Source organism: Nonomuraea sp. CX421 (assembly GCF_059358955.1).
Genome location: NZ_JCADBK010000010.1, coordinates 169,842 through 224,534, shown reverse-complemented (window position 1 = coordinate 224,534; position 54,693 = coordinate 169,842). Strand labels below are relative to the sequence as shown.

General features: G+C 72.0%; 56 protein-coding genes and 2 riboswitches (2 of these 58 running past the window's edge). Of the genes, 22 read left to right on the top strand and 34 right to left on the bottom strand.

The features are described from left to right. Both AC5L3X_RS20460 and AC5L3X_RS20455 read left to right on the top strand, forming a co-directional pair. Positions 1–76, top strand: the end of a protein-coding gene (locus tag AC5L3X_RS20460; protein ID WP_494858814.1) for a glycosyltransferase family 4 protein. 1,217 nt of this gene lie to the left of the window's left edge; the window shows 76 of its 1,293 coding nt (coding positions 1,218–1,293); the start codon falls outside the window, past its left edge; the stop codon is at positions 74–76. A 238-nt stretch (positions 77–314) separates the two neighbouring features. Then, positions 315–1,028, top strand: a complete 714-nt coding sequence (locus AC5L3X_RS20455) for an HNH endonuclease family protein (RefSeq protein ID WP_494858813.1) — start codon at positions 315–317, stop codon at positions 1,026–1,028. Here AC5L3X_RS20455 and AC5L3X_RS20450 read toward each other — a convergent pair. Beyond that, the gene (locus AC5L3X_RS20450) at positions 1,025–1,858 is read right to left on the bottom strand and encodes a GDSL-type esterase/lipase family protein (RefSeq protein WP_494858811.1); all 834 of its coding nucleotides are present in this window, start codon (positions 1,856–1,858) and stop codon (positions 1,025–1,027) included. The genes AC5L3X_RS20455 and AC5L3X_RS20450 overlap by 4 nt on opposite strands. A 216-nt stretch (positions 1,859–2,074) precedes the next feature. Here AC5L3X_RS20450 and AC5L3X_RS20445 point away from each other — a divergent pair, with 216 nt between their 5' ends. After that, on the top strand, positions 2,075–3,304 hold the full coding sequence (locus tag AC5L3X_RS20445; RefSeq protein ID WP_494858810.1) for an isochorismate synthase: 1,230 nt from the start codon (positions 2,075–2,077) through the stop codon (positions 3,302–3,304). Between the two features lie 69 nt (positions 3,305–3,373). On the opposite strand, the gene AC5L3X_RS20440 is transcribed toward AC5L3X_RS20445, so the two are convergent. Beyond that, positions 3,374–4,000 (bottom strand): IMPACT family protein, encoded by a 627-nt coding sequence (locus AC5L3X_RS20440; protein ID WP_189122847.1) that lies wholly within the window; start codon positions 3,998–4,000, stop codon positions 3,374–3,376. Positions 4,001–4,161: 161 nt separating this feature from the next. Between AC5L3X_RS20440 and AC5L3X_RS20435 the strand changes: the two genes are divergently transcribed. Next, on the top strand, positions 4,162–5,289 hold the full coding sequence (locus AC5L3X_RS20435; RefSeq protein WP_494858807.1) for an epoxide hydrolase family protein: 1,128 nt from the start codon (positions 4,162–4,164) through the stop codon (positions 5,287–5,289). Between the two features lie 172 nt (positions 5,290–5,461). After that, positions 5,462–6,049 (top strand): TetR-like C-terminal domain-containing protein, encoded by a 588-nt coding sequence (locus AC5L3X_RS20430; protein ID WP_189122849.1) that lies wholly within the window; start codon positions 5,462–5,464, stop codon positions 6,047–6,049. On the opposite strand, the gene AC5L3X_RS20425 is transcribed toward AC5L3X_RS20430, so the two are convergent. The 5 genes from AC5L3X_RS20425 to AC5L3X_RS20405 form a co-directional block, all read right to left on the bottom strand. Continuing rightward, on the bottom strand, positions 6,046–6,804 hold the full coding sequence (locus tag AC5L3X_RS20425; RefSeq protein ID WP_494858805.1) for an ATP-binding cassette domain-containing protein: 759 nt from the start codon (positions 6,802–6,804) through the stop codon (positions 6,046–6,048). The two genes, AC5L3X_RS20430 and AC5L3X_RS20425, sit on opposite strands and share 4 nt — an antisense overlap. Continuing rightward, positions 6,801–7,841, bottom strand: coding sequence for an ABC transporter permease (locus AC5L3X_RS20420; RefSeq protein WP_494858803.1), 1,041 nt, complete (start codon positions 7,839–7,841; stop codon positions 6,801–6,803). Before AC5L3X_RS20420 ends, AC5L3X_RS20425 begins: the two co-directional genes overlap by 4 nt. Before the next feature lie 19 nt (positions 7,842–7,860). Continuing rightward, the gene (locus AC5L3X_RS20415) at positions 7,861–8,835 is read right to left on the bottom strand and encodes a sugar ABC transporter substrate-binding protein (RefSeq protein ID WP_494858801.1); all 975 of its coding nucleotides are present in this window, start codon (positions 8,833–8,835) and stop codon (positions 7,861–7,863) included. 222 nt (positions 8,836–9,057) lie between these two features. Continuing rightward, complete coding sequence (locus AC5L3X_RS20410) at positions 9,058–9,906, bottom strand: HpcH/HpaI aldolase/citrate lyase family protein (RefSeq protein ID WP_494858800.1); 849 nt, start codon at positions 9,904–9,906, stop codon at positions 9,058–9,060. Further along, positions 9,903–11,090 (bottom strand): CaiB/BaiF CoA transferase family protein, encoded by a 1,188-nt coding sequence (locus AC5L3X_RS20405; protein ID WP_494858798.1) that lies wholly within the window; start codon positions 11,088–11,090, stop codon positions 9,903–9,905. Before AC5L3X_RS20405 ends, AC5L3X_RS20410 begins: the two co-directional genes overlap by 4 nt. Before the next feature lie 63 nt (positions 11,091–11,153). On the opposite strand from AC5L3X_RS20405, the gene AC5L3X_RS20400 reads away from it, so the two are divergent. After that, positions 11,154–11,807, top strand: coding sequence for a GntR family transcriptional regulator (locus AC5L3X_RS20400; protein ID WP_494858796.1), 654 nt, complete (start codon positions 11,154–11,156; stop codon positions 11,805–11,807). On the opposite strand, the gene AC5L3X_RS20395 is transcribed toward AC5L3X_RS20400, so the two are convergent. Beyond that, positions 11,789–12,697: a Scr1 family TA system antitoxin-like transcriptional regulator gene (locus AC5L3X_RS20395; protein ID WP_494858794.1), complete on the bottom strand. Its 909-nt coding sequence runs from the start codon at positions 12,695–12,697 to the stop codon at positions 11,789–11,791. The two genes, AC5L3X_RS20400 and AC5L3X_RS20395, sit on opposite strands and share 19 nt — an antisense overlap. 134 nt (positions 12,698–12,831) lie before the next feature. Between AC5L3X_RS20395 and AC5L3X_RS20390 the strand changes: the two genes are divergently transcribed. Together AC5L3X_RS20390 and AC5L3X_RS20385 are read left to right on the top strand one after the other, a co-directional pair. Beyond that, positions 12,832–13,512: an HAD family hydrolase gene (locus AC5L3X_RS20390; protein WP_494858792.1), complete on the top strand. Its 681-nt coding sequence runs from the start codon at positions 12,832–12,834 to the stop codon at positions 13,510–13,512. Between the two features lie 102 nt (positions 13,513–13,614). Beyond that, complete coding sequence (locus tag AC5L3X_RS20385) at positions 13,615–14,355, top strand: GntR family transcriptional regulator (protein ID WP_189122857.1); 741 nt, start codon at positions 13,615–13,617, stop codon at positions 14,353–14,355. Here AC5L3X_RS20385 and AC5L3X_RS20380 read toward each other — a convergent pair. The 3 genes from AC5L3X_RS20380 to AC5L3X_RS20370 all read right to left on the bottom strand — a co-directional run bounded on the left by AC5L3X_RS20380 (position 14,299) and on the right by AC5L3X_RS20370 (position 17,883). Beyond that, a complete protein-coding gene (locus AC5L3X_RS20380) occupies positions 14,299–15,231 on the bottom strand; it encodes a GNAT family N-acetyltransferase (RefSeq protein WP_494858790.1) in 933 nt (310 codons plus the stop codon). The genes AC5L3X_RS20385 and AC5L3X_RS20380 overlap by 57 nt on opposite strands. 103 nt (positions 15,232–15,334) lie before the next feature. After that, the gene (menD, locus tag AC5L3X_RS20375; protein WP_494858789.1) at positions 15,335–16,993 is read right to left on the bottom strand and encodes a 2-succinyl-5-enolpyruvyl-6-hydroxy-3-cyclohexene-1-carboxylic-acid synthase; all 1,659 of its coding nucleotides are present in this window, start codon (positions 16,991–16,993) and stop codon (positions 15,335–15,337) included. Then, on the bottom strand, positions 16,990–17,883 hold the full coding sequence (locus AC5L3X_RS20370; protein WP_494858858.1) for an o-succinylbenzoate synthase: 894 nt from the start codon (positions 17,881–17,883) through the stop codon (positions 16,990–16,992). Before AC5L3X_RS20370 ends, menD begins: the two co-directional genes overlap by 4 nt. Before the next feature lie 82 nt (positions 17,884–17,965). Here AC5L3X_RS20370 and AC5L3X_RS20365 point away from each other — a divergent pair, with 82 nt between their 5' ends. From AC5L3X_RS20365 to AC5L3X_RS20355, 3 genes are all read left to right on the top strand, one after another. Then, a complete protein-coding gene (locus AC5L3X_RS20365) occupies positions 17,966–19,111 on the top strand; it encodes an AMP-binding protein (protein WP_494858787.1) in 1,146 nt (381 codons plus the stop codon). A 46-nt stretch (positions 19,112–19,157) separates the two neighbouring features. Further along, entirely contained in the window at positions 19,158–19,499 is a 342-nt protein-coding gene (locus AC5L3X_RS20360) for a hypothetical protein (protein WP_494858786.1), read from the top strand. A gap of 161 nt (positions 19,500–19,660) precedes the next feature. Continuing rightward, positions 19,661–21,001: an RNA polymerase sigma factor gene (locus AC5L3X_RS20355; protein WP_494858784.1), complete on the top strand. Its 1,341-nt coding sequence runs from the start codon at positions 19,661–19,663 to the stop codon at positions 20,999–21,001. A gap of 70 nt (positions 21,002–21,071) precedes the next feature. Here the strand turns inward: AC5L3X_RS20355 and AC5L3X_RS20350 are convergent, their stop codons facing one another. Then, complete coding sequence (locus AC5L3X_RS20350; RefSeq protein ID WP_189122864.1) at positions 21,072–21,467, bottom strand: hypothetical protein; 396 nt, start codon at positions 21,465–21,467, stop codon at positions 21,072–21,074. 113 nt (positions 21,468–21,580) lie between these two features. On the opposite strand from AC5L3X_RS20350, the gene AC5L3X_RS20345 reads away from it, so the two are divergent. Then, positions 21,581–22,141 carry a TetR/AcrR family transcriptional regulator C-terminal domain-containing protein gene (locus AC5L3X_RS20345; RefSeq protein ID WP_494858782.1) on the top strand — a complete coding sequence of 187 codons (561 nt, stop codon included), beginning with the start codon at positions 21,581–21,583 and terminating at the stop codon, positions 22,139–22,141. A gap of 200 nt (positions 22,142–22,341) precedes the next feature. Continuing rightward, a complete protein-coding gene (locus AC5L3X_RS20340) occupies positions 22,342–22,533 on the top strand; it encodes a DUF5999 family protein (protein ID WP_189122866.1) in 192 nt (63 codons plus the stop codon). 1 nt (position 22,534) lies between these two features. On the opposite strand, the gene AC5L3X_RS20335 is transcribed toward AC5L3X_RS20340, so the two are convergent. Continuing rightward, positions 22,535–23,125 (bottom strand): alpha/beta hydrolase family protein, encoded by a 591-nt coding sequence (locus tag AC5L3X_RS20335; protein ID WP_494858780.1) that lies wholly within the window; start codon positions 23,123–23,125, stop codon positions 22,535–22,537. Between the two features lie 83 nt (positions 23,126–23,208). Between AC5L3X_RS20335 and AC5L3X_RS20330 the strand changes: the two genes are divergently transcribed. Further along, on the top strand, positions 23,209–23,556 hold the full coding sequence (locus AC5L3X_RS20330) for a hypothetical protein (RefSeq protein ID WP_189122868.1): 348 nt from the start codon (positions 23,209–23,211) through the stop codon (positions 23,554–23,556). A 72-nt stretch (positions 23,557–23,628) separates the two neighbouring features. Here the strand turns inward: AC5L3X_RS20330 and AC5L3X_RS20325 are convergent, their stop codons facing one another. From AC5L3X_RS20325 to AC5L3X_RS20270, 12 genes are all read right to left on the bottom strand, one after another. Then, the gene (locus tag AC5L3X_RS20325) at positions 23,629–24,432 is read right to left on the bottom strand and encodes a tetratricopeptide repeat protein (protein ID WP_494858778.1); all 804 of its coding nucleotides are present in this window, start codon (positions 24,430–24,432) and stop codon (positions 23,629–23,631) included. 136 nt (positions 24,433–24,568) lie between these two features. Next, complete coding sequence (gene gcvP, locus AC5L3X_RS20320; protein ID WP_494858776.1) at positions 24,569–27,430, bottom strand: aminomethyl-transferring glycine dehydrogenase; 2,862 nt, start codon at positions 27,428–27,430, stop codon at positions 24,569–24,571. A gap of 54 nt (positions 27,431–27,484) precedes the next feature. Further along, positions 27,485–27,581: riboswitch (glycine riboswitch) on the bottom strand. After that, positions 27,582–27,672, bottom strand: a riboswitch (glycine riboswitch). A gap of 18 nt (positions 27,673–27,690) precedes the next feature. Next, positions 27,691–28,311, bottom strand: coding sequence for a MerR family transcriptional regulator (locus tag AC5L3X_RS20315; RefSeq protein ID WP_494858774.1), 621 nt, complete (start codon positions 28,309–28,311; stop codon positions 27,691–27,693). 147 nt (positions 28,312–28,458) lie between these two features. After that, positions 28,459–28,929 (bottom strand): bifunctional nuclease family protein, encoded by a 471-nt coding sequence (locus AC5L3X_RS20310; protein WP_189122872.1) that lies wholly within the window; start codon positions 28,927–28,929, stop codon positions 28,459–28,461. Between the two features lie 107 nt (positions 28,930–29,036). Beyond that, positions 29,037–29,663, bottom strand: coding sequence for a transcriptional regulator FtsR (ftsR, locus tag AC5L3X_RS20305; protein ID WP_225262251.1), 627 nt, complete (start codon positions 29,661–29,663; stop codon positions 29,037–29,039). 23 nt (positions 29,664–29,686) lie between these two features. Next, positions 29,687–30,199 carry a double zinc ribbon and FHA domain-containing protein gene (locus AC5L3X_RS20300; RefSeq protein ID WP_189122874.1) on the bottom strand — a complete coding sequence of 171 codons (513 nt, stop codon included), beginning with the start codon at positions 30,197–30,199 and terminating at the stop codon, positions 29,687–29,689. A gap of 260 nt (positions 30,200–30,459) precedes the next feature. After that, positions 30,460–32,964 carry a sugar phosphate nucleotidyltransferase gene (locus AC5L3X_RS20295; protein WP_494858772.1) on the bottom strand — a complete coding sequence of 835 codons (2,505 nt, stop codon included), beginning with the start codon at positions 32,962–32,964 and terminating at the stop codon, positions 30,460–30,462. A 4-nt stretch (positions 32,965–32,968) separates the two neighbouring features. Continuing rightward, a complete protein-coding gene (gene clsA / locus AC5L3X_RS20290) occupies positions 32,969–33,550 on the bottom strand; it encodes a cardiolipin synthase ClsA (RefSeq protein WP_189122876.1) in 582 nt (193 codons plus the stop codon). 125 nt (positions 33,551–33,675) lie between these two features. Further along, entirely contained in the window at positions 33,676–34,269 is a 594-nt protein-coding gene (locus tag AC5L3X_RS20285; protein WP_494858770.1) for a phosphoribosylanthranilate isomerase, read from the bottom strand. A gap of 10 nt (positions 34,270–34,279) precedes the next feature. Further along, positions 34,280–34,705 carry a hypothetical protein gene (locus AC5L3X_RS20280; RefSeq protein WP_189122878.1) on the bottom strand — a complete coding sequence of 142 codons (426 nt, stop codon included), beginning with the start codon at positions 34,703–34,705 and terminating at the stop codon, positions 34,280–34,282. A 62-nt stretch (positions 34,706–34,767) separates the two neighbouring features. Further along, positions 34,768–35,466 (bottom strand): response regulator, encoded by a 699-nt coding sequence (locus AC5L3X_RS20275; RefSeq protein ID WP_494858768.1) that lies wholly within the window; start codon positions 35,464–35,466, stop codon positions 34,768–34,770. Next, on the bottom strand, positions 35,463–37,085 hold the full coding sequence (locus AC5L3X_RS20270; RefSeq protein ID WP_494858767.1) for a sensor histidine kinase: 1,623 nt from the start codon (positions 37,083–37,085) through the stop codon (positions 35,463–35,465). Before AC5L3X_RS20270 ends, AC5L3X_RS20275 begins: the two co-directional genes overlap by 4 nt. Before the next feature lie 130 nt (positions 37,086–37,215). Between AC5L3X_RS20270 and AC5L3X_RS20265 the strand changes: the two genes are divergently transcribed. Both AC5L3X_RS20265 and AC5L3X_RS20260 read left to right on the top strand, forming a co-directional pair. Continuing rightward, entirely contained in the window at positions 37,216–37,806 is a 591-nt protein-coding gene (locus AC5L3X_RS20265; RefSeq protein WP_494858765.1) for a class I SAM-dependent methyltransferase, read from the top strand. A gap of 65 nt (positions 37,807–37,871) precedes the next feature. Beyond that, a complete protein-coding gene (locus AC5L3X_RS20260; RefSeq protein WP_494858764.1) occupies positions 37,872–39,053 on the top strand; it encodes an acyl-CoA dehydrogenase family protein in 1,182 nt (393 codons plus the stop codon). Between the two features lie 279 nt (positions 39,054–39,332). Here the strand turns inward: AC5L3X_RS20260 and AC5L3X_RS20255 are convergent, their stop codons facing one another. Genes AC5L3X_RS20255 through AC5L3X_RS20245 form a run of 3 tightly spaced genes read right to left on the bottom strand, consistent with a single transcriptional unit; the run spans position 39,333 to position 41,734 of the window. Continuing rightward, complete coding sequence (locus tag AC5L3X_RS20255; RefSeq protein WP_494858763.1) at positions 39,333–40,112, bottom strand: enoyl-CoA hydratase/isomerase family protein; 780 nt, start codon at positions 40,110–40,112, stop codon at positions 39,333–39,335. Next, on the bottom strand, positions 40,109–41,038 hold the full coding sequence (locus AC5L3X_RS20250; RefSeq protein WP_494858762.1) for an alpha/beta hydrolase: 930 nt from the start codon (positions 41,036–41,038) through the stop codon (positions 40,109–40,111). Before AC5L3X_RS20250 ends, AC5L3X_RS20255 begins: the two co-directional genes overlap by 4 nt. A gap of 9 nt (positions 41,039–41,047) precedes the next feature. Then, positions 41,048–41,734: a gamma-glutamyl-gamma-aminobutyrate hydrolase family protein gene (locus AC5L3X_RS20245; RefSeq protein ID WP_189122884.1), complete on the bottom strand. Its 687-nt coding sequence runs from the start codon at positions 41,732–41,734 to the stop codon at positions 41,048–41,050. Between the two features lie 297 nt (positions 41,735–42,031). On the opposite strand from AC5L3X_RS20245, the gene AC5L3X_RS20240 reads away from it, so the two are divergent. The 3 genes from AC5L3X_RS20240 to AC5L3X_RS20230 all read left to right on the top strand — a co-directional run bounded on the left by AC5L3X_RS20240 (position 42,032) and on the right by AC5L3X_RS20230 (position 44,772). Then, positions 42,032–42,826: a GNAT family N-acetyltransferase gene (locus tag AC5L3X_RS20240; RefSeq protein ID WP_494858761.1), complete on the top strand. Its 795-nt coding sequence runs from the start codon at positions 42,032–42,034 to the stop codon at positions 42,824–42,826. A 130-nt stretch (positions 42,827–42,956) separates the two neighbouring features. Then, a complete protein-coding gene (locus AC5L3X_RS20235) occupies positions 42,957–43,379 on the top strand; it encodes a hypothetical protein (RefSeq protein ID WP_494858760.1) in 423 nt (140 codons plus the stop codon). Between the two features lie 274 nt (positions 43,380–43,653). Beyond that, the gene (locus tag AC5L3X_RS20230) at positions 43,654–44,772 is read left to right on the top strand and encodes a globin domain-containing protein (protein ID WP_189122887.1); all 1,119 of its coding nucleotides are present in this window, start codon (positions 43,654–43,656) and stop codon (positions 44,770–44,772) included. A gap of 6 nt (positions 44,773–44,778) precedes the next feature. On the opposite strand, the gene AC5L3X_RS20225 is transcribed toward AC5L3X_RS20230, so the two are convergent. Then, positions 44,779–45,570 (bottom strand): helix-turn-helix domain-containing protein, encoded by a 792-nt coding sequence (locus AC5L3X_RS20225; protein WP_494858759.1) that lies wholly within the window; start codon positions 45,568–45,570, stop codon positions 44,779–44,781. Between the two features lie 142 nt (positions 45,571–45,712). Between AC5L3X_RS20225 and AC5L3X_RS20220 the strand changes: the two genes are divergently transcribed. Both AC5L3X_RS20220 and AC5L3X_RS20215 read left to right on the top strand, forming a co-directional pair. Next, on the top strand, positions 45,713–46,792 hold the full coding sequence (locus AC5L3X_RS20220; protein ID WP_494858758.1) for a WD40/YVTN/BNR-like repeat-containing protein: 1,080 nt from the start codon (positions 45,713–45,715) through the stop codon (positions 46,790–46,792). Between the two features lie 3 nt (positions 46,793–46,795). Beyond that, positions 46,796–47,104 (top strand): ubiquitin family protein, encoded by a 309-nt coding sequence (locus AC5L3X_RS20215; RefSeq protein WP_189122890.1) that lies wholly within the window; start codon positions 46,796–46,798, stop codon positions 47,102–47,104. A 42-nt stretch (positions 47,105–47,146) separates the two neighbouring features. Here the strand turns inward: AC5L3X_RS20215 and thyX are convergent, their stop codons facing one another. From thyX to AC5L3X_RS20190, 5 genes are all read right to left on the bottom strand, one after another. Further along, complete coding sequence (thyX, locus tag AC5L3X_RS20210) at positions 47,147–47,881, bottom strand: FAD-dependent thymidylate synthase (RefSeq protein ID WP_494858756.1); 735 nt, start codon at positions 47,879–47,881, stop codon at positions 47,147–47,149. Between the two features lie 89 nt (positions 47,882–47,970). Further along, entirely contained in the window at positions 47,971–48,753 is a 783-nt protein-coding gene (locus AC5L3X_RS20205) for an ABC transporter permease (protein ID WP_189122891.1), read from the bottom strand. Further along, a complete protein-coding gene (locus AC5L3X_RS20200) occupies positions 48,750–49,646 on the bottom strand; it encodes an ABC transporter ATP-binding protein (protein ID WP_494858754.1) in 897 nt (298 codons plus the stop codon). The genes AC5L3X_RS20205 and AC5L3X_RS20200 overlap by 4 nt, the downstream gene beginning before the upstream one ends. 71 nt (positions 49,647–49,717) lie before the next feature. Then, entirely contained in the window at positions 49,718–50,863 is a 1,146-nt protein-coding gene (locus AC5L3X_RS20195) for an amidohydrolase family protein (RefSeq protein ID WP_189122893.1), read from the bottom strand. Positions 50,864–50,904: 41 nt separating this feature from the next. Beyond that, entirely contained in the window at positions 50,905–53,043 is a 2,139-nt protein-coding gene (locus AC5L3X_RS20190) for an anthranilate synthase component I (protein WP_494858753.1), read from the bottom strand. A gap of 247 nt (positions 53,044–53,290) precedes the next feature. Between AC5L3X_RS20190 and AC5L3X_RS20185 the strand changes: the two genes are divergently transcribed. After that, a protein-coding gene (locus tag AC5L3X_RS20185) for a glycosyltransferase family 39 protein (protein WP_494858751.1) crosses the window boundary here: on the top strand, positions 53,291–54,693 show its 5' portion. 34 nt of this gene lie beyond the right edge of the window; only the first 1,403 of its 1,437 coding nucleotides appear in the window; it begins with the start codon at positions 53,291–53,293; its stop codon lies off the right edge, out of view.

Here is a 54,693-nt window from a genome sequence, read left to right as displayed (position 1 = left end):
GGGCGAGCTGCTCGCCCGCCGCGACGGCACCTGGGTCAAACCCCCGGCCCGTCCGGCTTCACAGGTCCGGCCATGACGCCGGCCGGCGAGCCGTAGACCGTGATCGGCGTCCTCGGCCGCCCCTGAGCGGCGCGGCGGCCATCGGCCGCCCGCCGCCGTCATCCCCGGCCGTTCCTTCACCGACCGGAACGTCCTTCACCGACCGGAACGGCCACATCCTCCTCTCCGCGCCGCCCGCAAGGCCTTACCGTGTCAAAGCAGACCAGGCTGGGGAAATCCTCTCTAGAGAACCTCCCTCACCCCCGGAGGCGTGCTTGAGCACCAAGGACGCGGTCGCCATCCTGGCGGGAGCCGCACTCGTCGCAGCACTCCTCGGCTCCGGCACCTCCAGCCCCGCCACGGCGGCCAGCCCGCTCGGCAACGCCAGCGGCACCCTGCCCGGCCTGGCGCCCATCACCACCGCCGCCGACAAGGCCACCGCCCGCCGGCTCATCCAGCGGTTACGCGTCAAGGGCCGCGGCCCCACCACCGGCTACGCCCGCACCCGCTACGGCGCCAACTGGGCCGACGACGCCACCGGAGTCCCCTACGCCCGCAACGGCTGCCGTACCCGCGACGACCTGCTCGCCCGCGACGGACAGGACATCAGATACCGCGACGGCTCGCGCTGCGTGGTCGTCTCGATGCGCCTGGCCGACCCCTACACCGGCCGGACCATCCACTGGCACAAGGACCGCGCCGACGAGGTCCAGGTCGACCACGTGGTGCCGCTCGGCTACGGCTGGCGCATGGGCGCCCCCCGCTGGCCCATGTCCAAACGCCTCGACTTCGCCAACGACCCGCTCAACCTGCTGCCGGTCGACGGCGCGGCCAACGAGCAGAAGGACGCCTCCGGCCCGGCCGGCTGGCTCCCGCCGCAACGCCGCGTCCGCTGCGCCTACGTCACCCGCTTCGCGCAGGTCGCGCTCAAGTACGGCCTGCCCGTGACCAGGGCCGACAAGACCACCATGCTCGCCCAGTGCCGCTAACGCGGATCCAGCCAGTCGAACCCTCGCCTGAACGTCTGCTCCGCCAGCACCCGCTGCCCCGCGGAGTTCGGATGGAAGTAGTCCCACCGGCTGACCTGGTCCAGCGTGAAGCGGTAGGAGAACACCGAGCCCCCGTCCGTACGGCAGGACTCCCCCAGGGACGCGCAGGCCGCGGCCGCCTCCCGGTTGTAGGCCATCACCCGCTCCCGCACCCGCGCCCGCCGCTCCACGTCCGCCCGCTTGACCGACGTCGGCTCGGCCAGCATCGCCGGGCAGATCCGCCCCAGCGCCCAGAACGTGCGCGCGATCGCGTTGCCCTTGCCCACCTGCCACAGCCGCCGCAGGTCGGGGATGCTCGACACGAACACCCGCACCCCCGGCACCCCGTCGCGCAACGCCGTCAACGCCTGGTCCAGCCGCTGCCGGTAGACGGCCACCGGCGTCATCTCCCGTTCGGTGCGCACGCAAGCGTCCTGCGCGCCGATCAGCACCGTCACGTAGCCGGGCTTGAGATCGATGGCCCGCCGCACCTGTCCCATCAGGTCGGCGCTGGTCGCACCCGGCGCCGCCAGGTTGTCGTTGTGCCCCTTGATGTCGCGGTCCAGCCGCAGCAGCCGCAGGTAGTGGCTGGAGACGTCGGGGTTGTCACCGGCGGACCACGAACGTGAGGTGCACGACACGTACCAGCCGCACGCGTTGAAGCCCGACGAGATGGAATCACCCAGGGCCACCATCCTCGCCGGCACCGGAGGGACCGACGTGGCCTGCGCCGCTCCGGAACCGAGAACCACCACCACAGCGCCGAGCAACGGCGACAGACGACCGATCATGAGCTCAAGGTAGGGAGCCGGTCAACGGCACACCATGACCTGACGGCAAGGACTGCCATCTCAGGACCGACTTCATATCGCGGCTTGACAGTGCCGCCCCGGCCGCGTGCGCCCAAAACCCCCCTGGACGCGCACCTTTCCCCGTCGAACGACCGTAACCAGTCATTAGCCGGGGCCCCAGTCGAACGTGTTCAGTTCACGCATAGAGTGTCTCGGGTGAGTGTCGCGCTCGGAACCACCCGCCCACTACCGGTTCGCACCACCCCCGTAGGTGACCCGGGTGACCTGCTGGCGTCCCTGCCGAGGTCCGCGCCCTACGCGTGGATCAGGCACGGCGAGGGGCTCGTGGGCTGGGGAGAGGCCGCCCGTGTCGCGGTGCCTCCCGGCCCCCACCGGTTCGCCTGGGCCCGCGAGTGGCTCGCGGACATCCTCGGCGAGGCCCACGTCGACGACGCCGTCAACACTCCCGGCTCCGGTCCCGTCGCCTTCGGCAGTTTCACCTTCGACGAGAGTTCTCCCGGCTCCGTGCTCACCGTCCCGCAGGCGATCCTCGCCCGCCGCGGCGGCCGCGCCTGGCTCACCACCATCGGTGACACGCCCCTGGAGACCTTCACCCCGATCCGCGATCCCGGCCACATCCGCTACGGCGACGGCAGCCTGACCGCTCCCGAGTGGGAGCACGTGGTGGCCCGCGCCGCCGCGCGCATCCGCGGCGGCGAGCTGGAGAAGGTCGTCCTCGCCCGCGACCTGCTCGCCACGGCCGAGCACCCCATCGACATCCGCCTGCTCCTCACCCGGCTGGCGCACCGCTACCCCGACTGCTACACGTTCTCCGTCGCCGGTCTCGTCGGCGCCACCCCCGAGCTGCTCATCCGCCGCACCGGCCAGGAGATCGAGTCGCTCGTCCTGGCCGGCACCACCCCGCGCGGCAGCAGCGCCGCCGACGACCTCGCCCGGGGCGCGGCCCTGTTCGCCTCCGAGAAGGACCGCCACGAGCACGAGTGCGCCATCGCCTCCGTGCGCCAGACCCTGGCGCCGCTCTGCGCCTCCCTGCACACCCCCGACGAGCCCGAGCTGCTGGTCCTGCCCAACGTCCAGCACCTGGCCAGCCACGTCGTCGGCCGCCTGGCCGACGGGGCCTCCGTCCTCGACGTCGTCGCCGCCATGCATCCCACGGCCGCCGTCGGCGGCACCCCCACCTCCACCGCCATCGACGTCATCCGCGAGCTCGAGGGCATGGACCGCGCCGGCTACGCCGGGCCCGTCGGCTGGATCGACGCCCACGGCGACGGCGAGTGGGGCATCGCGCTGCGTTCCGGCCTCATCAGCGGCAGACGCGCCCGGCTTTTCGCCGGCGGCGGCATCATGGGCAACTCCGACCCGGCGTCCGAGCTGGCCGAGGCCCAGGCGAAGTTCCGGGTCATGCAGTACGCGCTCGAAGGCTGATCCCGCGAAGGCTGATCCCGCGAAGGCTGATCCCGCGGAGGCTGATCCCGCGGAGGCTGGCCCCGCCGGTCACACGGGCTCGGGCACATGGATGTCGGCGGCGACCACGACCGTGGCCCGGCCTGAGGTCAGGGTCGCCACCCAGTCCGCGAAGGCGCCGAGCTCGGCGTCGGCGACCGCGACCGAGAAGTCCACGGCCTGGCCGTAGCCGACGTCGTGGACGGGGTGACGGGAGGCGCGCAGGTCGTTCTCCACCCGGCCGGCCTGGTCGTGGGCCACCGAGACGCGCACCAGCTTGGCCGGGACCATCCGCACCGGGTCGGCCCGGTCCAGGGTCTCGGTCACCGCCGAGCCGTAGGCCCGCACCAGGCCGCCCGCTCCGAGCAGGGTGCCGCCGAAGTAGCGGGTGACCACCGCCACCACGTCGTCGTACCCCCTGCCCAGCAGGGCCTGGACCATCGGCGTGCCGGCGGTGCCGCCCGGCTCGCCGTCGTCGTCGCCCTTCCGCAGGCGCTGCCCGATCAGGTAGGCCGTGCAGTTGTGGGTGGCGCCCGGGTGCAGGCGGCGGCGCTCGGCGATGAACGCCGCCGCCTCCTCGACGGTCCGGGCGGGCGCCACCGCGCAGATGAAACGTGACCGCCGCGCCTCCGTCTCGTGCTCGACGCTGGTGGTGAGGGTGAGGAACGGGGCGGCCATGCCCCACAAGCTACCGCCTTTACAGCGTAGATCAACAGTGGGGGCTATGTGATCGCCCGCGCCGCACCGAGCCTCAGGCTCCGGTTCTCGGAACCGGTTTGTCCGTACGAAACGTATGCTGTACGGTACAGCGTACCGAACCGAGCTGGAGGAATACCCCCTTGACTGCGAACGACATCCGGCCCTTCCGCTTCGAAGCCTCCCCGAGCGAGCTCGACGACCTGCGGGACCGGCTCGACCGGGTGCGCTGGCCGGACGAGGTGCCCGGCCTCGGCTGGCGCCACGGCGTCCCGCTCGCCCATCTCAAGGAGCTGGTCCACCACTGGCGCACCGGCTACGACTGGCACCGCGCTTACGCCGAGCTCGACCGGTACGACCAGTTCGTCACCGAGATCGACGGCCAGAGCATCCACTTCCTGCACGTCCGCTCCGCTCGCCGGGACGCGCTGCCACTGCTCATCACGCACGGCTGGCCCAGCTCCCCCGTCGAGTACCTCGACGTGATCGGCCCGCTCAGCGAGGACTTCCATCTGGTCATCCCGTCGCTGCCCGGCTACGGCCTGTCCGGCCCCACCCGCGAGTTCGGCTGGGGCTCGACCCGCGTCGCCAGAGCCTGGCTGGAGCTGATGACCAGGCTCGGCTACGACCGCTTCGGCACCCAGGGCGGCGACTGGGGCACCTGGATCTCCCGCGAGGTCGGCGTGCTCGCCCCCGAACGCGTCGTCGGCATGCACGGCAACGGCATCATCTGCTTCCCCATCGGCGCCCCCGGCGAGCTCGACGACCTCTCCGAGGTCGAACAGGACCGGATGGCCTTCCGCGAGCGCTACCTCACCGAGCAGTACGGCTACAAGCTCATCCAGTCGGCCCGGCCGCAGACCTTCGCCTACGGGATGGCCGACTCCCCCGTCGCGCTGCTCGCCTGGTTCGCCGGAGTCTTCCACGAGTGGAGCGACGACGCCGTGGACACCGACCGGCTGCTCACCACCGTCATGCTCTACTGGCTCACCAACACCGCCGGCTCGGCCGCCCGCTCCTTCGTCGAGACCCCCGACACCGACCAGGACACCAGCGTCGAGTGGGAGCTCAAACCGGCCACCGTGCCCACGTCCATCTCGGTGTTCCCCAAGGACATCCTGCGGCCGATCCGCCGCTTCGCCGAGCGCGACAACAACATCGTCGGCTGGGTGGAGCACGAGCACGGCGGCACGTTCGCCGCCCTGGAACAGCCCGCCGCCTTCGTCACCGACGTCCGCGCGTTCTTCACGTCCCTGAAGTCACGTCCCTGAAGTCACGTCCCTGAAGTCACGTCCCTGAAGTCACGTCCCTGAAGTCACGTCCCTGAAGTCAGCGCGCTGAGGTCGCCCCGTTGACCTCACCCCGCATTTCGGCCGGCCCTTACCGCGTAGATTCACGGCATACCTTCACAGAAGAACCGCTCTGAGGCTTACTCTGGAAGTCATGTCGGTGACGCCCCTGCGAGGAGGGGCCGCGCGTGAGGCGGAGTTGCTCAGCGCGGTGCTCGAGGTGCTGCGCGAAAGCGGCTACGACCGGCTGACCGTCGACGCCGTCGCGGCGCGCGCCAGAGCCGGCCGCCAGACCGTCTATCGCCGCTGGCCGACCAAGGCCGACCTGGTGGTGGCCGCGTTCGTCAACGCCGTGTCGGCACCGCCGGGCATACCTGACACCGGGGAGCTGCGCGGTGACCTGCTCGCCCTGATGGAGTCGCTGCTCGACGAGGTCATACGCCTCGGCGACGTCTTCGCCGGCCTGGTCGGCGAGACGCGGCACAACCCCGAGCTGGCGGTCGCGATGGAGCAGCACTACGTCGCGACCCGCCGCCGCGCCGTCCTGGCCGTCTTCGAGCGGGCGTGGGAGCGGGGTGAGCTGTCCGGCAGCGCCGACACCGACCTGCTCTGGGAGGTGGGACCGGCCACGCTGTTCTTCCGGGCGGTGGCCAGCGGCGAGACCGTCGACTCCGAGCTGACCCGCCGGATCGTCGACCACATCGTGCTGCCGCTCGCCACCGCCGGCCGGCAACCGGGTTAGAGCTCGCGCCCCAGCTCGTGCGCGAGCTCGTCCAGCTCCGCGCCGCCGGCCATCAGCGTGGTGAGCTCCTCCCTGGTGATGTCGGCCTTGCCGTACTCGCCGAGGCTCGTCCCCCGGTTGAGCAGCAGGAACCGGTCTCCCACCGGGTAGGCGTGATGCGGGTTGTGGGTGATGAACACGACCCCGAGGCCACGGTCGCGGGCCCTGGCGATGTAACGCAGCACCACGCCCGCCTGCTTGACCCCCAGCGCCGAGGTGGGCTCGTCGAGGATCAGCACCCGGGCGCCGAAATGGACGGCCCGCGCGATGGCCACCGACTGCCGTTCGCCGCCCGACAGCGTGCCGACCGGCTGGTCGACGTCGCGGATGTCGATGCCCATCGCCCGCAGCTCCTCGCGGGCCACCTTCTTGGCCTTGGCCACGTCGAAGGACAGACCCTTGCGCGGCTCGGAACCGAGGAAGAAGTTACGCCACACCGACATCAGCGGGATCATCGCCAGGTCCTGGTAGACCGTGGCGATCCCGCGGTCCAGCGCCTCGCGGGGGCTGGCGAACCGCACCTCGGCGCCGTCGACCAGGAACGTGCCCGCGTCGTGCTGGTGCACCCCGGACAGGATCTTGATGAGGGTCGACTTGCCCGCGCCGTTGTCACCGAGCACGCAGGTGACCCGGCCCTCCTCGACGCCCATCGACACCTCGCGCAGCGCCAGCACCGAGCCGAACGTCTTGCCGATGCCCCGCGTCTCGATGATCAATGCTTCACCTCCTCCGCGTAGCGCCGCACCAGCCGGTTGGCGAGCGTGGCCAGCAGCAGCATGGCGCCCAGGAAGAACTTGAACCAGTCGGCGTCCCAGCCGAGGAACACGATGCCCTTGTCGGCCATGCCGAAGATGACCGCGCCGATCGCGGCCCCGATGGCGGAGCCGTACCCGCCGGTGAGCAGGCAGCCGCCGATGACGGCGGCGATGATGTAGATGAACTCCTGCCCGATGCCGATGTTGGCCTGCACGGACGTGTAGCGCAGCGCCAGGATCGAGCCGACCAGCCAGGCCGCGAACGCGGTCGTCATGAACAGCGCGATCTTCGTGCGGGCGGCGGGCACGCCGACCGCGCGGGCCGCCTGCTCGTTGCCGCCGACGGCGAAGATCCAGTTGCCGGCCCGCGAGCGCATCAGCACCCAGGTGGCCACGGCGGTGACCAGCAGCCACCACAGGATCGCCACCCGGAACGAGGTGCCGCCGAGCTGCACGCTGCCCGCGAAGATCGTGCGGGCCTCCTCGTAGCCCGCGGCCCGGCGCAGGCCGCTGACCTGGACGGTGCCGGTCAGCGCCTTGGTGACGCCGAGGTTGAGCCCCTGCAGCATGAGGAACGTGCCGAGCGTGACGATGAAGCTGGGCAGCCTGGTCCTGGTCACGATCAGGCCGTTGAGGAACCCGATGCCCAGCGCCACGACGAGCCCGACGAGCATCGCGGTCCACACGTCGAAGCCGTAGCGGGTGGCCAGGGTGACCAGGATGAGCCCGGTGGTGCCGGTGAGCACGCCGGCCGACAGGTCGAACTCTCCGCCGATCATCAGCAGCGCGATGGCGACCGCCATGATGCCCAGCGTGGCGGCCGGGTCGAGCCAGTTGGCGACGCCGTCGAGCGAGCGGAAGACCGGTGACTGGCTCGCGAAGAACGCGAAGACCACGACCATCCCGACGACCGCGCCCAGTTCGGGGCGGATGAGCAGGCGGCGCAGCAGGCCGACCCCGGCGACCCGTTCGTCGGCCCGCTCGGCGACGCCGGTCACGCCGCCTCTCCGGCGCCGCTCATCGGGTGCCCGCCTCGGCCAGCTTGGCCACCTGGTCGGCGGTCTCCTTGGTGACGAAGCCGGGTCCGGTGTTGACCGGCAGGCCGCCGCCGACGGTGTTGAGGTTGGTCCTGTACAGGTTCAGGAACGTGATGGGCAGCCAGCCCTGCAGGTACTGCTGCTGGTCCACGGCGAACAGGATGTCGCCGTCCTTGATCGCGGTCACCACGTCGGCCGACAGGTCGAAGGTGGCGAGCTTGGCCTGCGACCCGGAGTCCTTGATGGCGTCCCTGGCCGCCACCGCGATCGCCGGGTTGAGCGCGAGCACGCCGTTGACCTGCTTGTCCGACTGCAGTTTGGCGGTGACCTTGGAGGTCACGTCCGCCAGGTTGCTGACGTCGACCTGGAGCCGCTCGACCGTGCCGCCGAGGCCCTCCTCGGCGCCCTTGCACCGCTGGTCGAGGCCGATGTTGCCGGCCTCGTGGATCACGCACAGCAGCTTGGTGACGCCTCCGGCCTTGAGCTGCTCGCCCGCGCCCCGCCCGGCCACGTCCTCGGACTGGCCCACGTGGGTGATCGCGCCGAGCTCCTTGGAGGAGTCGGCGCCGGAGTTGATCGTCACCACCGGGATCTTCGCGGCGACGGCCTTGCCGATGGCCTCCTTCAGGGCGTCGGGGTTGGCCAGGGAGACCACGATGCCGCCCACCTTCTCCGACACGGCCTGGTCGATGAGCTGCGACTGCTTGCCCGGGTCGCCGTCGCCCTGGTAGGTGACCGTGGCGCCGTACTGCTTGCCCGCGGCCTCCGCGCCGTTCTTGACCACGTCCCAGAAGGCGTCGCCGGGCGCGCCGTGGGTGATGACGGCGAAAGTGGCCGCATCCGCCGAGGCCGGGCCGGCGGCCGGGGCCGTCTCGGCGCCGGGCTCTCCCGAGGAGGAGCAGCCGCCCAGGGTCAGGGCGCCCAGCAGGGCCAGCACGATCGGGGTTCGTCTCATCGGAATACCTCCAAGGCCGACGGGCTCGCCCCAGGTTTACCCCAATCAAGTGTCATTTGTATAGACATACGGACCAACGCCAGAGATCTCGATCAGGTTGCGCGCCAAGACCCGGCGACGTCCGGATGTCACGTCACAGCACTCCGGCAGGGCCGAGGAGCCGCGGGGCCACTGGGTCCCGTGACCCGGTTCTCCGGCGCCGAGTTGCTCGGCGTGACCCGGCTATCCGGCGCCGAGCTGCTCGGCCAGGGCCACGGTGCGCCGGGCCCTGGCGACGATCGGCGCGTCCACGAAGCGCCCGTCGGGCAGGGCGACGACTCCCCTGCCGGCCTTCTCGGCCTCTTCGGCGGCCTCGACGATCTCGGCGGCCCGGGCCGCCTCCTCGGCCGTGGGGGTGAACGCCCTTTTGATCGCCGGAAGCTGGCGGGGGTGGATCGCGGTCCGGCCGAACATGCCGAGGCCCCGGCCCGCCAGGCACGAGGCGACCAGCCCCTCCTCGTCCCGCAGGTCCGGGTAGACGGACATGGGCACCGGCGGCAGGCCCGCGGCGGCCGCGGCGAGCACGACGGCCAGCCTGATCTGGTTCATCGCCGACTCGGCGCTGATCGACAGCTCGGCCGCCAGGTCCTGCTCGCCCAGCGCTACGCCGCCGACGCTCGGATGCGCGGCGATCTCGGCCACGGCGACGACGCCCGCGGCCGACTCCAGCAACGCGTGCGCGGGTACCCCCAGCCCCTCCAGCGCGCCGAGGCCCGCGGCCGACTCGACCTTCGGCAGCCGGACCGCGTCGAGGCCCGGCAGCGCGCCGAGCTCGGCCACGTCCGCCAGGCCCCGCGGCGTGGCCAGGTCGTTGACCCGCACGTGCACCGCCACCCCCTCCCGGTCCGTACGCTCGCGCAGGAAGGCCGCCGCGTTGGCCCGGGCCTCGTCCTTGCGGGCGGGCACCACGGCGTCCTCCAGGTCGATGATCACCACGTCCGCGCCGGAGCCGACGGCCTTGGCGAACCGCTCGGGCCGGTCGCCGGGAACGTAGAGCCAGGTGACGGGCACCCGGGCGGCGGTCGCGGTCATGCCACGACTCCCTTCTCGCGCAACTCGGCGATCTCCGCCGGGCCGTAGGACAGCTCGGCGAGCACCTCGTCGGTGTCGCGGCCGAGGGCGCGGCCGGGCCAGCGCACCTCGCCGGGCGTGTCCGAGAGGCGAAACAGCACGTTCTGCATGGTGACCTCACCGAGTTCCTCGTCGGGCACCTCGACGAAGGTGCCCAGGGCGGCGTACTGCGGGTCCTGGGCGATGTTGGTCACGTCGTAGATGGGGGCGACCGCGGCCTGGGCCTCCTCGAAGCGGGCGATGACCTCCGCGGCGTCGCGTTCGGCGATCCAGGTGGCGACCGCCTCGTCGAGCTCGTCGACGTGCCGCACGCGGCCGGCGCCGGTGCCGAACCAGGGCTGCTCGACCAGGTCGGGGCGGCCGACGAGGGTGACGACCCGCTCGGCGATGGGCTGGGCGCTGGTGGAGATGGCCAGCCAGCGGCCGTCGCGGGTGCGATAGGTGTTGCGGGGTGCGTTGCTGCTCGACCGGTTGCCGGTGCGCTCGGGCACCACGCCGAGTGCCCGGTAGGCGGTCATCTGCGGGCCGAGCAGGCCGAGGATGGGCTCGATGATCGCCATGTCGATGATCTGGCCGCGGCCGGTCGCCTCACGGGCCCGCAGCGCCACCATGATCGCGTACGACATCGCCAGTCCGGCGATGCCGTCGGCCAGGGCGAGCGGCGGCAGCGTGGGCGGCCCGTCGGGCTGACCGGTCATGGCCGCGAACCCGCTCATGGCCTCGGCCAGCGTGCCGAACCCCGGCTGGCCGGCCATCGGGCCGAACTGCCCGAACCCTGTCATCCGCGCCACGATCAGCCGGGGGTTGAGCTCCAGCAGGTCCTCGGGCGCCAGATCCCACCGTTCCAAGGTGCCGGGGCGGAAGTTCTCGATCAGCACGTCGGCGCGCCCGGTCAGGCGGCGCAGGACGTCCTGCCCCTCTGCGCGTGACAGGTCGACCGCGGCGGCGCGCTTGTTGCGGCCCAGCGTCTTCCACCACAGGCCCACCCCGTCGACGGCGGCGCCGTGGCCGCGTGAGGGGTCGCCGCGCCTGGGATGCTCGATCTTGACCACGTCGGCGCCGAAGTCGCCGAGCATCATCGCGGCGGAGGGACCGGCGAACAGCGTCGCGGCGTCGATGACGCGAAGGCCGGCGAGACTCATCATGAGTATGTAACTTATAAGAAATATGTCATAGGTCAATCCCGGACATACGGAACATTGGACGACATGCCGACCAACGACCCCCGGCCGCCGATGAGCAAGGCCGACTACGTCTACACCGTGCTGCTCGACGAGATCCGCACCGCCCGGATCCCCGGCGGCACGGCGCTGCGGGCCGGCGCGGTCGCCCGCCGGCTCGGGGTCTCGGTGACGCCGGTCCGCGAGGCGCTGCGCCGGCTGGAGAAGGACCGCCTGATCAGCTACGAGGCCCACCACGGCGCGACCGTGATCGATCTCGGCGACGACGCGCTGGAGGAGTTCTACGGCCTGCGCGCCGTGGTGGAGGGCCTGGCCGCCCGGCTGGCCGCCGGCCGCGTCACCGCCGCCGACCTCGACTGGCTGCGCGAGCTGCACGCCTCGATGGCCGAGGACGTCCGGCAGGGCAGGTACGACCGGCTCGCCGAGCAGAGCAGGCACTTCCACCTGCGCATCGCCGACATCGGCGGCCCCGCCTTCCTCGGCCAGCACGCCCGGGCGGTGCGCAACAGCGTCCCGGTGCCCGCCACGGCCTCACTCTGGCTCGACGGCGAGCAGGCCCGGCTGCAACTGGAGGCCCACGAGCGCATCCTCGCCGCCCTGGCGGACTCCGACGGCCCCGCCGCCGAACGCCTCATGATCGAGCACGTCCGCCGGGCCGGAGATCACCGCAGGACCCACTGACCGTCCCCGGACGCGCCGGCCGCCGCCTCCGCGCCCACCACGGAGGTCGATCCGCTCAGGCGCGCCCGGACGTCCCTCAGGACGTCAGGGGTGAAGTCGATCCGGAAGGACGCCAGCGCCAGCCGCGCGAACACCTGATGGTGCTCCTCGGCCAGACGCGGGTCGTCGACCAGCACCGGCTCCCGTTGCAGGTGAAGCACCAGCAGATCGGGCCGGTCACGCTCGGGGAAGCGCAGCAGCGTGAACGGCGGGCCCTGGTAGAGGAAGCCGGTCTCGGCGACGGGCCGGGCCACCTGCACCGCGACGTTCGGCCGTCTGGCGGCCAGGGCGAGCGCGTCGAGCTGCTCCAGCCGGTCCTGCGGCCGGGGCAGCGGCGGATCCTCGATCGCCTCCCGGTCGAGCACCGCCCACAGGCGCGGCCCGCCCGCCCGGTCGAGCAGCCGCTGCCCGCGCATGACGAGGCAGGCGCCGCCGGCGACCTGCTCAGCCGTGGCGCGGGGCCGCCGGGACGCGCGCACGGCGGCCTCGGCGTAGGCACGGGTCTGCAGCAGCGGCGGCACGCCCCGGGGCCGGTAGGTGTAGATGACCTCGGCGTCGTCCTCCTGCTCGAGGAACCCGGCCAGCGCCAGCGGCACCTCGGGCGCGTCGAACCAGCCCGGCTCCCGATCGCCCCGCAACAGGGACAGCACGTGCGCCTGCTGCGCCCGCTCGCGCACGCCGTACAACTCCAGCAGGGCCCGCGCGGTCGACTCGCGCGCCGCGACGAGGCCGTGCTCGATGCGGTAGATCGTCGACGTGTTGAGCCCGGCCGCCCGCGCCGCCGCCTGCATGGACAGGCCACGGGCCCGTCGCAGGGCCGCGAGCCGGGCCGCCACCGAGATCGTGTGCATACGCGCGCCACCATGGTGAATGAAAGAAAACTCCGCCTTGACGTGGAATGTTGCAAGTTATCGACCTGTGATGGACGATGTCCCCTTGCGATCTGGAAAGCCTATTGCAGACGCCGATCGGGCAGGATGAAACCGTGATCAGAGGCATCCTGTTCGACCTCGACGGCACCCTGCTCGACCACCGCTCGGCCGCCGACGGCGCGATCACCGCCTGGGTGTCCGGGCGTGTTCCGGGCCATCCCCGGCTGGCCGAAGCGGCCAGGTTGTGGAGGGAGCTGGAGGAGCCCCATCTGGGGGCGTGGCAGCGCGGCGAGTGCTCCTTGGAGGAGCAGCGCCGCCGCCGCATCCACGCGCTCTGCCTGAAGCTCGCGATCGCCGTGCCCGGCGACCTCGACAGGGCGTTCGCCGCCTTCGCCGACCACTACCGGCGCGGCTGGTCCGCCTACCCCGACGCGGCGCGGGCGGTGCGATCGCTCGGCGGGTTCCGGCTGGGGGTGCTGACCAACGGCACCCAGGAGATGCAGGAGGCGAAGGTCGAGGCGATCGGCCTCGGCGGGCTGGTCGGGCCGGTGCTGACCGGCGAACTGCTCGGCTCCTACAAACCGGCGGCCGCCAGCTACACGAGAGCGGCCGCGGCCCTCGGCCTCGCGCCCGGCGAGGTGCTGCTGGTGGGCGACGACGTGGACAAGGACGTGACGGCCCCGGCCGTGACCGGGATGCGCTCGGTCTGGCTCGACCGCCTCGGCGTCGATCCGGCACCGGCCGGCTTCCCCCGGATCACCTCGCTCATCCAGTTGCCCCCGCTCGTCGCCTGAGCAGGCGATCCCGCACTGGTCAACCGCGGTCATCCCGTCAAGGAAGTCACGACCGACGGTCATATTTGTCAGGACATTCTGACCTCGGTTAATCTGATCAGCATGACCGCGAACCTGGCGATCGACCTGGACCGATCCAGCCCCGTGCCGCTCTACTTCCAGGTGGCCGAGCAGATCGCCGAGGCGATCCGGCGAGGCGACCTGGCGCCCGGCTCCCGGCTGGACAACGAGATCCTGCTGGCCGACAAGCTCGGCCTGTCACGGCCGACGATCCGCCAGGCCATCCAGTACCTCGTCGACAAAGGGCTGCTGGTGCGCAAGCGGGGGGTCGGCACCCAGGTGGTGCACGGCCAGGTGAAGCGCTCGGTCGAGCTGACGAGCCTCTACGACGACCTGCGCCGCGCCGGCCAGGAGCCCGCCACCCAGGTGCTCACCCTGGAGTCGCGCCCCGTCGCGGAGGAGATCGCCCCCATCCTCGGCGTCGAGCCCGGCACCGAGGTGCTCCACCTCGAACGCCTCCGCTTCGCGGCCGGCGAGCCGCTGGCCCTGCTGAGCAACTGGCTGCCGCTCGGGCTCGCCCAGCTCACCGCCGCCGACCTGGAAGGCCGCGGCCTGTACGAGCTGCTGCGCGGCGCCGGCGTGCGGATGCGGGTCGCCAACCAGCGCATCGGCGCCCGGGCGGCCAGCCAGGCCGAGGCCCGGCTGCTGGACGAGCGGCGCGGCGCCCCCCTGCTCACCATGATCCGTACCACCTACGACGACCAGGGCCGGGCGGTCGAGCACGGCTCACACGTCTACCGGGCCTCCCACTACTCCCTTGAAGTCACCCTCATCGAGCGCTGAGACCCACAGCGCGCTCCGGGTCACCTCGCCGAACCCGATGGACCGGTAGAGCCGGCGCGGCACCGGATGGCCGTCGTCGCCGCGGGCGCAGACCACGGCCCGGGTGGCGCCCGCGTCCCGGGCCGCGCGCAGGGCCGCCAGGCACACCGCCCGGCCCAGCCCCCGCCGCCGGTGGGCCGGCACGGTGCCCGTCGGCTCGATCTCCGCCACCCGCCGGGCCGGATCCAGCCAGACCAGGCAGTAGGCGGCCACCTCGCCGTCCGGCGCCTGCGCGATCCAGTCCAGCCCGCCGTCGTACGGCCAGGCGGCGCGCACCGCGTGATAGCTCTCCACGGTCACCCGCGACGGGTGGAAGGCCGCGCGATGGGCCGCGACCCGGCCCGGCACGTCACCGGCGCCGACGGGGCGCAGCCGGAACCCCGGCGGCGGCCCCGGCTCCGGCAACCCGTCGAGGTCTCGGGTGAGCTGGACGAAGAACGGCCCGTCGCCGGAGCGCAGGTAGCCGGCCCGGCGCAGCGCCGGCCACAGGTGCGTCTCGGAGTCGAGCACGGAGACCGAGCGCCGGACGCCGGGCGCCGTCTCGGCGAACCAGGCCAGCACCTCGTCCGCCAGGTGCGCGCGGGCCGGGTCGACCGCCAGGTCGAGATGGCCGGGCAGCTCGATCCAGCCCCACGCCACGGTCATGCCTCCGGCGCGCCACAGCCGGGTGGGCCACTCGGGCTCCCGGCCGGTGTGCTGGAACCGCCCCCACGCCAGGTCGCCGGCGTGCCACCGCGATGCCGGCGACCAGATGCGGCTGCTGAGCTCCTGCATGGCCCGCAGGTCGCCGCCGCCCGAGTAGGCGGCGGCGGTGACGGCGGGCGAGGGGACGGTCATGGCCGCCAGTCTGGCCGGGACGGCGCCCGGCTCGCACCTGAATATCCCGCCCTGCCCGCCACCCGCCGGGTCGCCGGGTCGCCGGGTCGCCGGGTCGCCGGGGTCAGCCCACCGCCGCGCGGACCGCCTCCAGTGCGGCGTCGCGCAGGCGGGCGTGCAGCTCGGCGTTCGCCTCGCGGTCGGTGCGGACCTCCACCACCCGCGGCCCCTCGCCCCGCAGCGCCTTGGGCAGCTCCGTGACCTCCTCCACCAGGGTGTACGGGGTGCCGGTCGAGGCGGCCACGTAGCCGAGGTCCACCCCGTGCGGCGTGCCGAAGACCCGTTCGAACGGGTCGCGGACCGCCGCCTGGGGCAGCAGCGAGAAGATCCCGCCGCCGTCGTTGTTGACCACCACCAGGCACAGGTCCGGGCGCGGCTCGCGGGGCCCGAGGATCAGGCCGTTCTGGTCGTGCAGGAACGACAGGTCGCCGATGAGCGCGTAGGACGGCCCGTTGTGCGCGAGCGCCGCCCCCATGGCCGTGGAGACCACGCCGTCGATGCCCGACGCGCCCCGGTTGGCCAGCAGCCGCAGCCCGCGACGCGGTCGCATCGCCTGGTCGAGGTCGCGGATCGGCATCGAGGAGCCGGCGACCAGCAGAGAGCCGTTAGGCAGCGCGTCGACCAGGTCCCGGGCGATCCGCGGCTCGCTCGTCCCCGACATGTCGAGCAGCTCGTCCACGGCCGTACGGGCGGCGGCGTCGGCCTGTCGCCAGGAGTGCAGCCAGCTGTCGTCGCCCGAGGCCACCGGGATCTCGACCGCCTGCGCCACCTGGGTGGCCGAGCGGGTGGGGTCGGGCCAGCGGTCGAGGTCGGCGGCCACCACGATGTGCTCGCCTGCCTGCCCCAGCCACGACAGCAGCGGCCGCGACAGCCCGGGCCGGCCGAGCGTGACGACCACGTCGGGCACATGCGCGTCGGCGAACTCGGGGGTGCCCAGCAGGTAGTGGTAGGTGGAGATGGCGTGGTCGCCGTAGCGGCCACCGCCGCTCGGCTCCGACAGCACCGGCCAGCCGGCCATTCCGGCCGCGGCGACGTAGCGGCGCACGTTGACCGCGCCGTCGCCGACCACGAGCACGCCGCGCCGGGTCGGCGGGAGGTGCAGGGCGACGGGCGGCGGCGCGACCCGGGTGCGCACCCAGGGGCCGCTCTCGGCGCCGTCGAGCGGCTCGCACCACCGGGTGTCGCCGTCGGGGATCAACGGCTCGCGGAAGGCCAGGTTGAGGTGCACGGGGCCGGCTCCGGCGGGGCCCTGGGCGCGCTGGTAGGCGCGGCAGGCCAGCGAACGCCAGTAGGCCACCTGCCCGGGGCGCTCCTCGGGCACGCCGACCTCGGCGAACCAGCGGGCGGCTGGGCCGTACATCTTGATCTGGTCGATGGTCTGGTTGGCTCCGGTGCCGCGCAGCTCGGGCGGGCGGTCGGCGGTCAGCACGAGCAGCGGCACGCCCGACTCGCTCGCCTCGACGACGGCGGGATGGAAGTTGGCGGCGGCCGTGCCGGAGGAGCAGATGAGCGCGACCGGCCGCTCTGAGCGCCGGGCCAGTCCGACCGCCAGGTAGGAGGCCGACCGCTCGTCGACGCGCACGTGCAGCCGGACCCGCGACTCGGCGTGCAGGGCCAGTGCGAGCGGCGCCGAGCGCGAGCCCGGCGCCAGGACGACGTCGGTCAGGCCGCATCGCACCAGCTCGTCGACCAGAACGGTGGCCAGCGCGGTGGCGGGGTTCACAGTGACGCCTCCTGCATCCGGCGAAGCCACGAGGGAGATTCGATCTCAAATGCCGACAAATGCTCATAATTTACGTCAGGACGCCGTACCGCCAGCCGGCCGTCCACCGGCACCAGCGAGTCGGCCACCACGTCCCCCGACAGCAGCGACATCGTGCCGAGCCCGCACGCGTAGGGCAGCTCGGGCAACGCGGCGGCCAGCGCGAGCCCCACGGCCAGCCCCACCGAGGTCTCCACGGCGCTCGACACCACGGCGGGCAGCCCGCACGCCTCGACCACGCGCAGCGCCTCACGCACCCCGCCGAGCGGCTGCACCTTGACCACCGCGATGTCGGCCGCCTCGGCGGCCCTGACCCGCAGGGGGTCCTCGGCCCGCCGGATGGACTCGTCGGCGGCGACCGGCACGTCGCAGGCCCGCCGCACCGCGGCCAGCTCGTCGAGCGTGGCGCACGGCTGCTCGGCGTATTCGAGGCCGAACCGGTCGAGCTCCTTCAGCCGCCGCACCGCCTGGCCGACGTCCCACGCGCCGTTGGCGTCGACGCGCAGCGCGCCCGAGGGGCCGAGGGCGTCACGCACCGCCTCCACCCTGGCCAGGTCGTCGGCGAAGCTCTGGCCCGGCTCGGCCACCTTGACCTTGGCCGTGCCGCAGCCCGAGTCTCGCACCATCCCGAAGGCCCGCTCGGGGCCGACGGCGGGCACGGTCGTGTTGACCGGGACACTGTCGCGCACCGGCTCCGGCCAGCCCTCGAAGGCGGCCTCGCGGGCGCACGCCAGCCAGCGCGCGCACTCGCGCGGACCGTACTCGGGGAACGGCGAGAACTCGCCCCACCCGGCCGGGCCGTGCAGCAGGAGTCCTTCCCTGACGATCTGCCCGCGGAAGCGTGTCCGCATGGGAATCCGGAAGACCACGGGAGAACGCGTCACGACCCTCCCAGCGCCTCTGTCCGACCTTGTCGCCACTAACCTTACGAGCATGCTGAGCAAGCCGTCGCATCCGGATCGTCCGTTGCGTGCTGTTGTGCAGCCGCCTGGTCCCGAGCTGTTCGAGGCGATTCGCGATGCTTTGTCCGGCGAGGGTCCGGCAATCCTGCCCCTCTCCCCCGACCACGCCGAGGCGGCGCTCGCCGCGCTGCGCCCCACCCACGCCGACGGCGTCCCCCGGGCCGGCGGCGAGGGCGTGCCCGCCGACGTGGCCGTGGTGATCGCCACCAGCGGCAGCACCGGCGCCCCCAAGGGCGTGCTGCTCTCGGCGACCGCGCTGCGCGCCTCGGCCGCGGCGTCACTGCGGCGACTGGAGGCGGCCAAGGGCGAGCGCTGGCTGTGCTGCCTGCCGCTGTCTCACGTGTCCGGGCTGCAGGTGCTGGTCCGCGCCCTGCTGAGCGAGACCGAGCCGATCGTCCACCCGCGCTTCGACCCCCGCGCGGTGCTCGACTCGGGCGCCGACCATGTGTCGCTGGTGCCCACGCAGTTGCACCGGCTGGTCGAGTTGGGCGCCGACCTGTCGGTGTTCCGCACGATCCTGCTCGGTGGCGCCGCCCCGCGTCCCGGCCTGCTGGCCGAGGCCCGTGATCTCGGTGCCCGGGTGGTCACGACGTATGGGATGAGCGAGACCTGTGGTGGCTGCGTGTACGACGGCCAGCCCCTTTACAATGTAGATCTCAAAATCGGTGACGACGGGCTGATCCGGGTCGCCGGGCCCGTGCTGTTCTCGGGCTACCGGTCCGGCGAGCCGGCGCCCCTCGATGGCGGCTGGTTCGTCACCTCCGACCTGGGCGAGCTGCACGGGGGCCGGCTGCGGGTGCTCGGACGCGCCGACGACGTCATCAACACCGGCGGCGAGAAGGTGGTGGCCGGGGCGGTCGCGGGCGTCCTCGGCGAGCATCCCGCGATCGCCGACGTGGCCGTGGTCGGCTCGCCCCACCCCGAGTGGGGCGAGGTCGTGGTCGCCGTCGTGGTGCCCGCCGATCCCGCGAGCCCGCCCACGCTCTCCCAGCTCCGCGCCTACTCCAGCGACCGCCTGCCGGCCTACGCCGCGCCCCGTGAGCTCCGGCTGACGTCCCGGTTGCCGCTGTTGCCCAACGGCAAGACCGATCTCGTACGACTAAGGTCAGGAACCTGACAGATCGCGAATGCGTCAAAGTGGGCAGAGCACGAAAGGAGCCTTCATGAACCGGTCCCGCAGGATGCTGGCCTCCGCGGTGGTCGTCGGCGTGATCGTCGTCGGCGGCGTCTCGGTAGCGGCCGCCGCCTCGGCGGGCAGGCTCCAGCAGGTCGGCGAGGAGACCGGAGCAGTGCTGGAGAAGGCGTCACCCTCCGGCGGGCCTCTCACCGACCAGATGACCGAGCTGGCCTCGTCCCCCGAGCCGAGCGACGGCTTCGTCGTGTCGAAGGAGGTCAACCCTGACCCCGACGCGGCCGGCGACTACTGGACCGAGGACCGCATGGAGGACGCCGAGCCCATGCCGATGCCCGAGGTCAAGCCGGGCGAAATCGTCATAGGAGACTAGACGCGGAGGGGTGGGTCGCCTTCGGGCGGTCCGCCCCTATTTCCTGCCTACGGGAACAAATCAGGCTATATGGCGTTATTGATACTGGTGCGCTGAGCGGCCGGGCCGCCCCACCACAACCTGCCTGACTCGCTTCTACTCCGTATGGAGGAGGTGTCCTCATGCCCCGAACCGCCGTGGCGAACCCACCCGCGCCCCTCGACCAGCTTCTTGACCGAGGGCGAGCACAGGGTCACCTCTCCCTGGCGGAGCTGCGCGGAGCGTTCGCCGAGGCCGGGATCAGCCCCGCCGACGGCCGGTCGATCCTGCGCGAACTCACCGACGCCGGCGTCAGCCTGGCCGCGGAGGACGAGCCGTCCCCCGGCACACCCGCCGCGAAGACCACCAAGAAGACCACCAGGCGGGCGACCAAGGCGAAGTCTACCGGCTCCCGCACCGCCGGCGCCAAAACCGAGCCCGAGGCGGCTCCCCAGGCTGTCGCCGAGGCCGCCGACCACAGACCTGAGGCCGAGCCCGAGCCCGACGTGATCGCCATGAACGCCGAGGAGGCCGAGCTGGAGAGCGAGGTCAACGACCTCGACGACACCCAGTCGGCCATGGGCGACTCCGTGCACACCTACCTCAAGTCCATCGGCCGCCGGAGCCTGCTCACCGCCGCCCAGGAGGTCGACCTGGCCAGGCGGATCGAGGCCGGCCTGTACGCGGAGTACAAGCTCGAGACGGCCGACGACCTCTCGCCCGACGACCGCGAGGACCTGCTGATGGTCGCCGAGGACGGCAAGGAGGCCAAGAACCACATGCTGGAGGCCAACCTCCGGCTCGTGGTCTCGGTCGCCAAGAAGTACACCGACCGCGGCATGTCCCTGCTCGACGTGGTCCAGGAAGGCAACCTGGGCCTGATCCGGGCCGTGGAGAAGTTCGACTACAGCAAGGGCTTCAAGTTCTCCACCTACGCCATGTGGTGGATCAGGCAGGCCATCCAGCGCGGCTTCGCCGACTCCGCCCGTACCATCCGGCTGCCGGTGCACGTGCTGGAGATGCTGTCCAAGCTGTCGCGCATCGAGCGCGACATGCACCAGCGCCTGGGCCGCGAGCCCACGCCGGAGGAGCTCGCCGTCGAGCTGGACAAGACGCCCGACCAGATCGAGGAGCTGCTGCGGACCAGCCGCCAGCCCATCTCGCTCAACGCGACCATCGGCGAGGACGGTGAGACCACGATCGGCGACCTCATCGAGGACGTCGACTCGCCCGAGGCGTCGGAGATCGTCGACCGCCAGCTGCTGGGCGACCAGCTGCGCGGCGTCCTCGAGAACCTCTCGCCGCGCGAGTCGAAGATCATGGCTCTGCGCTTCGGCCTCGTGGACGGCAAGCCGCACACGCTCGACGAGATCGGCAAGTATCTCGGCCTGACCCGTGAGCGCATCCGCCAGCTCGAGAAGGAGTCGCTCTCCAAGCTGCGCCACCCGAGCAACACCCGCCCGTTGCTCGACTGGGCCAGCTGACCCGTGAAGAAAGCCCCGGCCGAGGTGGCCGGGGCTTTCTCGCGTCGCCGGCCCCCTGGGGGCCCGCCGATCAGAAGGTGGGCACCAGGCGCGGCACGCGCGGGATGCCCGACAGCCGGTTGTCCTCGCGCAGCGTGCGCAGCCGCTCCACCTCGGAGGTCCACATGGCCCCGGCCGGCGTCGCCCTGGCCTTGCGTCTGGCGATGCGGTCGTCATAGGACGTGACGCCGAACGTGCTCCGCTGCCCCGCCTCGGCCGCCCGCAGCGCCTCGGTCAGCGCCCGGTCGAACGCCAGCCCGGCGGCGCGCAACTCGACCTCGTCGGCGTCGCCGGCCCGCAGCTCGCGCACGACCTGCTCGGCCTGCCTGGCCTTCTCCAGCAGCTGAGGGTAGCTCTTGGAGATCTCCAGGTCCGCGTGGTAGCGGACCTCGGCCTCGCGGCTCACCCGCGGACGGAAAAACGCCATCGACTCTGCCCCTTCGCCCCAACGGCTCGATTACCGCGACCAGGGTACGCGCTCCGGCGACACGCGGCGCAATCGGACCGGCGCGACGCCCTTTACATAGTAAGATAATCTCCATGCCCGCCAAGAGACCGCCCGTGCCCCTGTCCCGCGAGCGCATCATCGAGGCCGCGCTGCACATCGCCGACACGCAGGGGCTGCGCCGGCTCACCATGCGCAGGCTCGGCGACGCCCTCCAGGTCGAGGCCATGGCCATCTACCACCACCTGCCGAGGGGCAAGGAGGCGCTGATGGACGCGCTGGCCGAGCATGTGACGGCGGTCCACGTCGAGCAGGCGGCCACCTGGCAGGACACCGCCAGGGCCTGGTGCCGGGCGAGCCGCGAGCTGCTGCGCGACCACCCCGGCGTGCTCGCGCTGGCCCTCACGAAGCCACCCAAAGGCGGCACCGCCGTGGCCGTCAAGGAGCAGACGGAGCAGCTCGCCGACGGCGGCCTGGACGACGCGGCCGAGGCCGTGCGAGCCCTGCGCGCCTACGTCTTCGGCAGCGTGGCGGTGGAGGTGCAGCAGTCGGGCTGGGCCGACCCCGAGGTCGACGAGTGGATCAGGCGCGACGAGCGGGCCGACCTCGACTTCGAGCGCGGGCTGGAGGCCTTGCTACGGGGCTTGCGAACCTAGTGGGCGTGTCGAGCTTGGACCGTTATCCTGCATAAGGCACGCTGTGTCGAAGGTCACACGATGGCGCATCCTCCTCTAACAGTCCTAACGGACTATGTCGGATCGTGTGACATACGCCTCACACTTGCTACAACGACCAACCCGAGCCGCTCCCGTCCTTGCAACCCGGGGGCCATCCACGAGATATCGGAGGCACGCCGATGTGCCCGCACGACCCGGCCTGTCCGTCTGCCGAGGCGCCCGACCGTGAGGCCGCACGCACCCTCGCGAGCCACCCCGAGCAGGGGTGGAGCCTCCTCTGCAACGGCGTGGTCCTGTTCGAGGACACCGGGGAGCTGCTGCCTGGCGGCACCGCCATCGCACCCCACCGCCCTGTGGTGGGCGCCGCCTGACTCAGGCGTAACGGACGATCCACTCCGCCACCACCTCGCCCACCCGGGCGGGGTCCTTCTTCAGGTCATGTCCCTCTCCGGGCAGCACGACCAGCCGTGCCGCGTCGGCCGCCTCGGGCACGCCGAACGGATCCCGGTCCCCGTTGACCACGAGCACGTCCACCCCGGCGTCGCGCAGCTCGCCGGCCCTGGAACGTTCCGGCCTGCCCGGCGGATGCAGGGGGAAGGCCAGCGCCACCACCGCGACCGCGCCGACGGCCCGCGCGGTGCGGCAGGCGACCCGGGCGCCGTTGCTCCGCCCGCCCTGCACCAGCGGCAACTCCGGCCACCGGGCCCGCAGCTCGCCGAGCACCACGCCCCAGGCCTCGTCCTGCCGGACGGCCGAGCCGGGCGCTCGGGCCCCCGCCAGCCGGAACGGCTGCGTCACCCGCGCCACGCTGGCCCCCACGCCCAGCGCCGCGTCGCGCACCGCCAGCAGGTCGGGCGCGTCCACTCCCCCGGCCGAACCGTGGGTCAGCACCAGCAGCATCCTGGGCCGCTCCGCCTCATCGACCTCGACCGTCGCCGGACCACGCGGCGTCTCCACCTTCATGGGCAGCACCGTACTCAGGGAGGAGGGCGGCATGCCCCTCAGGTGGGATGACGGCGTGCCGCCCCTCAGGGAGGATGGTCTTCATGCCGGACCACCGACCCATCCGTGAGGATCTCCAGGCGACGCTCGACGCCCGCCGCGACCTCGGCCCCGACTACGAGGCGGCGCTGGTCGACTCGTTCGCCGAACGGCTCGACGCGACGATCGCGGCCCGCGTGAGCGCCGAGCTGCACCGTCATGGCCCAGCGCCGCGCCCGTCCAAGGGCCCCGGCGCCTCGATGATCCCGCTCGCGCTGGGCTCCATGGGCCTGGGCGTCCCGCTGACCGCCATCGCCTCGGCCAACGCCGGCCTGCTCGGCCTCGCCGTCACCTGGATGGCCATCGCGATCATCAACATCGCCGCCGCCATGGCCATCATGCGCCGCGGCTGACCGCGCGAGCAGGCGCCACCGGGCGGGCGCCGGGCGGGGTGGGGCGGGTGGGCGCCGGGCGCGCGAAGCGCGTCAGGTGTCGCGGCCGTGACGGAGCCGGACCTCACCCGCGAGCGCCTCGTCCTCGTGGTCGAGGCCGTAGGCCCAGACGCGGTCGGCATCGTCGAGCCGGCCGCGCAGTGGCAGGGTGCGGGCGAGCAGCTCGATGGCCAGGCCGCTGGTCGCGGCGTCGCCGCCGTCGTCGACCGCCTGGGCGAACTCCGCGCAGGCGAGCTCCAGATGCGCGATGCCGAGCTGGACCCGCAGCCGGGCCACCGAGTCAGCCGGGGCGCTCTCCAGAGCCTCCAGCAGCACCTCGGCCGCCGCGCCGGGCTCGCCTCGCTCCAGCAGCAGGTCGGCTAGCTGCTGCGCGGCGTGCACACGCAGCTCGTCGTCGTCACCGGCCACCTCGGCGGCTGAGCGCAGCGCGCTCTCGGCCTCGTCGTAGTCGTCGGCCTCCGCGGCGAGCCGGGCCAGCGCGAGGTGGGCCAGCGGGACGTAGGCGGGGGTGCCGACACCGAGCACCGCCTGCCAGGCGCCCCTGGCCTGCTCGGCTCTCCCTTCGCGTTCGAAGCCCTGCGCCAGGTGGCAGGCCGCCTGGGCGGCGAACTCGGGATGGCCGGTGGCCAGCGCGGTCCTGGCCGCGGCGCGGGCGCCCTCGACGTCGCCACGCTCCTCCAGCACCACGGCCAGACCGACGGCCGCCTGTGCCCGGTCGGGCCCGTCGGGGTCGGCGGCGAGCTCGGTGAGGATGGCCGCGGCCCCCTCCAGGTCGCCGTCCTCGGCCAGGCGGCGGGCGGTGTCGAGAGGCGGGGTCTCCAGCTCGGATGACGTCAAGAGAGCTCCTTCGGCGACGATCGCACCGAGCCTAACCACTCCGGCTGATCATGTCTGCCGACTTGACACTCCCGGACCGGAACGTCCCTCGGCCCTCCCCCGGCGGGCGGGAAGGGGCCGCGGGACGACGCGGAGGTCAGTCCTCGTACGCCTCGAGCGGCGGGCAGGAGCACACCAGGTTGCGGTCGCCGTAGGCCTGGTCGATGCGGCGCACCGGAACCCAGTACTTGCCGTCGCGCAGCGAGGGCACCGGGTAGGCCGCCTCGCCGCGGGAGTAGGGGTGCTCCCACGCGTCGGACGTGACGGCCTCGGCGGTGTGCGGGGCGTTGCGCAGCGGGTTGTCGGTCCTGTCGTACTCGCCGGAGGCGACCCGCGCGATCTCGCCCCGGATGGCGATCATGGCGTCGGCGAACCGGTCGAGCTCGGCCAGGTCCTCGCTCTCGGTGGGCTCGATCATCAGCGTGCCGGCGACGGGGAACGACATCGTGGGCGCGTGGAACCCGTAGTCGATGAGCCGCTTGGCCACGTCGTCGACGGTGACGCCGGTCTCCTTGGTGATCTGGCGCAGGTCCACGATGCACTCGTGGGCCACCAGCCCGCCGCGCCCGGTGTAGAGCACCGGGTAGTGCGGGGCGAGCCGCCGGGCCAGGTAGTTGGCCGACAGGATGGCCTGCTCGGTCGCCGCGGTGAGGCCGTCGCCGCCCATCATCCTGATGTACGCCCAGGAGATCGGCAGGATGCCGGCCGAGCCGTAGGGGGCGGCCGAGACCGGGCCGACCGGCGAGCCGTCGCGCAGCGGGTGACCGGGGAGGTAGGCGGCCAGGTGACCGCGGACCGCGACGGGGCCGACGCCGGGACCGCCGCCCCCGTGCGGGATGCAGAACGTCTTGTGCAGGTTGAGGTGGGACACGTCGGCGCCGAAGTGGCCCGGCTTGGCCAGTCCTACCAGCGCGTTGAGGTTGGCCCCGTCGACGTAGACCTGGCCGCCGGCGTCGTGCGCCTTGGCGCAGATCTCGGTGATGGTCTCCTCGTAGACGCCGTGCGTGGACGGGTAGGTGACCATGATGGCGGCCAGCTCGGGGCCGTGCTTGGCGATCTTGGCGTCGAGATCGGCCAGGTCGACGTTGCCCTCGGTGTCGCAGGCCACGACGACGACCCGCATCCCGGCCATGACGGCGCTGGCCGCGTTGGTGCCGTGGGCCGACGACGGGATGAGGCACACGTCGCGCCCGGTGTCGCCGTTCGCCTGGTGGTAGGCGCGGATGGCCAGCAGCCCGGCGAACTCGCCCTGGGAGCCCGCGTTGGGCTGGATGGAGACGGCGTCGTAGCCGGTCAGCTCGGCCAGCCAGCCCTCCAGCGTCTCGATCAGCTCGCGGTATCCGGCGGTCTGCTCCTCGGGCGCGTAGGGGTGGATCGCGGCGAACTCGGGCCAGGTGATGGGCTCCATCTCGGTGGTCGCGTTGAGTTTCATCGTGCACGAGCCGAGCGGGATCATCGACCGGTCGAGCGCGATGTCCTTGTCCTGGAGCCTGCGCAGGTAGCGCAGCATCGCGGTCTCGGAGCGGTGGCTGTGGAAGACCGGGTGGGTCAGGTAGCCGGACTCGCGGGCCAGCGTGGCGGGCAGCCGGTCGAGCCCAGCGTCGGCGGCCAGCTCGTCGAGCTCGGCCCGCGTGCCGGCCTCGTGGCCGAGCACCTGGCCGAAGGCCGCGAGGACGTGTTCGAGCTCGGCCGTCGTGGTCTTCTCGTCGCAGGCGGCGGAGACGTGGTCGGCGTCGGCGCGCCAGAGGTTGACGCCGCGTCCGGCGGCCTCACGCACGACGTCGGCCGCGCGGCCGGGCACGCGGGCCAGCACGGTGTCGAAGAACTCGTCGTGCACGACCTCGACGCCGGCCCGGCGCAGCGCCTCGGCCAGCACGGCGGCGTGCCGGTGCACCCGGGAGGCGATGCGGCGCAGCCCCTCGGGGCCGTGGTAGACGGCGTACATCCCGGCGATGACGGCGAGCAGCACCTGGGCGGTGCAGATGTTGCTGGTCGCCTTCTCGCGGCGGATGTGCTGCTCGCGGGTCTGCAGGGCCAGCCGGTAGGCGGGGTCGCCGTCGGTGTCGATCGAGACGCCCACGAGGCGGCCGGGCATCTGGCGCTGCAACCCCTCGCGTACGGACATGTACGCCGCGTGCGGCCCCCCGAAGCCGAACGGCACGCCGAACCGCTGGGAGGAGCCGATGGCGATGTCGGCGCCCAGCTCGCCCGGGGCGGCGAGCAGGGTGAGCGCCAGCAGGTCGGCGGCGGCCACCACGAGGGCGCCCGCGTCGTGCGCGGCGGCGGCGACCGAGCGGAAGTCGCGGGCCCGGCCGGATGCGCCCGGATACTGCACGAGCACGCCGAAGCACTCGGGCAGGTCGCCGTCGAGGGAGTGCTCGACGAGCGTGATGCCGAGCGGCTCGGCTCGGGTGGTCAGCACCGCCTTGGTCTGGGGCAGCGCGTCGGCGTCGACGACGAACACGGAGCTCTTGGACCGGCCGGCCCGCCGGGCCAGCGTCATGGCCTCGGCGGCGGCGGTGGCCTCGTCGAGCAGCGACGCGCCCGCCACGTCGAGCCCCGTGAGGTCGGTCACCACGGTCTGGAAGTTCAGCAGCGCCTCGAGGCGGCCCTGCGAGATCTCGGGCTGGTAGGGCGTGTAGGCGGTGTACCAGCCGGGGTTCTCCAGCAGGTTGCGCCGGATGACGGCGGGCGTGATGGTGTCGTGGTAGCCCAGCCCGATCATGGAGGTCTGGACGCGGTTGCGGCCGGCCAGGGCGCGCAGCTCGGCGATGGCCTCGTGCTCGCTCGCCGCGGCGGGCAGCGCCAGCCGGTCCTTCGTCCTGATGCCCTCGGGCACGGCCACGGCTACCAGGTCGGCGACCGATTCGAAGCCCACGCTCTCGAGCATGCGCTGCTGCTCGGACTCCGATGGGCCGATGTGCCGGGTCGAGAACGGCGGAAGTGACAGGTCGGTCATGGAGATGCCTCCCGAGGCTGTGGAGACCGGCGCCGGGGCGCGGGCGCGTGCCGGATCTCCCCCTCTGTCATGTCGACCTGAGAGCTTCACCCAGAGGGCTTGCACCGTCGGTGAGACGCGCCTGGCGGACGCGCCTGCTTTCCAGAGTTGCCTCGCCCGAGCGGTACGGGTGCCTGAGAGATTCCGGGGAGGTTGCTCCTTCGGCGCCCCGGTCAGGCCGGGGACTCTCCCGCACGGGGTTGCCAGCTTGTCCTAGATTACTACCCTGTGCGGCGAGCCCGTCGCCGCTGGGCCAGTTCGTCAGCGGGGTGGTCGGCCGGGACGGTGTCCGCGACCGCCGCGCGTTCCCCCGGCAGCTCCGCGAGCGAGCCCTCGACCTCACGCCAGACCCGGCCGAGCGCGATGCCGAACACGCCCTGGCCGCCCTGGAGCAGGTCGATCACCTCGTCGGCCGAGGTGCACTCGTAGACGCTGACGCCGTCGCTCATCAGGGTGATCTGCGCGAGGTCTCCCACCCCGCGGTCACGCAGGTGCTGGACGGCGGTGCGGATCTGCTGGAGGGAGACCCCGGTGTCGAGCAGCCGTTTGACGACCTTGAGCACCAGGATGTCGCGGAAGCTGTAGAGGCGCTGCGAACCGGAGCCCTGAGCGGCCCTTATCGTGGGTTCGACCAGGCCGGTGCGCGCCCAGTAGTCGAGCTGCCTGTAGGTGATGCCGGCCGCCGAACAGGCCGTCGGGCCACGGTAGCCGATGTCCATCGGCAGCGTCGCCGGCTGCTCGTCGAAAAGCAGCCCCTGCTCTCCGGCACGCTGCCGCGCACTCTCACGCCGCACCGGATCTTCCTGGCCGGCCGTCTTTCCCTCGCCGCTGCTGACCGCCACGCGGACCTCCGGCTTTCTCTCATCCCATGGTCTGATCTGGGGGTTAGTAAAGGGCGACCACGGGTTTCACTTGCACCGTAGGACCGTGACCATGCGCAGTCAACGATCCGGCTCGGCGCGTCGTGAAGCGTAAATGCACTGAAATACCTACCCCGCCCTGCCGAAGTCCTCGGGAGTGATCGTGTCAAGAAACTCCCTGAACTTCTCCACCTCGTCCTCCTGGTCGTCAGGGATGATCACCCCTGCCTCCTGGACGACCTCCTCGCTGGCGAAGATGCGTGCCCCGGTGCGCAGGGCGAGCGCGATCGAGTCGGACGGCCGCGCGCTCACCTCCACGCCGTTGGAGAAGACGAGGTCGGCGAAGAAGATGCCTTCGCGCAGGGCGACGATGTTGACGGCACGCAGGCCGACGCCCAGCGCGCTCAGCACGTCCCGGAAAAGGTCATGCGTGAGCGGCCGGGGAGGCGGCTCCTCCGCTTGGGCCAACGCGATGGCCGTCGCTTCGGTCATGCCGATCCATATAGGAAGGAACCGCTCCCCGTGTGCCTCCTTGAGCAAGACGATCGGCTGATTTGTGGGCATTTCTACCCGAACGCCCACGACCTCCATCTGCAACACGGGCTGCTCCGTATCGACCGGCCGGTGACCCGGCACGGCTCATTTCTGGTCCGCTTCTGCAATTCAACGTAACACCCGGTGGGCCTCGAATGTCCCGCCGGTCCGGTTCATCGCCCCAGAACGCCGCGCACCCCCGCGCGCACAAGGGCGGCGTGCAGTTCGAGCAGCAGGGAGGACAACTCCCTGGCGATCTCGTCGGCCTCGCCGATCGCGCCCGGCGCGCGGCGTTTCAGGATCGGCGCGACCGCCTGTTCGACCAGGCCGCTCTCACGCTCGGCCGCCGCCTTGACGGCGCGCAGGTGGCGGGCGTGCAGCCCGAACCGGGACAGCGCGCCGACGCTGCGCGCGACGTCGAGCGCGTCCTGGTCGTAGCGCCTGGCCCGCGCGGCGAGCAGGCCGTAGTCCTCGAGCTCGGCGAGGGTCTCCTCGTCGAGCCCGGCCGCCTCCAGCAACTCCGCGCGGCTGAGCAGCACCTCGCGGCTTTCCGGCACGGCGCGCGGACGACCGAGCTCCTCGGCCATCTTGTCCTTGATCACCCGCAGCGGGAGGTAGTGGTCGCGCTGTTCGGTGAGGATGTAGCGCAGTTGCTGCACGTGCAGGTGGGTGAACTTACGGTAACCCGACGGACTGCGCTCGGGCTCGATGAGACCCTCGCCCTCCAGGAAGCGGATCTTGGAGATCGTCACGTCGGGGAACTCGCCCTGCAGGAGCGCGAGCACCTCCCCGATGCTCATGTGCGAGCGTGCCGCCTGCGAGCTCATGCGCCGGCGGCGGTCCGCATCAGGAAGACCAGCCGGAACTTGCCGATCTGCACCTCGTCGCCGGAGTGCAGCGGCACCTCCTCGATGCGCTCCCTGTTGACGTAGGTGCCGTTGAGGCTGCCCACGTCACGCACCGAGAACTGGCCCCCGCGGTGCCGGTAGAACTCGACGTGACGCCGCGAGACCGTGATGTCGTCGAGGAAGATGTCGCTCTCGGGATGGCGCCCGGTGGTGGTCAGGTCCTTGTCCAGCCGGAACCGGCTGCCCTGGTTGGGGCCCCTGGTCACGCTGAGCAACGCCGTGCCGGGCGGCAGCTGTTCGACCAGCGCCCGCTCGGCCAGGAGCATGTCTCCGGTCTCAGCCTCGTACGCCTCGATTCCCGCGACGGAGATCGTCGAGGTGGTATCCGCGGAGACCTCGGGTCTGGTCAGCGGTGACCCACAACGGGAACAGAAACGGGCATCCTCGGGGTTGGCGTGCCCGCACTGCGTGCAGTAGACGCTCGGCATCGATCGGCTCGGCCTCCTACCGCGAAGACGCGGCGACGGTGCTCGGGGCGCGCCTCGCTTCGCTCTTCAAGTTTGCGAATGCCGCAACTTACGCTGCTGAACGGCAAAGGTCAAGGCGGGGCGCTGGACGACAGTTCGGACGGTGACAAAGTTACCGCCGCCCGAGCCTGAAGGTCCATGCCGCCGCGCGTTTCCCACCATACGATCATGCAAGCCCCGGCGCGAGCGTCCGGTCAAGATCACAGAGGGCGATATTACCCTCAAGTGGCCGCGTCCTCGACGATTCTGGCCCAACGTTCCAGAAGCGACTGGGCGGTGTCGACGTCCTGGGCCTCGGCCCACAGGTCGGTGACCGGCTCGGTGGCGGCGGGCAGGATCAGCACCCAGCTGCCGTCGTCGCCCACGACCCGCACTCCGTCGGTGGTGTCGATCCGGTGCCCGTCGGAGCCCGCCTCGGCCGACTCGATGACCGACCGCATCACCGCCCCCTTGGCCGCCCAGCGCGTCGGCACGGTCCGCTTGAGCAGCTTGGCCTCGGGGATGCGGGCGTCGATCTGGCTGAGCGAGAGCCGGGTGCGGGCGACGAGCCCGAGCAGCCGCATGAACGCGGCCAGCCCGTCGATGGCCGGGGTGAACTCCGGCACGACGAAGCCGCCCCGGCCGTCGGCCGCGAAGATCATGTCGTCTTCCGCCGCCGCGGAGGTGAGCGCGTCGAGGGCGGTCGAGGTCCACTGCACCTGTACGCCGTGGAAGCGGCAGACCTGCTCGGCCACCCTGGTGGTGGTGACGGGCAGGGCCACCCGGCCGCCCCCGCGCTCGGCGGCGATCAGGTCGAGCACCACGAGCAGCGCCCGTTCCTCGCCGATCAGCTGGCCCATCTCGTCCACCAGCGCGATCCGCTCGCCGACCGGGTCGAAGCGGACCCCGAACGCCGCCCGCGAGGAGCTGACCAGCTCCGACAGGCGTTGCAGATCGCGGCGGCGCTCGGCGAGCGTCTCGGTGGGCGAGGCTTCGTCGAGCCGGGCGTTGACCGTGAGCACCTCGACCCCGACGCGGCCGAGCAGGGTGGGCAGGACGAGCGAGGAGGTGCCGCCCGCGCAGTCGACCACCACCTTCATGTCGCGGATGCCGGTCATGTCCACGCGGCGCAGCAGCTCGTACGCGTAGTCCTCGACGACCCTGGCCGGATAGGCGAGTTCGGCGATCTCGCCGGGGAAGGCCCGGCGGAACTCCTGCCGGGAGAAGACCCGTTCCAGCTTGCGCTGGGCGGCCGCCGGCAGGTCGGCGCCCCGGTCGTCCATGATCACGATGTCCACGCTCTGCGGGTCGCCGGCGCTGGTGCGCAGCGCGATGCCCCCGGCGGCCGACTCGCGGGAGGTGTGGAAGCGGGCCACGGGCAGCGGGGCGGCCTGCAGGTCGAGCACGTTGATGGCGCTGGCGGTGAGCGCGCCGATCACGGCCCGCTTGAGCGCCCTGGCCGCCAGGGAGGAGTCGCGGGCGGTGACGACGTGCTCGCCCTTCTTCAGGGTCGTCGCGTAGGCGCTGGCCAGCCGTACGCACAGCTCGGGGGTGATCTCCACGTTGACCAGCCCGCTGACCCCCTTGGGCCCGAAGAGGCTGCGCTGGCCGCGCGACTCCCAGATGACGCTGGTGTTGACGACCGCGCCGGCCTCGATGGTCTTGAACGGGTAGATCTTGACGCCGCTGGAGACGTACACCTCGGGCTCGATGACGCACTCGTCGCCGATGACCGCGTTCTCCTCGATGCGGGCGCCGGTCATCACGTCGGTGTTCTTGCCGATGACGCAGCCGCGCAGGTGGGTCCCGGGGCCGAGGTAGACGTTGTCGTGCACGACCGCGCGGTGCAGGAACGCCCCCTCGCGGACCACCGCGTTGTTGCCCAGGACGGTGTATTCGCGCAGCTCGGCCCCGGCCTCGACCTTGGCGTAGTCGCCGATGAGCAGCGGGCCCTTGAGCACCGCGTCGGTGTCGATCGAGGCCGACTCGGCCACCCAGACGCCGGGCGAGAGCTCGAAGCCGCCGATGTCCAGCTTGACCCGGCCGGACAGGGCGTCGGCGTGGGCCTTGAGGTAGCTGTCGTGGCTGCCGACGTCCTCCCAGTAGCCGTCGGCGATGTAGCCGTAGATGGGGGCGCCGGCGGCGAGGAGGTCGGGGAACACGTCGGCCGACCAGTCGACGGGCTCGCCGGCCGCGACCCGGTCGAGGACCTCGGGCTCCATGACGTAGACGCCGGTGTTGACGGTGTCGGAGAAGACCTGGCCCCAGGTGGGCTTCTCCAGGAAGCGCTGCACCCGGCCGGACTCGTCGACGATGATGATCCCGAATTCGAGCGGGTTCGGGACGCGTTTCAGGCCGATCGTGATAAGCGCCGAATTTTCGCGATGAAACCGGACCATATCTGACAAATCGATATCGGTGAGAGCGTCGCCGGAGATGACGAGGAAGCGGTCGTCACGCAGACGGTCGGCGGCGTTCTTGACGCTGCCCGCCGTGCCGAGGGGCAGCTCCTCCGTGGCGTACTGCAGGCTCATCCCGAGCTCGTCGCCGTCGCCGAAGTAGTTGCGCACGAGTGCGGCAAGGAACTGGACCGTGACGACGGTCTCGGTGACCGCGTGCCGCTTGAGCAGGCGCAACACGTGTTCCATGATCGGGCGATTGGCTACAGGAAGCAGGGGTTTGGGCTGGTTGGCGGTCATCGGACGCAGCCGAGTCCCCTCCCCGCCCGCCATGACGACCGCCTTCACCCGATCACTCCTTAGAGGTCGCAGTTACGAGCCGACGCACCTGTATCACATACAGCAACCCTGCCCACCAGTACAGACCCGTTCCCCAGAGGGCGAAGGCCCACCCGACAATTCGGGCCATATCGGCGTACCAGCCAGTGTGCGAGGCGAGGAACAGCAGAGGGAAGGCGTACATGAGACTAAACATGGCGGCCTTGCCCAGAAAATGCACTTGAAGTGCCTTATATCCGTGTTTGCGAAGTACAGGAATGAAACAGGCGACGAAGAGTTCACGCCCCAGAATGGCGACCACCAGCCACCACGGGATGATGTCGCGCACCAGCAACGCCAGGATCGTCGCGAAGACGTACAGTTTGTCGGCGGCCGGGTCGATGAGCCTGCCGAGCCGGCTGGTCTGGTCGAACCTGCGAGCGATCACGCCGTCGAGCCAGTCGGTGAACCCGGCGAGGGCGAGCACGGCGATGGCCCAGCCGTCGGCCTTCGGCCCCAGAACCAGCCAGAGGAACACAGGCACGCCGAGAAGACGCAGGAAGCTCAACAGGTTAGGAATCGTCCAGATGCGGTCCTCGGCGGAAGTTTCGCTCACGCAGCAGACCCTACTGCGTCACCTGTGGCCCCAGCGGCCCGCCGGGTGACCCATCACGGCCACCTGCCCGCCCCGACACGCGAAAGCCCCGGGGCGGCGATCTCATCGCCGGAGGCCGAAGCCGCTCAGCCCGGACGGCGGGCGGCCCGGACGAACTCCGCGATCAGCGCCGGGTCCTTGACGCCGGGCGCCACCTCCACGCCGCTCGACACGTCGACCCCCCAGGGCGCGGCGGCGGCGACAGCCTCGGCCACGTTGGCCGGGCCCAGCCCGCCCGCGAGCATCCAGCGGCCGGAGGGGCGGCCGCGCACGGCGGCCCAGTCCCACGGCTCTCCCGAGCCGGGGCGAGGCGCGTCGACGATGAGCAGGTGCTCGTCGTAGGCGCCGCAGCGCAGGTCGGCCGCCGCGTCGACGGCTCTGACCAGGGTCAGGCCGAGGTCCTTCAGCGCGGTGAAGTCGTCGTGCGGGTGCGCCCCGTGCAACTGGATCGCGCGCACCCCGGCCGCCAGCGCGGCCGCCCGCACCGTCGCCGGGTCCTCGCCCCGGAAGACCCCCACGGTCAGCACGTGGGCGGGCACCGGCCGGGCCAGCTCCGCCGCCCGTTCGGGCGTCACCCGGCGGGGGCTCGCGGTCAGCACGAATCCGATGGCGTCGGCGCCCGCCTCGACGGCGGCCGTCACGTGGCCGGGCTCGCGGAGGCCGCAGATCTTCACATACACACCGCCGAGGTTACTTGCGCCTGGCGGCCCGCGGCGACCAGACCCAGATCAGCACCGCGGTGATGAGCCCGAACATGACCACCCCGTTGGGCAGGTGGGCGCCGAGCGCCGACCAGGTGACGTGCTGGGCCATCCCGGCCAGGAAGAGCGCCGTGCTGGCGAGCGCCGGCCAGCCCGCCCCGTGTCCGGGCCGCCAGACGAGCACCGCGAAGACGATCTGCGCCAGCCCCACCAGGTGCACGACCAGTCCGGCCATGACGTGGGCCTCGGTCAGCGCCTCGCCGGAGGCCACCGACTGGCCGGCCAGCGACGCGGCCACGAGCAGGGCCGCCGCGTGCGCGATGACCACGACGCGCAGGCCGTAGAGGAGCCCGGCGGGCACCCGCGCGGCCTGTCCCTGGGCGGGGGGCGCGGCCGGAGCCGTCGTCTCGTGCATGGTGTGGTCCTTTCCTGGAACGGTGAGGACCACATGGTCGCGGCGCGGGGCGCCGCCGGTCGTCAGCCTGCCGGATTATCCGGCGGTCCGCCCCGGGGATGACGTACGGGGCGGAAGTCCTCGTCCACCAGTCCGCTGCGGTGGGCGACGACGGCCGCCTGGATGCGGTTGCGCAGCCCCAGCTTGTCCATCGCGGCGCCGATGTGGGTCTTGACCGTGGTGACGCCGACGTGCAGTTCCTCGGCGATCTCGGCGTTGGACAGACCGGTGCCGACCAGGGCGAGCACCTCCAGCTCGCGCGCGGTCAGCCCGGCGGGCACGGACGTGGCGGCCCGCTCTCCGGCGGCCAGGAAGCCCTCGACGACCCGGCGCAGCGCGGACGGGCCGAGCAACTGCTCGCCCGCCGCGGCCCGGCGCACCGCGTCGACCATGCGTTCGGGCTCGTCGTCCTTGACCAGGAAGCCGACCGCGCCGGCGCGCAGCGCGGCGTAGACGTCGGCGTCCTCGGAGAACGTGGTGAGCACGACGATCCGGCTGTTCGGCCGGACGGCGAGCAGGCGCCTGATCGCCTCAAGGCCGTCGACCCTGGGCATCCGCAGGTCCATCAGGATCACGTCGGGCAGGTGCCGTCCGGCCTGGCGTACGGCCTCGGCGCCGTCCTCGGCCTCGCCGACGACCTCCATGTCGCCGGCGGCCTGCAGCAGCATCCGGACGCCCGCGCGGACCAGGGCCTGGTCGTCGGCGACCAGCACCCGGATCACGTGGCGGCCCGCGCGGCGGGCACAGGGGCGGGCACAGCGGCGGGCAGGCTCGCGCTCAGCCGCCAGCCGCCCTCCCCATCGGGGCCGGCGGTCAGGGTGCCGCCGAGCGCCCGGACCCGTTCGCGCATGCCGGCCAGCCCGCGGCCCGAGGAGGGCAGGCGCTCGATGGCCGTGGGCGGGCGGCCGTTGCGGATCTCGATGGCCAGCCCCTCGCCGGCGGACGCGAGGGTGACCCGGACCTCGGTGCCGGGTCCGGCGTGTTTGAGCACGTTGGTGAGGCCTTCCTGGACGATGCGGGCGGCTGAGGCGCGCGCCACGAGCGGCGCCTGGTCGGCGGCCGGATCGAGGTCGAGGTCCACCAGCAACCCGGCGGCGGCCATCCTCTCGGCGGACTCGCGCACCACGTCGGCGGGGTCGGCGAGCAGGCCCGGCCGGCGTTCGGGGTCGCGCAGCACGTCGAGCAGGCCGCGCAGGTCCTGCAGCACCTGGTGGCCGGTGTCGCGGATGTCGCCCAGGGCGTCGGCGACGGGCCCCTCCGGCGCGGCGTAGCGGGCCGCGCCGGCCCGCAGCACCATCGCGCCGACGTGGTGGGCGACGATGTCGTGCACCTCGCGGGCGATGCGCTCGCGCTCGGCCAGCTGGTCGGCGCGCACCTGCGCGACGGCCAGGCGGGCCGACTCGCCCGCGCGCAGCCGTTCGGCCGCGGCCACGGCCTGCCGGACGCCGAGGTAGCGGCCGATCGCGATGGGCGTGATCACCAGCGCCATCAGCACCGCCACCCGGAACGGCGTGACCTCGGTGCCGGCGTCGGCCACGACCGCCGTCGCGGTCAGCAGGCAGCCCGCGAGGTAGGCGGCGACGGTCCAGGTCCAGGACGCCACGCGGAAGGCGAACACGGCGAGCGCGATCAACGTCAGCACCAGGCAGGTGGTGACCACCTCGGCGAGGTAGCGGTCGGCGGCGACCAGCAGCGCGCCCTGGAAGAGGAAGACCAGCCCGGGCATCCTCCTGCTCACGCCGAGGGAGAGCCCGGCGAACACGGCGAGCAGCCCGGCCAGCCACACCGGCAGTGCGTCACCGTGCCAGTCGGTCCAGGTGCTCAGCACGGCGACGGCCACCCCGCCGCCCGCCAGCAGCACGTCGGACGTGATGTCGTCGTTCTCCAGCCGGCCGGCGGGGCCGCGCAGGTAGCCGCCGATCACGGCGGGCAGCAGGGGCACGAGCACGGTGAACAGCCAGTTTTCGGCGGTGAGCGCGATGCCGGGATCGGCCAGGTTGATCGCGGTGGCGACGGTCGTGGCGGCCAGCGACAGGACGACGGCGCGCCAGGCGCACCGGTGGGCGACCGATCCGACGGCGACGCAGAGCAGCACCTGGACGGTGTGGGAGGTGAAGGAGCCGACCTGGTCGGTGAAGATCAGGAAGGCCGCGAGGTAGAGGCTCACCGCGAACGGCCACCGCCTGACGAACCCCATGGGCGCGCCGGCCAGGACGGCCATCGGGACCATCATGAAGGCCGGCAGGTGCTCTTCGCCGCCAGCCTTGCCCGCCAGCAGCAGGTCGAGCACGACCCCCGAGACCGCCAGCAGGATGTCGAGCGGCACACCACGCCAACGCATGGTGCACACGGTATCCCGGACGATACGATTTCCCGATCCTCCGCCCGGAGGACCCGGCCTCCTCCTTGTGGCCGAAACCACGTCCCTTTGGCGGAGTGGCCCCCTGCGATCTCCCCTCTACTTTCGGATCATGTCCAACGACACCGCCTTGCTCTTCGGCCAGTTCCTTCGCGCTCCCACCCGGGTGGGAGCCATCGCGCCAAGCTCCCGGAAGCTGGCCGCGTCGGTCTGCGCCCCTGTCCCCGAACGGGGTGAGCCGATCGTGGTCGAGCTGGGGCCCGGCACCGGCCCGTTCACCGCGGAGATCCAGCGCAGGCTCGGCGGGCGCGGCCGGCACCTGGCCGTGGAGCTCAACGAGGCGCTGGCGAGCCTGCTGGCCGACCGCTTCCCCACGGTCGACGTGGTGCACGGCGACGCCGCCGAGCTGTCGGCGCTGCTCGGCGGGCACGGGGTGGACCAGGCCGACGTGGTGATCAGCGGGCTGCCCTGGGCGTCCTTCCCCGAGAGGCTGCAGCGCGACCTGCTCGGCGCGGTCGCCTCGGCGATGAGCCCGGGCGGGGCGTTCACCACCTTCTCCTACATCCACGCGATTCCGCTGAGCTCGGCGCGCCGCTTCCGCACGCTGCTCGCGGAGCGTTTCGAGGAGGTCGTGCAGGGCCGCACCGTGTGGCGCAACGCTCCCCCGGCGTTCGTCTTCCACGCGCGCAGACCCCGCCCCTGAACGTCCGCGAACCCGGACGCGTACGGTCCTCGACCCTGAACAGAACATGGTTCTACTATGGCGTGATGGATTTCACCCTTACCGAAAGCGCCCTGGCCGTGCAGCGCGGAGTCGGCGACATCTGCTCGCGTTACGACCTCGACTACTGGCAGCGGTGTGAGGCCGACAAGCGCTGGCCCGAGGAGGTCTGGGCCGACCTGGCCAAGGGCGGCTGGCTGGGCCTCGCCGTCCCCGAGGAGTACGGCGGAGGCGGCCAGGGCCTGCTGGAGCTGGCGGTGGCCACCGAGACGCTGTCGGCGTCGGGGGCGGCGGGCGGGTCGGCGTTCACGTACGTGCTCACCCCCGGGTTCGGCGCGCTCACCCTGGCCAGGCACGGGTCGGCCGAGCAGCGGGCGGAGCTGCTGCCCAGGCTCGCCACCGGGGAGATGGAGACCTGCTTCGCGCTGACCGAGCCCGACGCCGGCTCCAACTCGCTGGCCATCTGTACCTCGGCCAGGCGCGACGGCGACGAGTTCGTGATCAACGGGCAGAAGATCTGGATCACCGGCGTGCAGCGGGCCACCTGGATGCTGCTGGTCACCCGGACCATCCCGGCCGCCGAGGCCAAGCCGCGCACCAACGGGCTGACGGTGTTCCTGGTGAACGTGCCCGACGCGGTCGCCGCCGGGCGGCTGACCTACCAGCCGATCCCGAAGATGGGCGCCAACACCACGCCGTCCAACATGGTCTTCGTCGACGACCTGCGGGTGCCCGCCTCCAGCGTGGTGGGCCAGGTCGACCAGGGCGCCGCCGTGCTCTGGGACATCCTCAACCCCGAGCGCGTCCTGCTGGCCGCCTCGGCGCTCGGCGGGGCCGAGGTGGCCCTGCGGGTCGCGGTCGCGTACGCCAAGGAGCGCGAGGTGTTCGGCCGCCCGATCGGCGCCAACCAGGCGGTCGCGTTCCCGCTCGCACAGGTCAAGGCCAAGATCGAGCTGGCCCGTCTGATGCTGTACAAGGCGGCATGGAGCTTCGACCAGCGGCTGCCCTGCGCCATGGAGGCCAACATCGCCAAGCTGACCGCGTCGCAGGCGGCCTGGGAGGCGGCCGACGCGGCCTTCCAGACGCACGGCGGGATGGCGTACTCACTGGAGTATCCGGTGGCCAGGCTGCTCACCGACGCCCGCATCGGGAAGGTCGCACCTGTGACCGAGGAGCTGCTTCTTAACTACCTCGCGACCCAGGTGCTGGGGCTGCCCCGCAGCTTCTGACCTCCGGGCCCGGCCTGCCCACGGCCCCCGTGGTTGCGCGGAACGGCGTCGATGTCCGCGGTCATGGCGCCGTTCCCCTGCCTGATCTCCCCCTCGCGGTCTCGTACGCGGCCGGGAGCGGACCGTCCCTCAACGGCGCCCCCGTTCTGCCTCCGGGCCTGCCTTCTGGACCTCGGCCGACAGGCTTTCGTCACCGCAGGCCGGCGCGGCGGCAGGGCCGTGCTGACCTTGGCTCTCATGCTGACTGCGCCTACCCCGAGTCGGGGCCCAATCACCTCGTCACGAGAACGAGGGCGGTCGCTTCTCCCTCAGCGCGCGCACACCCTCGGCCACGTCAGGGCCGGTGAAACCGAGAAACTCCATCGCCAGCGAGGCGTCGAACGAGGGCCCGGCCATCCGCAGCCAGTTGTTGAGCGCGTACTTGGTCAGCCTGATCGCCTCCTGCGCTCCAGAGGCCAGCTTGACGGCGATCTCCATCGCCGTCTCGTGCACCCGGTCGTCGTCGACGCACAGGCTGACCAGGCCCATCCGCTCGGCCTGCTCGCCCGTCACGGGCTCACAGAGCAGCAAATGGTATTTGGCCTTGGCCAGCCCGCACAGCAGCGGCCAGACGATCGCGGCGTGGTCGCCGGCGGCCACGCCGAGCCTGGTGTGGCCGTCGATGATGCGGGCGGTGCGACCGGCCACGGAGATGTCGGCCAGCAGCGCGACCGCCAGCCCGGCTCCCACGGCGGGGCCCTGGATGGCCGAGACGATCGGCTTGGAGCAGTTGAGGACGTTGTAGACGATGTCGCGGGCCTCGCCGAACACCCGCAACCGGGTGGCGTGGTCGCGGGTCATCTCCTCGATCATCGACAGGTCGCCGCCGGCCGAGAACGCCTCGCCCTCCCCTCTGACGACGACGGCCCTGACGGAGTCGTCGCGGTCGACGTCGCGCCAGATCTCGGCCAGCTCGCGGTGACCGGTCATGTCGACGGCGTTGAGCCTGCGCGGCTCGCTGATCGTGACGCGCAGCACGCCGGCCTCGGGCATGTCGGTCTTGAGCTTCTCGTACGTCATGCCGCCCCCTTGGCGAAGGCCTCGCGCAGCCGTTCGGCCACGTAGGCACGGGCTTCGATGGCCTGGTCGAACAGGCCGGGCAGGCCGAAGAAGCCGTGCACGGCGCCCGGGTAGCGGCGCACCTCGGCGGGCACCCCGGCCTCGGCCAGCCGCGCGGCGTAGCGCTCGCCGTCGTCGCGCAGCACGTCGCACTCGGCGGTCACCACGGTCGCGGGCGCCAGCCCGGCCGGGGATCCGAGCCGCAGCGGCGACAGGCGGGGGTCGCCGGGATCGGCGTCGCGGGCGTAGCGTCCGGCGAACCAGGCCATCTCCGCGGCGTCCAGGCCGAAGCCGGTGGCGAACTCACGGTAGCTGGGGGTGTCCATCGCCAGGTCGAGCGCCGGGTAGACGAGCACCTGGTGGGCCAGGGCGAGCCCGGCGTCGCGGGCCTGCCAGGCGGCGACGGCCGCGAGGTTGCCCCCGGCGCTGTCGCCGAGCACGGCGACGGCGCCGTTGCTCTGGTAGAAGGCGGGGCGGGCGAACAGGTCGCGCACCACGGTCCAGGCGTCGTCGGCGGCGGCCGGGAAGGGGTGCTCGGGCGCCAGCCGGTAGTCGACCGAGACCACCACCGCGCCCGTGCGGATCGCCAGGTCGCGGCCGAGGGCGTCGTTGCGCTTGACGCTGCCGAACACCCAGCCGCCGCCGTGGAAGTAGACCACCACGGGCAGCGCGCCGTCGCCCCGGTCGGCCCGGTAGACGCGGATCGGCACCCCCTCGGCCTCCTCGTCGCGGACGAAGGGCAGGTGGGTGAGCGGCCCTCGCTGGGTGGCCAGCTCGTCGTGCGCCCGGATCTCCCGGATCCTCGCCAGGTCCAGCGTGGCCAGGTCGGCGCCGAGATCAGACGGGTGGAGCGCGATGTACTCCCGCGCCTGGGGGTGCAGCGGCATGATCGCAGCCTAGCGGGCCGCCTCCACGAACGCATCGAACAAGCCGGCTTCCCCGCCCCGCTCGGGATGCCACTGCACGCCCACGCCGAACCGGTGCCCCTGCAGCTCGACGGCCTCGACGATCTGGTCGTCGGCCCAGGCCACGGCGAGCAGCCCGCTGCCCAGCCGGCGCAGCGACTGCACGTGCGGCGCGACCACCTCGACCCGGTCGCCCACGGCCTTGCCGAGCGTGCTGGAGACGCTCACCTGGATCACGTGGGGGGTGCCGGGCTCGCCGTGCCGGTCGTGGTCGAGCATCTCGGGCAGCCACGGGATCAGGGTGCCGCCCTGCGCGACGTTGAGCACGTGCATGCCCCGGGCGATGGCCAGGATCGGGACGTCGGCCTCCACGGCGGCCCGGGCCAGTGCCAGTTCGAACCGGTCGCGGTGGACCTGCGCCCCGGCCACCCGCTCGTCCTGCTCGTCTCCGTAGGCCGCGGCGCCCACCTCGACGCCCCCGGCCAGCACCACGCCCCGCAGCCCGCGCACGTAGTCGGCGACCGCGTGCGGGCCGAGCGGCGGCAGGATCACGGGGGCGCCGCCCGCCCGCTCGACCGCCTTGGCGTAGGCGGGAGGCGAGATCACCGCCTCGCGCACCCAGTCACCCCAGCGGGCGGCCTCGAAGTAGGCGGTGATGCCGATCAGCGGTCGGGACATGCGATCTCCAGGGGGCGTGCAGGAGGTGTGCCGCCATCGTGTCGGGCGACGGCCACTGACCCATCATGGCGCACTCCATTTCGGTTATGTCACCTCTCTCGGAGATCCCCTTCCGTCACTGCCGTTCAGGACCGAAAACTGACCACACATGACATTTCGTCAAATGACATGGTCAGGTCGCGTGGCTCCGCGCGACCGTCTCCTGCGAGTCGTCCTGCCGGCAGACCACGCGATCGGGCCCGCGAGCCCCGGGAAAGCCGGTTGCCGGGCCCGGCCGGCGGGTGCTGAGGTGGGCGGATGAATCGGATGGATCACGACGTGGTGCTCGCCCTGTTCGACCGGGAGATGCGGCGGGAGGCGCCGCCCGAGGGCTCCGGGGTCCGGGTCGAGCGGGCGGACGACGTGGTGCGGCAGACCGGCGAGTGGAACGCGGTCGTCTGGTCATGTCTCGACGAGACGGGCGCGGACGCGGCCATCGCCGCGCAGGTGCGCCACTTCACCGCGCTGGGCGTCGAGTTCGAGTGGAAGCACTACGGACACGACCGGCCGGCCGACCTGGCGGAGCGGCTGCGGGCGGCCGGTTTCGTCCCTGAGCCCGCCGAGACGCTGATGGTGGCTCCGGTCGCCGCCCTGTCCACGGAGGTCCGGCCGCCGGACGGCGTCCGTCTGGCGCCGGTCACCGACGCGGCCGGCGTGGAGTTGCTGACGCGGGCGCACGAGGAGGCGTTCGGCGAGGCCCGGCCCGAGATGGGGCGCCAGTTGCTCGACCGGCTCACGCGGGAGCCGGACACGGTGGTCGCGGTGGTCGCGCTGGCCGGGGATCGGCCGGTGAGCGGGGGGCGGATCGAGCTGACCCCCGGCGTCGCGTTCGCCGGCCTGTGGGGCGGGGGCACCGCGCCGGCCTGGCGAGGGCGCGGCGTCTACCGGGCCCTCGTCGCCTACCGGGCCCGCGTCGCCGCCGAGCGGGGTTACCGCTACCTCCAGGTGGACGCCTCCGACCAGAGCCGCCCGATCCTGGGCCGCCTCGGCTTCACCCCGCTGACCACCACGACTCCGTACATCTACCAGCCTCGGCGCGTCCTCAAAGAATGATCCGGAGCCGCGTCTCGCGGCGGCGGGACCGGCCTCAGCCGAACCGATCATGTTCGCGATACGTTCCGATAGACGTGATAGCACGGATAATCATGGTCTTCCCCTGGTCGCGGCCTTCTTAATGATCTCGGTGGACACCGTGACCGCCCGCTCGGGCTGCTCCTGCGCGACGCGTACGCCACAGCAGCATGTGAACGAGGCGGCCGCCGTCTTCTCCGCCACCGTCACGAACGTCCGCGTGGACGAACCGATCCTGGGCGGCGGCAGTATCACCACCACGTTCCGCACCGACCACGTCTACAAGGGTGACCTCGGCGCCGAGTCAGAGGTGTTCACCAAGGCGCCCGCTCACTCCCGCGCTGATCGCCGCCCTGGGAACACCGGTCCGCGTGAACGCTGGACCCGCACCCGCCGCCGGCTGGGCCGGCCCCGCGATGATCGCCGTGGCCGTGGGGGCGACCGTCCTGACGGGCATCGCCTGGGCACGCAGGAGGGCTCGGGCTCGAAGATGAACGATCCTCCCGAACACATCTTTAGTCATTTATTTGGATAAATGGCTGTAAATACGAATGCAATACACGTTCACCTGTCGCCGACAATCACCGGACATTCGATCAACAAAAATAACGCTACCGTTACACATAGCTCTGCTTAGCCCCCTATCGGGGTGAAACGGTTGTGGTGCCCAGGTGGTGGTGGAAGACTCGATTTCGAGCGCTCGGATGAGCCGGGGCCCGCCGGACGCTCGACACCCGGAGCCGTCAGGGAGGTGGAACAACGCGACCGGAAACCGATTCCGGTCACCTAGGGTGGGGTTGATTAGGCATATGTCGTTGAATCCGCGCCTGGTAAAGGAGAGTTTCTCCGTCATCGAACCGGTGGCGGACAAGGCCGCCGCCTACTTCTACGGCCGGCTGTTCGCCGAGAATCCGCACCTGCGGAGCATGTTCCCGCCGGCCATGAACGTCCAGCGCGACCGGCTGTTCGGCGCTCTGACCCGTATCGTGTGGAGCCTCGACAGCCCCGGCGGCCTTTCCTGCTTCCTCGGCCAGCTGGGGCGCGACCACCGCAAGTACGGCGTGGTCGCCGAGCACTACACGGCGGTCGGCAACGCCCTGCTCGCGACCGTCAGGAGGTTCGCGGCCGACATCTGGACCAGCGAGATCGAGGCCGCCTGGGTGGCCGCCTACGGCTCCGCTGCCAACCAGATGATCGAGTCGGCCGACTCCGACGCCGGGATGTCGCCCGCCTGGTGGCTGGCCGAGGTCGTCGACCACGAGCGCCGCGCCCGCGACATCGCGGTCATCACCCTGCGGCCCACGCAGCGGCTGCCGTACACCGCGGGGCAGTACATCAACGTGCAGACCGCGCGCTGGCCGCGCGTGTGGCGGACCTTCTCCATCGCCAACGCGCCGCGCGCGGACAACACGATCCGGCTGCACGTGCGCTCGGTTCCGGGCGGCTGGGTCTCGACCACGCTGATCCGCGACACCCGCGTCGGCGACACGGTCATGGCCGGGCCCCCGATGGGCACGATGACGCCGCCGGAACGCGGCGCGCGTGACCTGCTCTTCGTCGCGGGCGGCACCGGGCTGGCTCCGCTGAAGGCCATCATCGAGCAGGTCATCGAGTCGGGCCACCGGCCCAACATCCACCTGCTGTACGGCGCGCGGACCGCCGAGGAGCTGTACGACCTGCCCGACCTGATCCGGATGGAGTCCTCCTTCCCCTGGCTGCGCGTGGTGCCCGTGGTGTCGGACGACCCGGGTTACGAGGGGATGCGCGGCGCGCTCCCGGAGGTCACGCGGCGCTTCCACTCCTGGACCGAGCACGAGGTGTACGTGTGCGGGCCGTCCCCCATGGTCAACGAGACGGTCCGGCGGCTGCAGGCGGACGGGGTGCCGCTGTCGCGCATCCACCGCGACATCGTGCACGGCGAACGGTAGGCGCGGCTACCGGAAGGCCGCCGCGGTCTCCTCGTCGTTGGGCCAGAACGTCTCGATGGCCAGCTCCGACACCGTCACGTCCACCGGCGTGCCGAAGGTGGCGATCGTGGTGAACATCGACAGGATCCGGTCGCCGTGCCTGATCCGCAGCGGCACCAGGATGTCGGCCGGCCCCGGCACGTGCGCCACGTTCAGGTCCACCCCCGGGTAGACGTAACCGGCCAGTTCGTCGTGCAGCTCGGCCAGCCGCCCGTCGCCCGACACCTCCGCCTGCCTGCGCAGCCGGTGCAGCAGGTGGGCGCGCACCTCCGCCAGGTTGGCCAGCCGGCCGCCCATCGCGTCGGGGTGCAGCGACAGCCGCAAGGCGTTGACCGGCTCCGTCAGCAGCTCGGCGGGCACGCCCTCCATGAACATCCCGGCCGCCCGGTTGGCCGCCACCAGGTTCCAGGCCGCGTCCACCACCAGGGCGGGGTACGGCTCGTGGCCGGCGAGGATCTTGTCCAGCGCCTGCCGTACCGCGTGCATCTCAGGGGCGCGCACCTCACGCTCGGGGAACATCGGCGCGAACCCGGCGGCGACCAGCAGCCGGTTGCGGTGCCGCAGCGGCACCTCCAGCTCCTCGGCCAGCCTCGCCACCATCTCGCGGCTCGGCCGGGCCCGCCCGGTCTCCAGGAAGCTGAGGTGGCGGGCCGACACGTCGGCCTCGATCGCCAGGTCCAGCTGGCTCACGCGGCGGCGCTGCCGCCACGACCGCAACAAATCACCAAAAGTCTCATCTTGTACGGCAAGGGCTCCCATGTCGCACAACTCTAGGAGCAGGAGGGAAGCGGCACGATTACCTGGCGGGTAATCGGCCGCCAAATCTCCCACCTCCCGGCGGCCTCCGCGATGCCGTGACACGATGGCCGGAAAGCGAACATAGGAGCGATGGGAGCTAGGCATGAGTGATGTGATGCTCGCGATCGGCACCCGCAAGGGCCTGTTCCTGGCCCGCTCGGCGGGAGGCGGCGCGTTCGAGGTTGAACCCATCCGGTTCTCCACGGTCGGTGTCCCCTCGGTGGCTATCGACACGCGCACCGCCACCCCCCGGCTGCTGGCCGGGATCGAGTACGGCCACTTCGGCCCCTCGGTGACCTACTCCGACGACCTGGGCGCCACCTGGCAGGAGGCACGACAGGCGCCTGTCGCCTTCCCCGAGAAAACGGGCGCCACGCTCACCCGGGTGTGGCAGCTGACACCGTCGCCGTCGGAGCCCGACGTGGTGTGGGCGGGCGCGGAGCCGGCCGCGTTGTTCCGCTCCGAGGACCGCGGGGTCACCTATGAGCTCGTCGAGGGTCTGTGGGAGCACCCCCACCGGGAGCTCTGGCAGCCGGGCGGCGGCGGGCTCTGCCTGCACACGATCATCCCGCATCCGACCGACCCCAGGATCATGGGCATCGCCGTGTCCGCGGCCGGCTTCTACCGCACCCTCGACGGCGGCGTGTCGTGGGAGGCGGCCAACCAGGGCATCCGGGCGCCGTTCCTGCCCGAGGGGCAGCAGTATCCCGAGTTCGGGCAGTGCGTGCACAAGGTGGGCATGCACGCCTCGCGTCCCGACCGGCTGTTCCTGCAGCACCACTTCGGCGTCTACCGCAGCGACGACTTCGGCGGCTCCTGGCACGACGTCGGCTCGTCGCTGCCGTCCGACTTCGGCTTCCCGATCGTGGTGCACTCCTCGCGGCCTGACACGGCGTACGTGCTGCCGCTGCGAGCCGACATGGACCGCACCCCCGTCGACCACCACCTGCGGGTCTACCGCACCGACGACGCGGGGGCGAGCTGGCATGGGTTCGACCGGGGCCTGCCCGAGCCGCCGGTGCACGCGACCGTGCTGCGCGACGCGATGACCGCCTCCGAGGCGGGCGTCTACTTCGGCACCCGCGACGGCGAGGTCTACGCCTCGCGCGACGACGGTGAGAGCTGGTCGCTGGTGGCCGGGCACCTGCCCGACGTGCTGTCGGTGCGCGCGGCGGTGCTGTAGCCGATGGCCAAGCCCGTGACGATGGTCGTGTTCGTGCTGCCCGGCTCGTTGCGCCGCTGGGTGAGCGGCCGGAGCGAGGTCAAGGTCTTCGCCGTCGGCGCCGACACCGAGACCCCGCCCACCCTGGGGGCCGCGCTCGACACGCTCCGCCGCACCCACCCCCTGCTGGAGGAACGGCTGCGCGACGAGTACGGCCGCATCCGCCGCCACATCAGCATGATCATCTCAGGCGACAGCATCCGCGGCCTCGGCAGCCTCGACTGCGCGCTGCCGCCGGGCGCCGAGGTGTACGTGATGCCGACTCTCGCCTGAACCCGGCGCTGGGGCGGCATGACCCGCCCCAGCGCCCTCTCGTCAGGGACAGACGCGGCCGTTGGCTTCGAAGGCCGCGTGGGTGAGAGGCATGAGCCCCGCCCACAGCTCCTCCATCCGCTCGGCGACCATCTCGATCTCGCGCTGCGGGAACGAGGGGAACGCGGAGTCCTCGCGCTTGGTCCGCAGGGACAGGAAGTTCATCAGAGCGCGAGCGTTGCAGGTGGCGTACATCGACGAGTAGAGGCCGACCGGGAGCACGGTGCGGGCCACCTCCCGGGCCACTCCCGCCTCCAGCATCTCCAGATAGGCGCGGTAGGAGCGCCGGTAGCTCTCCTGGGTCACCTCGGTGACCAGCTTGTGCTGTTCGGGCGTGCCGCCGGTGAAGACATATCTGCCGGGTTTGCCTTCTTGGACCAGCTTGCGATCGGGCCCTGGCACGTAGAAGACCGGGACCAGCTGCCGGTATCTGCCGGACTCCTCGTTGTAGGAGAAGGTCCGATGCCGCATGAACTCACGGAACACGAAGATCGGGGCGCTGACGTAGAAGGTCATCGACGAGTGCTCGAACGGCGTGCCGTGCCGATCTCTCATCAGATAGTTGATCAGGCCCTTGGACCGCTCAGGGTCGGCTTCGATCTCGGCCAGCGAGCTCTCACCCTTGGTGGAGACCCGTGCGGCCCACAACACGTCGGCGTCGGACGCGGCGGACTTGACCAGCTCCACGTCCATGTCGCTACGAAAGGTGATCTCGATCTCCGGTTCGACGGCGTGCACGGCGAGCCCCCGCTCGGTTCAGATGGTGTGACGGCCCCAAGCAAACCAGGTCGGGAGCTCGCCCGCGACTCGGGGCCGGGGATGGGACCTCAGGTGATGTCGCGGCGCAACGTGGTGGCCGAGGCCACCGCGGCGAAGACCAGCGCGTAGCCGAGCAGCACCACGCCACCGGCCCAGGCCGGCAGCAGCCAGTCGGTGCCGAGGCCGAGGTCGACGCCGCTGTTGGTGAGCGCGGTGGCGGCGCCGCCGGGTGTCCACCGGCCCACCGGCCGCAGCGCGGGGATCGCGCTGACGATGGCCTCGATGACGAAGACCCAGGCGACGGCCGCGACGATGGCGCCGAGCTGGTTGCGGATCAGCGCGCCGATCCCGATGCCGAAGAGCGTGTAGAGCATCAGCACGGCCAGGGTGCCCACGACGATCCGGGCGGTCGATCCGGTGAAGGACAGCTCGCCGCCGGCGAGCGGCACCGTGATCACCACCGCGACAGCGGTCAGCGCCAGCACGACCAGGCCGAACACCAGGCCGACGACGACCCCGGCGCCAAGCTTGCCGGCCACCACCCGTTCGCGCCGCGGAGTGGTCAGGAACGTGCTGGTGATGGTCTGGTAGCGGTATTCGGCGGTCATCATGACCACCCCGAGGATCATCGGGAAGACCGCCCCGCTCGCCCCGAGGCCCCACATGAGCTCCTGGAAAGGCGCGGTGTCGCGGCCGGGGATCGCGGGCGCGCCGGGCTGACCGCCGGTCACTCCCGCGAAGCCGATGGTGATCCCCAGCTGCAGCAGCGCGTAGGCGATGGTGACGGCCAGCATCACCCACCAGAGCCGGGTGGTGGTGAGTTTGAGCAGCTCCGCGCGGATCAGTCTCATGAGGTCTCCCCCTCGCCGGTCAGCTCCAGGAAGACGTGTTGCAGGTCGCTGCGCTCCTGGCTGACCTCGGTGAGCACGACCCGCTCGTCCAGCGCGATCCGGCCGATGCGCTCGGCGTCGAGCCCGGTCACCCGCAGGACGCCGTCGGACCGCACGACCGTGGCGCCGGCCCGTTCGAGGGCGGGCACCAGCTCGCCGGGGTCGACCGCGCGCACCCGGATGACCGTGTCGCCGTTGGAGACGAGCTCCGCCAGGCTCCCCTGGCGGACGAGCCGGCCCTTGGCGATGATCACCACGTTGTCGACGATCTGCTCGACCTCGGCCAGCACGTGGCTGGAGACCAGCACCGCGGCGCCCCGCTCGTGGGCCAGGTGCCGCAGGAAGCCGCGCAGCCACTGGATGCCGGCCGGGTCGAGCCCGTTGGCGGGCTCGTCGAGGATGAACACCCGGGGGTGGCCGACCAGGGCGGTGGCCAGCGCCAGGCGCTGCCGCATGCCGAGCGAGAAGGTCATCACCCGTTTGCCGGCGACCTCTCCGAGGCCGACCTGTTCGAGCGCCTCCGCCGCGCGCTCGGGGGGCAGCCCGGCCGCCGCGCAGATCACCCGCAGATGGTTGAGGGCCGTACGGCCCGGATGGAAGTTGGTGGCTTCGAGCACCGCGCCCACCTCGGTGAGCGGGTGCGGCAGCTCGACGTAGCGCCGGTCGTTGACCAGCGCCGTCCCGGAGTCGGCGGTGACAAGGCCCAGCAGGCAGCGCAGGGTGGTGGTCTTGCCGGCGCCGTTGGGGCCCAGATAGCCCGTGATCGTGCCTGGCTCGACCGTGAAGGACACCCCGTCGACCGCCCGCACCGGTCCGAACGATTTGCCAAGATCTCGAATCTCGATCGCACTCATTTGTCGGCGATTATGGCGAAGTCAGGACTGCCCGCGCCTCCTACCGGAGGAGGAATTCGCGGAGGAGGAATTCACAGGCGGTAGACGCGGCGGGCGTTGCCGGAGCCGATCATGTGGGCCACGCGGGCCGCGTCGGCGGTGCTCCACTCACCCGCGTCGAGCCGCGTCTTGAGCGCCCCGCCCAGCGAACGCCGGAAGAAGAACGCGCCCAGGTGACAGGTCTCGGCCACACCGGCGCAGCCGGACCCGAACAACTGCTTGTGAAACGGCGCCAGCTCCAGCAGCTCGTCCATCGCCCGCCACGCCCCGGCCGCGCCGCGGGTGAGGGCGGGCCCCACGTCGACGTGCACGTGGGGATGCACGTCGGCGAGGTGCGCGGCCTGCCGGTGGTAGGGGTAGCAGTGCAGCAGGACCACCGGCACCCCCATCGGCTGCAGCGCCCTGATGAACCCGGTCAGCCGCGACGGGTCGGCCAGGTGCGGGCCGGCGCCGCCGGCGCCGAACCCGGCGTGGACCTGCAGCGGCAGCCCGCGTTCCCTGGCCACGTCGACCGCCGTCCAGAGCAGGTGGCGCAGCAGGATCGGGTCGGTCACCGGCTCCTTGGGCTCCGACAGCCGCCGGTTGGCCGCGGCGAGCACCGAGCCGCGGGCCGGCCGGGACGGGTCGAAGCCGAGGCCGCAGCGGTGGGCGACGACCGTCTTCATCCCGACGGCACCGACGGCCCGGGCGGTGAGCTCCTCGGCGAGGCTGTCCACGTAGTCGAGGGCGGCCTCGGCCACTTCCGCCACGTCCTGCTCGATCTGCTCGATCCGGATGATCTCGTCGGCTACGGCGGAGCCGAACCGGCCCAGCTCGGCGGCCGACAGCAGCTCTCCGCTCTCCACCCCGGTGTCGACGAGGAACGTCAGCGCCCCGGCCGCCCCCAGCAGCCGCCGGTTGACCTCGTCGGCGCCGAGCTCGGCCCGCCGCGCCAGGTAGACGGTGGGGGCGACGTGCGGCTCCAGATCGAGCACGGGGGCGCACCAGCGGCGGATCGCGGCACCGAGCGGGGTGTCGAAGTGGGTGGTGCCGGGCGGCGCCGGCAGGCCGCCCGTGCTGATCAGCGTCTCGAAGGGGGCCCTGGTCAGGTCGTCGCGGCGCACCCCGTGGCAGTGCTGGTCGACGAGCGGGGCCGACAGGGCCTCACGCACCGTGTCCGGTAGGTCTACGGGGAGCATGCGGAGACTCTAGGGGGTCACCGCATGCTCCCGGGGTGGTTTTACCGACGTGAGAGCCGCAGCACGTTGGCGATGACCTTCGCGCCCGCGCCGCCCTCGGCGGTGAGGATCGACTCGGGGTGGAACTGCACCGCGAAGCGGCGGTTGCGGGTGTCCTCGATCGCCATCACGTTGCCGTCGGGCGTGAGGGCGGTGGCGGTGAAGCCGACGACGCCGGGCCGCTTGGCGTGCAGCGAGTGGTAGCGGGCCGCGGTGAACTCGGCGGGCAGCCCGTCGAGCAGCGCGCTGTCGCCGAGCCGCGTCACCTGGCCGCGCTTGCCGTGCTCGGGGTAGTCGAGCAGCTCCAGCGAGCCGCCCGCCTGCTCGACCATGGCCTGCAGGCCGAGGCAGACGCCGAAGACGGGCAGCTCGCGGGCGTAGATCTGGTCGATCAGCGCCGACATGCCGAAGTCGGACGGCCAGCCTGGGCCGGGCGAGAGCACCACCAGGTCGGGCCCGATCTCGTCGATCGTCTCGGCCGGGAACCCGTGGCGCAGCGTCACCACCTCGGCGCCCTCCTGGCGGAAGTAGTCGGCCAGCGTGTTGACGAAGGAGTCCTCGTGGTCGACGAGCAACACCTTCATGCCCTGGCCGGGCAGCTCACGGACGGGCGCGGCGGGCACGGCGTGCGGCTCGTTGACGGCGGCGAGCGCGCCGAGCAGGGCGCTGGCCTTGAGCTCGGTCTCGCGCTCCTCGGCGGCGGGGTCGGAGTCGAACAGCAGGGTGGCCCCGGCCCTGACGGTGGCGACGCCGTTCCTGATCTGGGCGGTGCGCAGGGTCAGGCCGGTGTTCATGGAGCCGTCGAAGCCGATGAAGCCGATCGCGCCGCCGTACCACCTGCGGGTGGTGGCCTCGTGGTCCTCGATGAACTGCATGGCCCAGGTCTTGGGCGCGCCGGTGACCGTGACGGCCCACATGTGGGTGAGGAAGGCGTCGAGCGCGTCGAACTCGGGGCGCAGCCGGCCCTCGATGTGGTCGACGGTGTGGATCAGGCGGGAGTAGAGCTCGATCTGGCGCCGGCCGATGACCTGGACGGAGCCGGGCACGCAGATGCGCGACTTGTCGTTGCGGTCGACGTCGGTGCACATGGTCAGCTCCGACTCCTCCTTGACGCTGGACAGGAGGGTGCGGATGGCCTCGGCGTCCTCGACCGGGTTGCTGCCGCGGGCGATGGTGCCGGAGATGGGGCAGGTCTCGACGCGGTCGCCGCTGACCCGGACGTACATCTCGGGCGAGGCGCCGACCAGGTGCTCGCCCTCGCCGAGGCTGATGATGAACTCGTACGGGGCGGGGTTGCTGTGACGCAGGCCGCGGTAGAAGGCGGCCGGGTCGGCGCAGGTGGCGTGGAAGACCTGGCCGGGGACGACCTCGAACAGGTCTCCGCGCTTGAACTTCTCCTTGGCGGCGGCGACGACCTTGGCGTAGGAGCCCTTGACCGGGTCGGGCGGGATCGCGGCCGGGGCGGCGGGCGGGGCGGTGTCGCCGGAGCGCTCCAGCCCCCGGGTGGTGGCGCCGTCGACGGTGAACTCGTAGCGGTGCTCCAGGCAGGTCTCGCGCTGCCGGTCGATCACGATGAGCCGGTCGGGCAGGTGCAGCACGAGGTCGCGCTGGTCGTCGGGCCGGACGAGCTCCTGCCGGATGGGCTCGAACTGGAAGGCCAGGTCGTAGCCGAAGGCGCCGTAGAGGCCGAGGTGGGGGTCGTCTCCCCGGAAGGCGGCGATGACCTCGCGGATCGCGGTGAACACCGTGGGCCGGCGGCTGCGCATCTCCTCGGGCAGCAGGCCCTCCGACTCGGGCACGTGCACCTCGACCCGGTCGGCGGTGGGCTCCTCGACCGGCTTGCCCGCGGCCAGCAGGCAGGACACGACGGCCGGCAGCACCACCCGGCCGCGCGCGTTGAGCGCCCTGGCGGAGATGGTGCGGCCCCGGGCGACCAGCTCCAGGCAGGGGTCGACATAGCCGAAGGCCCATCGGCTGTAGCGGCCGGGATAGTCCATGCCGGAGGAGAACGCGCCGCCGCGCCTCTCGCCGAGGGCCGTCACGATCTCTTCGAGGGCGTCCTCCGACACCTCGCGCGTCTCGCGCTCGACGCCGATGCCCCCGGCCGTGACGTATCCGCTGGTATATCCGCTCGTCTCCACGTGCTGCCCCTTGTCGAATGATGAGCCGTCAAATGATGAGCCCCGGGGGCGGACACGAAAAGGGCCGCCATCCGGGGCGGCCGTCCGTTGAAATGCGAGTATCGCGCCGCCTAGGAGCGGCGCCACCACTGGAGCTCGACGCGATTTCGCATGCCCACCAGGGTAGCCGCCCGAACCAAGATCACGCAACGCGGCTCGCCGAACCCGGCTTCCCGCGGATGGCCTTCAGCGGCTAGCTTCTCCGGGCATGGGGCTCCCCTTACCGGCGTGGCGATCGGTCACGTCCATCGCTGTCGCGTTGTTCGCCATTCTGCTGTCCGTCAGCCCTCGTTACGGCTATCACCGTGACGAGCTCTACTTCCGCTTCCTGTCCGACCATCTCGACTGGGGATACGTCGACCAGCCGCCGCTGACGCCGCTGCTGGTCAGGGCATCCAGAGCGGTGTTCGGCGACTCGCCGCTCGCGTTCCGGCTGCTGCCCGCCCTGGCCGCGGCGGTGCTGGTGGTGCTGGTGGCGCTCATCGCGCGCGAGCTGGGCGGCGGCGGCCCGGCGCAGGTGCTGTCGGCGTTCGGCGTCGCCACCGGCGCCTACACCCTCATCCTGGGCCACACCGTGCTGACCGCCAGCCTCGACCTGCCGTTCTGGGCGGCGGGCATCCTGTGCGTGCTCAGGGCGCTGCTGCGCGAGGAGCCCCGGTGGTGGGCGGCCGCCGGGCTGGTGCTGGGGCTGGCGACGTACAACAAGCTGCTGATCGCGATGCTGGTGCTGGGGCTGGCCGCCGGGCTGGTGCTGGCGGGGCCGCGCCGGACGCTGGCCGGCCCCTGGCTGTGGGCGGGGGTGGCGATCGCGCTGGCGATCGCCGCGCCCAACCTGATCTACCAGGCCACCCATGACTGGCCGCAGGTGACGATGGCGGGGGCGCTCGGCGAGGACAAGGGCGGCGAGATGCGGGTGCTGTTCGTGCCCATGCAGCTGATCCTGTTCGGGCCGGTGGTGTCGGTGATCGGCGCCTTCGGCTGGTGGCGGCTGTGGCGCGACCGCCGGGTGCGGGCGCTGGCCGTGGCCTATCCCGCCATCGCCGTGCTGACCCTGGTCAGCGGCGGCCGCTTCGACTACACGGCGGGGCTCATCCTGCTGCTGTTCGCGGCGGGGTGTGTGAGCGCGGAGCAGGCGGGGGTCGACCGGGCGCGGCAGGCGAGGGCGTCGCTGGTGTTCAACGGCCTGGGCTCGGCGCTGCTCGCGCTGCCGCTTATCCCGGTCGGGGTCCTGGCCGCCACCCCCGTGCCCGCGATCAACGAGGTGGCGCGCGAGTCGATCGGCTGGCCGGAGTTCGACGCCGCCGTGCTCGGCGTGCTGCGCTCGCTGCCGCCGGACGAGCAGGCGCGGGCGGTGATCGTGACCGGCAACTACGGCGAGCACGGCTCGCTCGTGCGCGCGGGCCTGCCGCGCGTCTACTCCGGGCACAACCAGCTCTGGGAGTACGGCCCGCCGCCCGAGTCGGGCACCGTCGCCATCCTGGTGAACACCGGCCGGCGCGACTATTTCGACACCTGCGAGGCCCGGGCGGAGGTGGACAACGGCGTCGGGATCGACAACGAGGAGCAGGGCATGACCGTCTGGCTGTGCCGGGGGATCCGGCAGCCGTGGAG

What these genes read in the sequence shown, in the direction of transcription:
- AC5L3X_RS20450 (WP_494858811.1), bottom strand. Translation starts at nt 1,858, where the DNA reads ATGATCGGTCGTCTGTCGCCGTTGCTCGGCGCTGTGGTGGTGGTTCTC.
- AC5L3X_RS20440 (WP_189122847.1), bottom strand. Translation starts at nt 4,000, where the DNA reads ATGGCCGCCCCGTTCCTCACCCTCACCACCAGCGTCGAGCACGAGACG.
- AC5L3X_RS20430 (WP_189122849.1), top strand. Translation starts at nt 5,462, where the DNA reads ATGTCGGTGACGCCCCTGCGAGGAGGGGCCGCGCGTGAGGCGGAGTTG.
- AC5L3X_RS20415 (WP_494858801.1), bottom strand. Translation starts at nt 8,835, where the DNA reads ATGAGACGAACCCCGATCGTGCTGGCCCTGCTGGGCGCCCTGACCCTG.
- AC5L3X_RS20410 (WP_494858800.1), bottom strand. Translation starts at nt 9,906, where the DNA reads ATGACCGCGACCGCCGCCCGGGTGCCCGTCACCTGGCTCTACGTTCCC.
- AC5L3X_RS20405 (WP_494858798.1), bottom strand. Translation starts at nt 11,090, where the DNA reads ATGATGAGTCTCGCCGGCCTTCGCGTCATCGACGCCGCGACGCTGTTC.
- AC5L3X_RS20400 (WP_494858796.1), top strand. Translation starts at nt 11,154, where the DNA reads ATGCCGACCAACGACCCCCGGCCGCCGATGAGCAAGGCCGACTACGTC.
- AC5L3X_RS20395 (WP_494858794.1), bottom strand. Translation starts at nt 12,697, where the DNA reads ATGCACACGATCTCGGTGGCGGCCCGGCTCGCGGCCCTGCGACGGGCC.
- AC5L3X_RS20385 (WP_189122857.1), top strand. Translation starts at nt 13,615, where the DNA reads ATGACCGCGAACCTGGCGATCGACCTGGACCGATCCAGCCCCGTGCCG.
- AC5L3X_RS20380 (WP_494858790.1), bottom strand. Translation starts at nt 15,231, where the DNA reads ATGACCGTCCCCTCGCCCGCCGTCACCGCCGCCGCCTACTCGGGCGGC.
- AC5L3X_RS20370 (WP_494858858.1), bottom strand. Translation starts at nt 17,883, where the DNA reads ATGCGGACACGCTTCCGCGGGCAGATCGTCAGGGAAGGACTCCTGCTG.
- AC5L3X_RS20365 (WP_494858787.1), top strand. Translation starts at nt 17,966, where the DNA reads ATGCTGAGCAAGCCGTCGCATCCGGATCGTCCGTTGCGTGCTGTTGTG.
- AC5L3X_RS20360 (WP_494858786.1), top strand. Translation starts at nt 19,158, where the DNA reads ATGAACCGGTCCCGCAGGATGCTGGCCTCCGCGGTGGTCGTCGGCGTG.
- AC5L3X_RS20355 (WP_494858784.1), top strand. Translation starts at nt 19,661, where the DNA reads ATGCCCCGAACCGCCGTGGCGAACCCACCCGCGCCCCTCGACCAGCTT.
- AC5L3X_RS20350 (WP_189122864.1), bottom strand. Translation starts at nt 21,467, where the DNA reads ATGGCGTTTTTCCGTCCGCGGGTGAGCCGCGAGGCCGAGGTCCGCTAC.
- AC5L3X_RS20345 (WP_494858782.1), top strand. Translation starts at nt 21,581, where the DNA reads ATGCCCGCCAAGAGACCGCCCGTGCCCCTGTCCCGCGAGCGCATCATC.
- AC5L3X_RS20340 (WP_189122866.1), top strand. Translation starts at nt 22,342, where the DNA reads ATGTGCCCGCACGACCCGGCCTGTCCGTCTGCCGAGGCGCCCGACCGT.
- AC5L3X_RS20335 (WP_494858780.1), bottom strand. Translation starts at nt 23,125, where the DNA reads ATGAAGGTGGAGACGCCGCGTGGTCCGGCGACGGTCGAGGTCGATGAG.
- AC5L3X_RS20330 (WP_189122868.1), top strand. Translation starts at nt 23,209, where the DNA reads ATGCCGGACCACCGACCCATCCGTGAGGATCTCCAGGCGACGCTCGAC.
- gcvP (WP_494858776.1), bottom strand. Translation starts at nt 27,430, where the DNA reads ATGACCGACCTGTCACTTCCGCCGTTCTCGACCCGGCACATCGGCCCA.
- ftsR (WP_225262251.1), bottom strand. Translation starts at nt 29,663, where the DNA reads ATGAGCATCGGGGAGGTGCTCGCGCTCCTGCAGGGCGAGTTCCCCGAC.
- AC5L3X_RS20300 (WP_189122874.1), bottom strand. Translation starts at nt 30,199, where the DNA reads ATGCCGAGCGTCTACTGCACGCAGTGCGGGCACGCCAACCCCGAGGAT.
- AC5L3X_RS20280 (WP_189122878.1), bottom strand. Translation starts at nt 34,705, where the DNA reads ATGCACGAGACGACGGCTCCGGCCGCGCCCCCCGCCCAGGGACAGGCC.
- AC5L3X_RS20270 (WP_494858767.1), bottom strand. Translation starts at nt 37,085, where the DNA reads ATGCGTTGGCGTGGTGTGCCGCTCGACATCCTGCTGGCGGTCTCGGGG.
- AC5L3X_RS20265 (WP_494858765.1), top strand. Translation starts at nt 37,216, where the DNA reads ATGTCCAACGACACCGCCTTGCTCTTCGGCCAGTTCCTTCGCGCTCCC.
- AC5L3X_RS20260 (WP_494858764.1), top strand. Translation starts at nt 37,872, where the DNA reads ATGGATTTCACCCTTACCGAAAGCGCCCTGGCCGTGCAGCGCGGAGTC.
- AC5L3X_RS20255 (WP_494858763.1), bottom strand. Translation starts at nt 40,112, where the DNA reads ATGACGTACGAGAAGCTCAAGACCGACATGCCCGAGGCCGGCGTGCTG.
- AC5L3X_RS20250 (WP_494858762.1), bottom strand. Translation starts at nt 41,038, where the DNA reads ATGCCGCTGCACCCCCAGGCGCGGGAGTACATCGCGCTCCACCCGTCT.
- AC5L3X_RS20245 (WP_189122884.1), bottom strand. Translation starts at nt 41,734, where the DNA reads ATGTCCCGACCGCTGATCGGCATCACCGCCTACTTCGAGGCCGCCCGC.
- AC5L3X_RS20240 (WP_494858761.1), top strand. Translation starts at nt 42,032, where the DNA reads ATGAATCGGATGGATCACGACGTGGTGCTCGCCCTGTTCGACCGGGAG.
- AC5L3X_RS20230 (WP_189122887.1), top strand. Translation starts at nt 43,654, where the DNA reads ATGTCGTTGAATCCGCGCCTGGTAAAGGAGAGTTTCTCCGTCATCGAA.
- AC5L3X_RS20225 (WP_494858759.1), bottom strand. Translation starts at nt 45,570, where the DNA reads ATGGGAGCCCTTGCCGTACAAGATGAGACTTTTGGTGATTTGTTGCGG.
- AC5L3X_RS20220 (WP_494858758.1), top strand. Translation starts at nt 45,713, where the DNA reads ATGAGTGATGTGATGCTCGCGATCGGCACCCGCAAGGGCCTGTTCCTG.
- AC5L3X_RS20215 (WP_189122890.1), top strand. Translation starts at nt 46,796, where the DNA reads ATGGCCAAGCCCGTGACGATGGTCGTGTTCGTGCTGCCCGGCTCGTTG.
- AC5L3X_RS20205 (WP_189122891.1), bottom strand. Translation starts at nt 48,753, where the DNA reads ATGAGACTGATCCGCGCGGAGCTGCTCAAACTCACCACCACCCGGCTC.
- AC5L3X_RS20200 (WP_494858754.1), bottom strand. Translation starts at nt 49,646, where the DNA reads ATGAGTGCGATCGAGATTCGAGATCTTGGCAAATCGTTCGGACCGGTG.
- AC5L3X_RS20195 (WP_189122893.1), bottom strand. Translation starts at nt 50,863, where the DNA reads ATGCTCCCCGTAGACCTACCGGACACGGTGCGTGAGGCCCTGTCGGCC.